At 63.5% G+C, this 57,671-nt stretch carries 50 protein-coding genes (2 of these 50 only partly in view); 18 read left to right on the top strand and 32 right to left on the bottom strand.

Annotation, left to right across the window (positions count from 1 at the left end; all coding sequences use genetic code 11):
* The 3 genes from NH396_RS10890 to NH396_RS10880 form a co-directional block, all read left to right on the top strand.
* Positions 1-701: the 3' portion of a YicC/YloC family endoribonuclease gene (locus tag NH396_RS10890; protein WP_176678530.1), read on the top strand. Its footprint begins 163 nt before the window's first position; only the last 701 of its 864 coding nucleotides appear in the window; the start codon falls outside the window, past its left edge; its stop codon occupies positions 699-701.
* Between the two features lie 24 nt (positions 702-725).
* Positions 726-1,583 carry a DUF3883 domain-containing protein gene (locus NH396_RS10885; protein ID WP_253063575.1) on the top strand — a complete coding sequence of 286 codons (858 nt, stop codon included), beginning with the start codon at positions 726-728 and terminating at the stop codon, positions 1,581-1,583.
* 99 nt (positions 1,584-1,682) lie between these two features.
* Entirely contained in the window at positions 1,683-2,111 is a 429-nt protein-coding gene (locus NH396_RS10880) for an Ohr family peroxiredoxin (protein WP_176678531.1), read from the top strand.
* Between the two features lie 96 nt (positions 2,112-2,207).
* Here NH396_RS10880 and NH396_RS10875 read toward each other — a convergent pair whose 3' ends face one another.
* On the bottom strand, positions 2,208-3,788 hold the full coding sequence (locus NH396_RS10875; protein ID WP_176678532.1) for a BCCT family transporter: 1,581 nt from the start codon (positions 3,786-3,788) through the stop codon (positions 2,208-2,210).
* A gap of 528 nt (positions 3,789-4,316) precedes the next feature.
* Here NH396_RS10875 and NH396_RS10870 point away from each other — a divergent pair.
* A complete protein-coding gene (locus NH396_RS10870; RefSeq protein ID WP_176678533.1) occupies positions 4,317-5,354 on the top strand; it encodes a GlxA family transcriptional regulator in 1,038 nt (345 codons plus the stop codon).
* A 193-nt stretch (positions 5,355-5,547) separates the two neighbouring features.
* Here the strand turns inward: NH396_RS10870 and NH396_RS10865 are convergent, their stop codons facing one another.
* Positions 5,548-6,735, bottom strand: a complete 1,188-nt coding sequence (locus NH396_RS10865; protein WP_176678534.1) for an MFS transporter — start codon at positions 6,733-6,735, stop codon at positions 5,548-5,550.
* Positions 6,736-7,357: 622 nt separating this feature from the next.
* Between NH396_RS10865 and gmk the strand changes: the two genes are divergently transcribed.
* The 4 genes from gmk (at position 7,358) to NH396_RS10845 (ending at position 11,624) form a co-directional block, all read left to right on the top strand.
* Positions 7,358-8,014: a guanylate kinase gene (gene gmk / locus NH396_RS10860; RefSeq protein ID WP_176678535.1), complete on the top strand. Its 657-nt coding sequence runs from the start codon at positions 7,358-7,360 to the stop codon at positions 8,012-8,014.
* A 398-nt stretch (positions 8,015-8,412) separates the two neighbouring features.
* On the top strand, positions 8,413-8,664 hold the full coding sequence (rpoZ, locus tag NH396_RS10855) for a DNA-directed RNA polymerase subunit omega (protein WP_176678536.1): 252 nt from the start codon (positions 8,413-8,415) through the stop codon (positions 8,662-8,664).
* Positions 8,665-8,776: 112 nt separating this feature from the next.
* Positions 8,777-10,942 carry a bifunctional (p)ppGpp synthetase/guanosine-3',5'-bis(diphosphate) 3'-pyrophosphohydrolase gene (locus NH396_RS10850; RefSeq protein ID WP_175088877.1) on the top strand — a complete coding sequence of 722 codons (2,166 nt, stop codon included), beginning with the start codon at positions 8,777-8,779 and terminating at the stop codon, positions 10,940-10,942.
* A 292-nt stretch (positions 10,943-11,234) separates the two neighbouring features.
* Positions 11,235-11,624 (top strand): Rid family detoxifying hydrolase, encoded by a 390-nt coding sequence (locus NH396_RS10845; RefSeq protein ID WP_176678537.1) that lies wholly within the window; start codon positions 11,235-11,237, stop codon positions 11,622-11,624.
* A gap of 181 nt (positions 11,625-11,805) precedes the next feature.
* On the opposite strand, the gene NH396_RS10840 is transcribed toward NH396_RS10845, so the two are convergent.
* Positions 11,806-12,693, bottom strand: a complete 888-nt coding sequence (locus tag NH396_RS10840) for an NAD-dependent epimerase/dehydratase family protein (RefSeq protein WP_176678538.1) — start codon at positions 12,691-12,693, stop codon at positions 11,806-11,808.
* 71 nt (positions 12,694-12,764) lie between these two features.
* Between NH396_RS10840 and NH396_RS10835 the strand changes: the two genes are divergently transcribed.
* On the top strand, positions 12,765-13,730 hold the full coding sequence (locus tag NH396_RS10835; protein ID WP_253063573.1) for a hydrogen peroxide-inducible genes activator: 966 nt from the start codon (positions 12,765-12,767) through the stop codon (positions 13,728-13,730).
* Positions 13,727-15,868, top strand: a complete 2,142-nt coding sequence (gene recG / locus NH396_RS10830) for an ATP-dependent DNA helicase RecG (RefSeq protein ID WP_176678540.1) — start codon at positions 13,727-13,729, stop codon at positions 15,866-15,868. The genes NH396_RS10835 and recG overlap by 4 nt, the downstream gene beginning before the upstream one ends.
* A gap of 32 nt (positions 15,869-15,900) precedes the next feature.
* On the opposite strand, the gene yccS is transcribed toward recG, so the two are convergent.
* The gene (gene yccS / locus NH396_RS10825; protein ID WP_043331749.1) at positions 15,901-18,153 is read right to left on the bottom strand and encodes a YccS family putative transporter; all 2,253 of its coding nucleotides are present in this window, start codon (positions 18,151-18,153) and stop codon (positions 15,901-15,903) included.
* A 190-nt stretch (positions 18,154-18,343) separates the two neighbouring features.
* Here yccS and NH396_RS10820 point away from each other — a divergent pair, with 190 nt between their 5' ends.
* Positions 18,344-18,763, top strand: a complete 420-nt coding sequence (locus NH396_RS10820; protein WP_176678541.1) for a DUF2780 domain-containing protein — start codon at positions 18,344-18,346, stop codon at positions 18,761-18,763.
* A gap of 142 nt (positions 18,764-18,905) precedes the next feature.
* On the opposite strand, the gene NH396_RS10815 is transcribed toward NH396_RS10820, so the two are convergent.
* The 3 genes from NH396_RS10815 to NH396_RS10805 form a co-directional block, all read right to left on the bottom strand.
* The gene (locus NH396_RS10815) at positions 18,906-19,262 is read right to left on the bottom strand and encodes a hypothetical protein (RefSeq protein WP_176678542.1); all 357 of its coding nucleotides are present in this window, start codon (positions 19,260-19,262) and stop codon (positions 18,906-18,908) included.
* A gap of 174 nt (positions 19,263-19,436) precedes the next feature.
* Positions 19,437-19,712, bottom strand: coding sequence for an HU family DNA-binding protein (locus NH396_RS10810; RefSeq protein WP_024952843.1), 276 nt, complete (start codon positions 19,710-19,712; stop codon positions 19,437-19,439).
* Positions 19,713-19,962: 250 nt separating this feature from the next.
* Positions 19,963-21,162, bottom strand: a complete 1,200-nt coding sequence (locus NH396_RS10805; RefSeq protein WP_176678543.1) for an FAD-dependent oxidoreductase — start codon at positions 21,160-21,162, stop codon at positions 19,963-19,965.
* 339 nt (positions 21,163-21,501) lie between these two features.
* On the opposite strand from NH396_RS10805, the gene NH396_RS10800 reads away from it, so the two are divergent.
* The 4 genes from NH396_RS10800 (at position 21,502) to phoR (ending at position 25,260) form a co-directional block, all read left to right on the top strand.
* Positions 21,502-22,059 carry a chorismate lyase gene (locus NH396_RS10800; RefSeq protein WP_366071722.1) on the top strand — a complete coding sequence of 186 codons (558 nt, stop codon included), beginning with the start codon at positions 21,502-21,504 and terminating at the stop codon, positions 22,057-22,059.
* 67 nt (positions 22,060-22,126) lie between these two features.
* Positions 22,127-23,017, top strand: coding sequence for a 4-hydroxybenzoate octaprenyltransferase (gene ubiA / locus NH396_RS10795; RefSeq protein WP_176678545.1), 891 nt, complete (start codon positions 22,127-22,129; stop codon positions 23,015-23,017).
* Between the two features lie 223 nt (positions 23,018-23,240).
* Positions 23,241-23,930, top strand: a complete 690-nt coding sequence (gene phoB / locus NH396_RS10790) for a phosphate regulon transcriptional regulator PhoB (protein WP_043331741.1) — start codon at positions 23,241-23,243, stop codon at positions 23,928-23,930.
* A 7-nt stretch (positions 23,931-23,937) separates the two neighbouring features.
* Positions 23,938-25,260, top strand: a complete 1,323-nt coding sequence (gene phoR, locus NH396_RS10785) for a phosphate regulon sensor histidine kinase PhoR (protein ID WP_176678546.1) — start codon at positions 23,938-23,940, stop codon at positions 25,258-25,260.
* 186 nt (positions 25,261-25,446) lie between these two features.
* On the opposite strand, the gene cysZ is transcribed toward phoR, so the two are convergent.
* The 6 genes from cysZ to NH396_RS10755 form a co-directional block, all read right to left on the bottom strand.
* Positions 25,447-26,175 (bottom strand): sulfate transporter CysZ, encoded by a 729-nt coding sequence (gene cysZ, locus NH396_RS10780; RefSeq protein ID WP_176678547.1) that lies wholly within the window; start codon positions 26,173-26,175, stop codon positions 25,447-25,449.
* Positions 26,176-26,370: 195 nt separating this feature from the next.
* The gene (gene phoU, locus NH396_RS10775; protein WP_176678548.1) at positions 26,371-27,096 is read right to left on the bottom strand and encodes a phosphate signaling complex protein PhoU; all 726 of its coding nucleotides are present in this window, start codon (positions 27,094-27,096) and stop codon (positions 26,371-26,373) included.
* A gap of 219 nt (positions 27,097-27,315) precedes the next feature.
* Positions 27,316-28,161 carry a phosphate ABC transporter ATP-binding protein PstB gene (gene pstB / locus NH396_RS10770; RefSeq protein ID WP_253063561.1) on the bottom strand — a complete coding sequence of 282 codons (846 nt, stop codon included), beginning with the start codon at positions 28,159-28,161 and terminating at the stop codon, positions 27,316-27,318.
* Complete coding sequence (pstA, locus tag NH396_RS10765) at positions 28,158-29,954, bottom strand: phosphate ABC transporter permease PstA (protein WP_253063552.1); 1,797 nt, start codon at positions 29,952-29,954, stop codon at positions 28,158-28,160. Before pstA ends, pstB begins: the two co-directional genes overlap by 4 nt.
* The gene (locus tag NH396_RS10760; RefSeq protein ID WP_176678551.1) at positions 29,951-32,227 is read right to left on the bottom strand and encodes an ABC transporter permease subunit; all 2,277 of its coding nucleotides are present in this window, start codon (positions 32,225-32,227) and stop codon (positions 29,951-29,953) included. The genes pstA and NH396_RS10760 overlap by 4 nt, the downstream gene beginning before the upstream one ends.
* A 113-nt stretch (positions 32,228-32,340) precedes the next feature.
* Positions 32,341-33,300 (bottom strand): phosphate ABC transporter substrate-binding protein, encoded by a 960-nt coding sequence (locus NH396_RS10755; RefSeq protein ID WP_253063550.1) that lies wholly within the window; start codon positions 33,298-33,300, stop codon positions 32,341-32,343.
* Positions 33,301-33,897: 597 nt separating this feature from the next.
* Between NH396_RS10755 and NH396_RS10750 the strand changes: the two genes are divergently transcribed.
* Entirely contained in the window at positions 33,898-34,332 is a 435-nt protein-coding gene (locus NH396_RS10750) for an acyl-CoA thioesterase (protein WP_054556356.1), read from the top strand.
* A gap of 154 nt (positions 34,333-34,486) precedes the next feature.
* Here NH396_RS10750 and NH396_RS10745 read toward each other — a convergent pair whose 3' ends face one another.
* From NH396_RS10745 to hexR, 3 genes are all read right to left on the bottom strand, one after another.
* Entirely contained in the window at positions 34,487-35,587 is a 1,101-nt protein-coding gene (locus NH396_RS10745) for a TRAP transporter substrate-binding protein DctP (protein WP_176678553.1), read from the bottom strand.
* Positions 35,588-35,779: 192 nt separating this feature from the next.
* Complete coding sequence (uvrD, locus tag NH396_RS10740; RefSeq protein WP_253063548.1) at positions 35,780-38,002, bottom strand: DNA helicase II; 2,223 nt, start codon at positions 38,000-38,002, stop codon at positions 35,780-35,782.
* A 173-nt stretch (positions 38,003-38,175) separates the two neighbouring features.
* Positions 38,176-39,042, bottom strand: a complete 867-nt coding sequence (gene hexR, locus NH396_RS10735) for a transcriptional regulator HexR (protein WP_043331730.1) — start codon at positions 39,040-39,042, stop codon at positions 38,176-38,178.
* Between the two features lie 166 nt (positions 39,043-39,208).
* On the opposite strand from hexR, the gene NH396_RS10730 reads away from it, so the two are divergent.
* A complete protein-coding gene (locus tag NH396_RS10730; protein WP_043331728.1) occupies positions 39,209-39,433 on the top strand; it encodes a PA3496 family putative envelope integrity protein in 225 nt (74 codons plus the stop codon).
* Between the two features lie 454 nt (positions 39,434-39,887).
* Here NH396_RS10730 and NH396_RS10725 read toward each other — a convergent pair whose 3' ends face one another.
* Together NH396_RS10725 and NH396_RS10720 are read right to left on the bottom strand one after the other, a co-directional pair.
* Entirely contained in the window at positions 39,888-41,255 is a 1,368-nt protein-coding gene (locus tag NH396_RS10725; protein ID WP_176678555.1) for a sodium-dependent transporter, read from the bottom strand.
* A 350-nt stretch (positions 41,256-41,605) separates the two neighbouring features.
* Positions 41,606-42,508, bottom strand: a complete 903-nt coding sequence (locus NH396_RS10720) for a DUF72 domain-containing protein (RefSeq protein WP_176678556.1) — start codon at positions 42,506-42,508, stop codon at positions 41,606-41,608.
* A 230-nt stretch (positions 42,509-42,738) separates the two neighbouring features.
* Between NH396_RS10720 and NH396_RS10715 the strand changes: the two genes are divergently transcribed.
* Positions 42,739-43,425 carry a YitT family protein gene (locus NH396_RS10715; protein WP_082388683.1) on the top strand — a complete coding sequence of 229 codons (687 nt, stop codon included), beginning with the start codon at positions 42,739-42,741 and terminating at the stop codon, positions 43,423-43,425.
* On the opposite strand, the gene rluF is transcribed toward NH396_RS10715, so the two are convergent.
* From rluF to NH396_RS10645, 14 genes are all read right to left on the bottom strand, one after another.
* Entirely contained in the window at positions 43,422-44,762 is a 1,341-nt protein-coding gene (gene rluF / locus NH396_RS10710; RefSeq protein ID WP_253063546.1) for a 23S rRNA pseudouridine(2604) synthase RluF, read from the bottom strand. The two genes, NH396_RS10715 and rluF, sit on opposite strands and share 4 nt — an antisense overlap.
* Positions 44,763-44,931: 169 nt before the next feature.
* A complete protein-coding gene (glmS, locus tag NH396_RS10705) occupies positions 44,932-46,779 on the bottom strand; it encodes a glutamine--fructose-6-phosphate transaminase (isomerizing) (RefSeq protein ID WP_176678558.1) in 1,848 nt (615 codons plus the stop codon).
* 11 nt (positions 46,780-46,790) lie between these two features.
* Positions 46,791-47,570: a DeoR family transcriptional regulator gene (locus NH396_RS10700; protein WP_253063544.1), complete on the bottom strand. Its 780-nt coding sequence runs from the start codon at positions 47,568-47,570 to the stop codon at positions 46,791-46,793.
* Positions 47,571-47,791: 221 nt separating this feature from the next.
* On the bottom strand, positions 47,792-49,162 hold the full coding sequence (gene glmU, locus NH396_RS10695) for a bifunctional UDP-N-acetylglucosamine diphosphorylase/glucosamine-1-phosphate N-acetyltransferase GlmU (protein WP_253063542.1): 1,371 nt from the start codon (positions 49,160-49,162) through the stop codon (positions 47,792-47,794).
* A 327-nt stretch (positions 49,163-49,489) separates the two neighbouring features.
* Positions 49,490-49,912 (bottom strand): F0F1 ATP synthase subunit epsilon, encoded by a 423-nt coding sequence (locus tag NH396_RS10690; protein ID WP_054556360.1) that lies wholly within the window; start codon positions 49,910-49,912, stop codon positions 49,490-49,492.
* A gap of 29 nt (positions 49,913-49,941) precedes the next feature.
* Positions 49,942-51,315, bottom strand: a complete 1,374-nt coding sequence (gene atpD, locus NH396_RS10685; protein WP_175088900.1) for a F0F1 ATP synthase subunit beta — start codon at positions 51,313-51,315, stop codon at positions 49,942-49,944.
* Between the two features lie 56 nt (positions 51,316-51,371).
* Positions 51,372-52,238: a F0F1 ATP synthase subunit gamma gene (gene atpG, locus NH396_RS10680; RefSeq protein ID WP_253063540.1), complete on the bottom strand. Its 867-nt coding sequence runs from the start codon at positions 52,236-52,238 to the stop codon at positions 51,372-51,374.
* A gap of 67 nt (positions 52,239-52,305) precedes the next feature.
* On the bottom strand, positions 52,306-53,850 hold the full coding sequence (atpA, locus tag NH396_RS10675) for a F0F1 ATP synthase subunit alpha (RefSeq protein ID WP_253063538.1): 1,545 nt from the start codon (positions 53,848-53,850) through the stop codon (positions 52,306-52,308).
* Between the two features lie 16 nt (positions 53,851-53,866).
* On the bottom strand, positions 53,867-54,409 hold the full coding sequence (locus NH396_RS10670) for a F0F1 ATP synthase subunit delta (protein ID WP_043331710.1): 543 nt from the start codon (positions 54,407-54,409) through the stop codon (positions 53,867-53,869).
* A gap of 13 nt (positions 54,410-54,422) precedes the next feature.
* Entirely contained in the window at positions 54,423-54,893 is a 471-nt protein-coding gene (locus NH396_RS10665) for a F0F1 ATP synthase subunit B (RefSeq protein WP_175088902.1), read from the bottom strand.
* A 64-nt stretch (positions 54,894-54,957) separates the two neighbouring features.
* Complete coding sequence (gene atpE, locus NH396_RS10660; protein WP_011508579.1) at positions 54,958-55,206, bottom strand: F0F1 ATP synthase subunit C; 249 nt, start codon at positions 55,204-55,206, stop codon at positions 54,958-54,960.
* A 101-nt stretch (positions 55,207-55,307) separates the two neighbouring features.
* The gene (atpB, locus tag NH396_RS10655) at positions 55,308-56,171 is read right to left on the bottom strand and encodes a F0F1 ATP synthase subunit A (protein ID WP_176678561.1); all 864 of its coding nucleotides are present in this window, start codon (positions 56,169-56,171) and stop codon (positions 55,308-55,310) included.
* 9 nt (positions 56,172-56,180) lie between these two features.
* Positions 56,181-56,546 carry an ATP synthase subunit I gene (locus tag NH396_RS10650; RefSeq protein WP_253063615.1) on the bottom strand — a complete coding sequence of 122 codons (366 nt, stop codon included), beginning with the start codon at positions 56,544-56,546 and terminating at the stop codon, positions 56,181-56,183.
* Between the two features lie 443 nt (positions 56,547-56,989).
* Positions 56,990-57,671, bottom strand: the 3' portion of a protein-coding gene (locus NH396_RS10645; RefSeq protein ID WP_043331703.1) for a ParB/RepB/Spo0J family partition protein. The gene runs 266 nt beyond the window's last position; only the last 682 of its 948 coding nucleotides appear in the window; its start codon lies beyond the right edge, outside the window; its stop codon occupies positions 56,990-56,992.

The following is a 57,671-nucleotide window of genomic DNA, read 5'->3' as shown; positions in this document are numbered from 1 at the left end:
AGCGCCTCAACCGCGGCAAGGTCGAACTCTCGCTGCGCTTTGACGCCGAAGCCGGTGCCGACAGCCTCGCTGTCGATGCCAGACGCCTGGGCGAACTCAGCCGCGTGCTCGCCGAAGTCGGCCAGCACTGCCCGGACGCCCCGCAGCCCTCACGCCTCGCCCTGCTCGACTACCCCGGTGTGCTGGTGCGCGAAGGCGCCGATCAAGAACGCATCAAGGCCGATGCCCTCAGCCTGTTCAAGCGCGCGCTGGACGAGCACATCGAAGGCCGCGCTCGCGAAGGCGAACGCCTCGCCGAACTGATCAGCGCACGCCTCGATGGCGTCGACACCCACGTCGCCGAAGTTCGCCGCCTGATGCCCGACATCCTCGCCCGTCAGCGCGACACCCTGCTCGCTCGCCTCGAAGAAGTTCGCGCCACCCTCGACCCGCAACGCCTGGAAGCCGAACTGACTCTGATGGCCCAGAAGGCCGACGTCGATGAAGAACTCGACCGCCTCGACACTCACGTCGGCGAAGTCCGTCGTCAGCTCACCCAGAAAGGCCCCATCGGCCGCCGCCTCGACTTCCTGATGCAGGAACTCAACCGCGAAGCCAACACCCTCTCCTCCAAATCCGTCGTCGCCGACACCACCCGCTGCGCCGTCGAGCTCAAGGTGCTGATCGAACAGATGCGTGAGCAGATTCAGAATATTGAGTGATATCCCGCCAAAGGAGTTAGCAGGATGAGCAGACCCGAACCATGGAGTGGTGAAGAAGTCACAGCGATTGTCGAAACGTACAAGAAGATGCTGATTGCAGAACTGTGTGGCCAGCATTACGTGAAAACAGACCACAATCGTGAGCTTGCCGAGAAATTAAATAATCGCTCAAAGGCTTCTATCGAATTTAAGCATCAAAATATCAGTGCCGTACTGCGTGATGCCGACTGCCCCTATATCAACGGCTACAAGCCGATGAGTAACTATCAGGGCATGCTGGTCGATGTTGTTGAGCGCCACCTGCTGCGTACTGAGCTATTCGATCAGGCAGCACGCAATGCAGCAGACCGGCCGGTCATTGATGCACCGGCCCCCAAAGATACTTCCATCATTGTCACACCACCGGAGTCCAAGACGCCTCAGACCAGCGTGCAGGAGGCCAAGCAGCGTTACGCGACGCCCACACCGGTTAAGCGCGACTACTTGGCACGAGAAGCCCGCAACCATGCTCTAGGGAGTGCTGGCGAACGCTTTGTGGTGGCCTTTGAGAAGATGCGCCTCAGAAAAGAAGGCCGCACATCGCTGGCCGAGAAGGTCGAACATGTGGCGGAAACCCAGGGCGATGGCTTGGGCTATGACGTTCTGTCCTTTGATGCGGATGGACGAGAGCGTTGGATCGAGGTGAAGACGACGGCATTTGCCAAAGAGTGCGCTTTTTTTATCACGCCAAATGAACTCAAATGCTCGCAAGCCAATCCTGAGCACTACCATCTTTTCCGCATTTTTAGCTTCTTAACCCAACCCAACATTTACTGCTTGAGGGGTGACCTCTACCCGCAATTGACGCTCAACCCGCAGAGCTATCGCGCGCACCTGCTGTGAATGTCTGGTGCCCGTCCCTCAGCAATTGAAACTTTGCCCGACAAGCGCCATCTTGTCTGCATCCCTCGACTGAGGGCTTTTCCGCTCAAGGAGTCAGGCATGTCTATCGAACAAGTGCTGTACCGTGCAGAAGCCACCACCACTGGGGGTCGTGAGGGTAAGTCGCGTTCTTCCGATGGGGCGTTGAATGTCACCCTGAGCACGCCGAAGGAGCTGGGCGGTGGTGGCGGTGAAGGCACCAACCCGGAGCAGCTGTTCGCGGCGGGTTACTCTGCCTGCTTCATCGGTGCCATGAAGCACGTGGCCAGTACTGACGGCGTGACACTGCCGGAAGGCTTGGAGATCACTGGCAAGGTGGGCATCGGCCAGATTCCGGCCGGCTTCGGTATCGAAGTCGAGCTGGATATCAGCCTGCCGGGCATGGACAAGGCCGAGGCGGATGCGCTGGTCGAGAAGGCGCACCAGGTGTGCCCCTACTCCAACGCGACGCGTGGCAACATCGATGTGACGCTGAACGTCAGCGTCTGATGACTGACGGCTGATCGCCAGACACAAAAACGCCGCCCCTCGGGGCGGCGTTTTTGATAGTGCGAGACGCTCATTGCTTTCTAGCGTGCGAGTCGATCAGACGCCCTGCTCGCGCGCCATGCGGCGGGCAATCAGCGGAGCGTTCCACAGGCTGGGCAGCAGAATCAGCGACACCGGCACGGCGGTGACGACGATGAAGGATTGCAGCGCATTGATGCCGCCATTGCCCATCGAGATCAACAGCGCCGCGACCACGCCCATCATCAGGCTCCAGAACACGCGCACGCCGCGCGGCGGGTTGTCGTTGCCGCTCATCACCATCGAGACCGCGTAGGTCATCGAGTCACCGGTGGTGGCGACGAACAGCGTGGTCAACACGAGGAACAGCACCGAGATGGTGAAGCCGAACGGCAGCTGCTGAGTGATGGCAATCAGCGCTGCCGGCAGATTGAAGCCGGTGAACGGGCCGGAGACGCTGCCCGGGTTGCTCAGCTCGAAGGCCAGACCGCTGCCACCGATGATGGTGAACCACAGGCAGGTGACCAGTGGCGAGATGACCGCGATCAGCAGCACCATCTGACGCAGGGTGCGGCCACGCGAGATACGCGCGACGAACATCGCCATCAGCGGACCATAGCCGATGAACCAGCCCCAGAAGAACAGCGTCCAGCCATTCAGCCAGCCATCGTCACCCCGGAAGGAGGACATGGCGACGAAGTCACCGACGTAGCGCACCAGGCCCTGCGGGAAGGCTTCGAGCAGGAAGCCGGTAGGGCCCATGATCAGGATGAACAGCAACAGGGCGCCACCGAGCAGGACGTTGGTGCTGCTCAGGAACTGGATGCCACGGGTCACGCCGCTGACGGCGGACAGGGTGTAGATGACGGTCAGCAGGAGCAGCAGCGTGAGCTGGGTCGCGTAAGTATCGGGAATGCCGAACAGCGCATTGAGGCCATAGCTGACCTGCAGACCGAGGAAGCCGATGGGGCCGACGGTACCGGCCACCACTGCCAGCACGCAGCAGGCATCGACCAGCGCCCCGATGGGACCACGCATGACGCGGTCGCCGAACAGCGGATAGAGCAGCGTGCGCGGCTTGAGCGGCAGGCCCTTCTCGTAGTGCAGGTACATGAAGATGATGCCGGTCAGGCTGCCGAGCATCGCCCAGGCCAGAAAGCCCCAGTGCATGAAGCTCTGCGCCAGCGCATTGTAGGCGGCATCGGCATTGCCCGTCGGGGCATCCGCACCGAACACCGGCGGCGGTGAGGTGAAGTGAGCGATCGGCTCTGCCGCTGCCCAGAAGACACCACCGCCCGCCAGCAACGTGCACAGGATGATGGCCATCCAGCGCAGCGTCGAGATATCCGGCGCCGCCAGCCCGCCCATGCGCACCCGTCCGGTACGTCCGAGGGTCAGCACGATGGCGATGACGAAGGTCGCCAGCATCAGCGCTTGCCAGTAGGCACCGAAGTATTGGGTCGAGACACCGAAGGCACTCTGGATGAGCGCGGAGACAGCGTCGAGATCCACCAGTGCGGCGATGGCGAACAGTGCCAATACGCCACCACTGATGATGAAGACGGGCCAGTCGATACCTTGCGGGGTGTGGGCGGGTTCAGCGGGGGGATTTACCGGTGTGGCGGAGCCGGACGAAACTGTCCGGGAAGAATCCGTCATTAGTCAGCCTCTGGGCATGATCTGAGTGACGGGGCAGTGTATCAGCCGTAGAACGCTGAACTGTGACACAAGCCGTTGTTTTTACACCCATGTAACGCGACGTATCACCAAGCCTACAGCCGTTTTACATCCGGGCATCGGTGATAACAACTCATGACCTTCCTGACCTGCTTCAGCTACCATCTCCGCGCCATGCCAGGCTGATCCGAGCTTGACGACATGCAAAGGCCGCGCGGAATCCAACGCCCCGCCCGCACACAGGACATACATACCGACGGTGATGATGAACTGCACCCTCACACCTCCACTGAGGAGGAAGACAGGCCAGTCCAGACGGCGGGAGCTGTCGAGCACGCCAAGCTCGGAATCCGCAGGCGATGCTGCTTGATGACAGGCCTGCCACTCCATGATTGCAAGCAAGGGCTCGCCGCGGGAGCGCACAGCTGCGAGGATGGAGTCTCACGGTGGCCAGCCTGCCGGTCGCCTTCTATCCACTGCCGCTCGCGGCCCCTGCAACGAACGCAAGCCATGACCTCGCCCCGTCGCCGCATCTTCACCCCCGCGATGAAGCGTCGCAATCAGCATCTGCTCAAGGACGTGACCTGCGCCCAGAGCACACCGCTCAATGTCGCCTTCATTCTCCTGGAACATTTCTCGATGCCCGCCTTCACCAGCGCCCTCGATGTGCTGGTCACGGCCAATCTACTCAGAGACGTTCCCTTCTATCGCATTCACACCTTCGGGGTGACGACGGGCAGCGTGCGCAGTGATCTGGGCATCGACATCATGGCCAGCGCCGGGCTCGAGTCGCTGGGGCAGGCGCAGATCGACATGATCATCGTGTGTGGCGGCTACCGGGTGCAGCTGGACGAGATACCCTTGCTGAGCGAAGTCTTGCGGCGAGCCGACCGTCAGGGCTGTCGCCTCGGCAGCCTGTGGAATGGCAGCTACTTCCTGGCGGCCGCCGGGGTGATGGCGGGCCATCGCTGCACCATCCATCCCGAGAATGCGGCGCTGTTCCGCGAGTCATTCCCCCAGCTGGAGCTGTCACGTGCTCAGCTGGTGGTGGAAGCGGCGCGCTTCAGCTGCACCAATGCCGGCAGCGCGCTGAACATGATGCTGGAAGCCATGCGCCAGCGTCACGGCGATGACCTGGCGCGCAGTGTCGAGGAAATCCTCGCCTGCGAGCGCCCCGCGACGCCCAGTCCCTGGCATCCGGATCAGACGCTGCCCGCGCCGGACAGCCAGCACCCGGAGGCACTTCGCACCATCCTCGAGCTGATGAGCAGCAACCTCGAGGAGCCTTTGAGCATGAGCGAGATCTCGCACTGCGTGACGCTGTCACGCCGCCAGATCGAGCGCCTGTTCACCCGCCATCTGGATACCACGCCCTCGCGCTATTATCTGGAGCTGCGCCTGACCCGGGCCCGCCAGCTGCTGACACAGGGCAGCGCCAGCATCACCGAGGTCACCGTGGCCTGTGGCTTCGTCAGCACGACCCACTTCAGCCACTGCTTCCGCGATTACTTCGGCATGTCGCCGACGCGTGCGCGTCAACAGCGCTGACAGTGTCCTGTTGCTGACGTGCCGGTGCCGCTACCAGGACAGCCCTGCACAGACTGCCTTCCACAGACTTTTCGCCACGCAAACGCAGAACGCCGCCCCGAAGGGCGGCGTTCTTTCGTTGCGGCTTGTGCTCACGAGACTTTCTTGCCTCACTTTCCTGGCCTCGCGCTCACGACCTCACTTCAGGCTCACATCAGGCAGAAGCCGTCTGCAGCTCGCGGCGCTCATGACGCTGACCGAGCAGGAAGACGATCAAGCCCGCGATGGCCATCGCCACCCCGACCAGACCGATGGAGGAATGCGACGGGCCATAGGCGAAGGCCATGCCGCCACACCAGGCACCCAGCGCATTGGCGATGTTGAAGGCCGCATGATTGAGCGTCGCCGCCATGGTCTGGGCGTCTTCCGCCACATCCATCAGGCGCATCTGCAGCGCCGGTGCCAGACCGATACCCGTACCGACCAGCCCGACGAACAGGATACCGCTCCAGACACCATCGGCGGCGAAGTAGAAGCCACCCTGCACCAGCGCGCTCCAGATCAGCACGGCAGGAATGGTACGCATCAGGTCGATGTCCGCGGCACGACTACCGATCAGGTTGCCGATGATGGTGCCCACCCCGAAGACGGCCAGCACCATCGGCACCAGATTCTGGGACAGCCCGGCCTGGACATTGAGCGTCTCCACCGCATAGCTGTAGACACTGAACATGCCACCGAAACCGATGCAGGCGATGCCGAGGGTATAGAGCACCCGCGGCTTGATCAGGGCTGCCAGCTCGGTGAGCGGGGTCGCGTCCTGATTGCCGGCCTGATAGGGCACGAAGCCGCGCACCAGCAGCGCCGTGGCCAGCGCCAGCAGACCGACGACGAGGAAGGCGGAATGCCAGCCGAACAGGCTGCCGAACCAGGTCGCCGCTGGCGCCCCGATCAGAATCGCCACCGTCAGGCCCATCATCACGCGACCGACGGCCCGCCCGCGCTCGCCGGCGGGGGCAGCATCCGCCGCCACCAGGGCCGCGACGCCCAGATAGACACCATGCGGCAGGCCGGCGATGAAGCGCAGCGCGGCAAAGCTGGTCAGCGACGGTGTCAGCAGGCTGGCCACGTTGCTGACCGCGAACAGCAGCATCAGGCCGATCAGCAGCCCGCGACGCGGCAGGCGTGCGCCCAGCGCCGAGATCAGGGGGGCACCGACCACCACGCCCATCGCATAGGCACTGATGGCGTAGCCGACCTGCTGGGATGACACATTGAAATCCGCCGCGATGTTGGGCATCAGGCCCATGATCACGAATTCGGTAGTGCCGATGGCGAAGGCGCCGAGCGCCAGCGCCAGTTCGGCGATGCGCGGATGGCGCGCAACGGGGGAGGCAGACATGTCCGGGTCTCCTGAAACTTGAAAAGGGGATATCACCCGTGGCCGTACTCAGCCGTGGCACCGCTGTCAGGGGCAGGCCACGGCTGACATTGCCCGCGCATGGCTGGCGCTGCACAAGGCAAAAGACCGCGCGCCATTCATCATCAGCCGGAAGGCGGGAATGAATGGCGCGCGGGACAGGTAACGGGTGATGCGCTCGTGCGCGGCCTCTCTGGCGGAGGCCTGCGGCACGTCTGGCGCTGCTCTATCGATGTATACACGCGATTTACGTACGCGGCTTGCGAAGCAAAGTTCACGAACCTCGTCTAGCAAGGCGCGATGGGAATCACGGGAGTGCGCAAGCCCAAGCCTGAGTGACGAGGTGGCGACAAGCCGTGTCTCCCATCAAGGCACAAGCGGCGCGAGCACTGGCTGACGCGAGCGCTGGCCGACGCTTGAGTGACAACTGAAATATACAACTATTGTTGCAGATAACGCCCCGCCAACCCAGCCACCTCGCGACGACAACTGTGATGCCCGAGCTGCAACATTGCATCACGGGACTGTCATGCGCGTGTGCAGCCCAAGCGGGGTGGATTATGCGATAATGCCGCGATTCAGCGACAGCAAGCGGATCACTTCCATGTCTTCGACTTCTTCAGCATCTTCCTCGGCGGCCAGCAACGCACGTGGCACGCTCTACATCATTTCCGCGCCGTCCGGCGCCGGCAAGACCACCCTGGTCAAGGCACTGCTGGAGCGCATGGACGGTATCGGCGTGTCCGTCTCGCACACCACCCGCGCCCAGCGCCCGGGCGAGCAGGATGCCGTCAACTACCACTTCGTGGATGTCGATCACTTCAAGACCATGATCGAGCAGGGCGACTTCTTCGAGCACGCCCAGGTCTTCGACAACTTCTATGGCACCTCGCGCCCGGCGGTCGAAGCTCGCCTGAGCAAGGGCGAGGACGTCATCCTCGAGATCGATTGGCAAGGTGCCCAGCAAGTGCGCGCCCAGGTGCCGGAAGCCGTCTCCATCTTCATCCTGCCGCCGTCGCGTGAAGCGTTGCTCGAGCGTCTGTCCGGTCGCGGTACCGATGGCGAGGACGTGATCGCGCGTCGCATGCGCGATGCGGTCAGCGAGATGTCCCACTACGACGAATACGACCTGATCGTCATCAATGATGACTTCGAGCAGGCCCTCGACGAGCTGTGCGGACTCGTCAATGCCCAGCGTGCGCGTCTGCCGCGCGTGCAGCATCGCCACGCGGCACTGCTCGATTCCCTGCTGGCCGACTGATGACGGCGGCGGGAATCCGGCTGCTCACTCAGCCGCGCTGACCGGCCGTTCTGACAGCAGTTCGAACAGCCTGACAGTCGGGCAGGACTTGCCGGCTTTCGTCCTGATCATGCGCGCTGTGGTCGCGTACGCCGCCGACAGGCGCGCCGGGCGAAGGAGTTGATCGCGTCTGACTTGTCATGTCACGACGGCGTCGAGTAGACTCGATTCCCTTTCAGAATCATTGGCCGCTGAGCCGTCTCGCCCCTGGCGGGCCGGCTCAGCGGCATTGTGCTTGCGTCGTGTGCGAGATACTGTCAGATGATCAGGGTAAGTGGCCCCTAGCGGTCGCGGTACTCTGCGCTGATTACACGCCGACAGCGAACCCCGAATATCCCGCTATTGATAGGTGCACCGCCATGGCTCGCGTAACCGTAGAAGATTGCCTCGAGAACCTCGACAACCGCTTCCAGCTGGTGATGATCGCCACACGTCGTGCCCGTCAGCTGTCACGCGGCAGCCGCAACGCCCAACTGCCGTGGGAAAACGACAAGCCCACCGTCCTCGCCCTGCGCGAAGTGGCGGCGGGTCTGGTCGGTCGTGACATCCTGAACGAGCCGGTCGAAGCTCCGATCCAGCGCAAGCCGGTAATGCCGCAGATCGAAGACTGAGCCCACGCTCAACCTGCCGACTGCATGTGTGCTTCCGCACCTCTGCCACTCCCGTCCTCGCGGCCGGAGCACGGGGTGCGGGCCCGGAATCACTCTGAGCCAAGGCCGCTGAATGTTCACGATCGATGACCTGGCAGACCGCCTGGGCGGTTATCTTCCCGAGGAAGAGATCCGTCAGGTTAGGCGCGCCTTCTATTACGCCGAGCAGGCCCACGATGGCCAGCGCCGGCGTTCCGGTGAACCCTATGTGACCCACCCGCTAGCGGTGGCGAACATTCTCGCCAACATGCACATGGACCATCAGAGCCTGATGGCCGCCATGCTGCACGATGTCATCGAAGACACCAGCGTGACCTTCGAGGCACTGGCAGGCCAGTTCGGCGAACCCGTCGCCCTGCTGGTGGATGGCGTCTCGAAGCTGACCCAGATCACCTTCGAAGACAAGGCCGTCGCCCAGGCCGAGAACTTCCAGAAGATGGTGCTGGCGATGTCCCAGGACATCCGCGTCATCATCGTCAAGCTGGCCGACCGTCTGCACAACATGCGTACCCTCGGCGCCCTGCGCCCCGAGAAGAAGCGTCGCATCGCCCGTGAGACGCTCGAGATCTACGCCCGCGTCGCCAACCGTCTCGGTATCAACACCATTCGCGTCGAGCTGGAAGACCTCTCCTTCCAGGCGCTGCACCCGATGCGTTCCGAACGCATCAAGCGTGCCGTCACCGCCGCGCGTGGCAATCGCCGTACCCTGATGCGCGAGATCCAGGCCAGTCTGCAGAACGCGCTGGAGCGCGATCAGCTGCCCGGCTCGGTGATCGGTCGTCAGAAGCATCTGCTGTCCATCTATCGCAAGATGCGTGACCAGCAGAAGCCCTTCAATGAATTGATGGACGTGTTCGGCTTCCGCATCATCACCGATGACGTGGACAGCTGCTATCGCATCCTCGGCGTGGTGCACAATCTCTACAAGCCGGTGCCGGGTCGCTTCAAGGATTACATCGCGATCCCCAAGGCCAACGGCTACCAGAGTCTGCACACCACGCTGTTCGGCATGAATGGCATGCCCATCGAGGTACAGATCCGTACCCGCGAGATGGAAGCGATGGCCAACAACGGCATCGCGGCGCACTGGCTGTACAAGGCCGGCCAGACCGACCGCCCCATCGGCGCCGGCAGCCATGCGCGCGCCCGCGAATGGGTGCGGGGTCTGCTCGAGATGCAGCGCCATGCCGGCAACTCGCTCGAGTTCATCGAGCACGTCAAGAACGACCTCTTCCCCGACGATACCTACGTATTCACCCCCAAGGGCGACATCATGGAATTGCCGCGCGGCGCGACGGCGGTCGATTTTGCCTATGCGGTGCACACCGATGTCGGCAATAGCTGTATCGCCTGCCGCATCGATCGTCATCTGGCGCCGCTGTCCTCGCCGCTGGAGAGTGGCCAGACCGTCGAAGTCATCACCGCGCCGGGCGCCAAGCCCAATCTGGCGTGGCTCAACTTCGTCACCACGGCCAAGGCGCGCTCTGCCGTGCGTCATTACCTCAAGCATCAGCAGCGCAGCGAATCCGTAACCCTGGGTCAGCGCCTGCTCAACAAGGCACTCGCCGGGCTGGACGCTTCCCTCGAGCAACTGCCGCCCAGGCGTCTCGATACGCTGGCCGCGGAGCTGGAGCTGGAAGGTGGGCGTGATGATCTGCTCGAGTCCATCGGGCTCGGCACCCGCGCCGCCTACAGCGTGGCCCAGAGCCTTCTGAGCGACACGACCAGCGCCACGGCGCAGCAACCCAAGTTCTCGGCCAAGGACGGCAATGTCCAGGCGGAGAACAGCGGCAACAGCCCGATGCAGGTCAGCGGTGGCAACAGCATGGTCACCAGCTACGCGCGCTGCTGTCACCCGCTGCCCGGCGAGCCGATCATGGGCCATCTGTCGGCCGGCAAGGGACTGGTGGTCCATCGTCAGGAATGCAGCAACATCACCGAACTGGCCAGCGACCCGGAACGCGTCTTCCCGCTGACCTGGGCCGATCAGGTCGAAGGCGACTTCACGGTGGCGCTGCGTATCGAGGCACAGACCCAGCGCGGCCTGATCGCCGAGCTGGCAGAGCTGGTCACCGATGCCGAAGCCAATATCGAGCGCATCGGTATCGAGGAACGCGACGCCCATCTGGCCATCGTCAATCTGACGCTGGCCGTGCGTGACCGCATTCATCTGGCGCGCATCATCAAGCGCATGCGCAACCTGTTGCACGTGGAGCGAATCACCCGCGTCCTCAGCTGATCTACCGTACTGGCCGCGTCGTCCGCCACTGGCGGGCGGCGCGGTTTTTGTTTTCAAGGCTGCCGCAGAGTAGCCATCGGGCACGTTCTTCTTGAACACCCGTGTCGCGGCCAAGGCCATGCACGTCAACTCGACGGTACGTCAGCTCGACGGCAGTGCATGACCTTGGCCGTGACCGAACTCGCTGTGGACGGCGAGCCCCTATAACCACAATCGTAATCCGCTGCTGAAAGCCGCCACCGCACAACACTCGCAACCGGCAAGGCGTGAACGCAGTCACAAGGAGCATGTCATGAGCAATCGCGCGATCATCAACACCGACAAGGCCCCTGCTGCCATCGGTCCGTATTCCCAGGCGGTCAAGGCGGGCAACACCGTCTATCTGTCCGGCCAGATTCCGCTGGACCCGCAGACGATGGAAGTCGTCGAAGGCGGTATCGAGGCGCAGGCGCGTCAGGTCTTCACCAACCTGAATGCCGTGTGCGAAGAAGCCGCCGGCAACCTGGGAGACATCGTCAAGCTCAACCTCTACCTGACCGATCTGAACGACTTCGCGCGCGTCAACGCGGTGATGGAAGAGTTCTTCACCGCGCCCTTCCCGGCGCGCGCCGCGGTCGGCGTCAAGGCGCTGCCCAAGGGCGTGGCCTTCGAAGCCGAAGGCGTGATGGTCATCGGTGACTGAACACCCGCTCACTGACGATGGCAGGTCACCCGCAAGGAGTGCCTGACGCAGAGACGACAGTGCCCGCCCCGGGATTCCGGGGCGGGCACTGTCAGTTATCGGTCAATGCTTGATCAACCTTCAACTTATCCACATCCGGTCGGACGAGTCGACGCGCAACCGCATGTGGACAAGTGAAAGATCAGCGGCCCGACAATTCGCTCTTCGGCACCGTCACGCCGTGCTCCTTGAGCACCTCGGCATAGCCTTCGCGGAAGGTCGGATAACGGAAGGTGTAGCCACTCTCGAGCAACAGGGCATTGCCGCAGCGCTTGCTGGAACGCCGCCGCAGCGGTGACTGGATCACCTCGGTGGACTCGACCTTGAGCTGACGCGCCAACCAGGCCATCACTTCGTGCAGCGGTGCGCCATCACAGTCGGTGGCCAGATAGATCGGCTCGACCGGCTTGCCCTCGAGGCTCAGCGCGATCAGGTGCGCCAGCACGCCCGCGCAGTCGTCACGGTGGATGCGGTTGGAATAAAGTGGCGGGTTGCTGGCGGCGATGCGACCATCACGCGCCTGGCGGATCAGCATGTCGCGGCCCGGCCCGTAGATGCCGGAGAAGCGCACCACGGTGCCGTCGAGCGAGGAATCGAGCAGTGCCTGCTCGCCTTCGCGCATCAACTGGCCCGAGAAGCTGGTGGCATCGGTGGGCGACTGCTCGTCGACCTCCTCGCCATCCTTCTGGGCGTAGACGGAGGTCGAGGACACGAACAGCACGCGGGTCGGCGGTTTGGCGCGCGACTCGAGCTCCGTCACCAGCGCCCGAATGCCGTCGACGTAAGCGGCGCGATAGGCTTCTTCGTCGAAGCGGTCGGCGCTCAGCACATGTACCACCGTGTCGGCATCTGGCAAGCTGGCCAGTGCACCTTCGGCAGTGATGTCCAACGCCAGCGTCCCGATATCGAGATCCGCCAATGCGGACACATCACGCCTGACACCGATGACGTGCTGACCGGCCTTGAGCAGTTCGCGCGCCAGCGCACTGCCAACGTCGCCACAACCGAGGATGAGACTCGTCTTCTTCACCTTTGCCGTGCTCCTTGGTAAAACGAATCGGTACCCACCGCATCCCAGGATGCCAGTTCCGGGCAGGAATCATGACTCTAACAGAACTCCGCTATATCGTAACCTTGGCCCAGGAGCGTCATTTCGGACGCGCCGCAGAGCGCTGCTTCGTCTCGCAGCCCACCCTGTCGGTGGCCGTCAAGAAGCTTGAGGAAGAGCTGGGAGTCGCACTGTTCGAGCGTTCCAAGTCCACCGTACAGGTCACACCGCTCGGCGAGAAGATCGTTCAGCAGGCCCAGCGCGTGCTGGAGCAGTCCAGCGTGATCAAGGAACTGGCCAATTCCGGCAAGGACCAGCTCTCAAGCCCCCTGCGCATCGGCGCCATCTATACCATCGGCCCTTACCTTTTCCCGCACCTGGTGCCGGAACTGACGCGGCGTGCGCCGAAGATGCCGCTCTACATCGAGGAAGGCATGACCGGCGACCTGCGGCGCAAGCTGCGCAATGGCGAGCTGGACGTGATCATCGTCGCGCTGCCGTTCACCGAGACCGACGTGCTGACCAAGGCGCTCTACGAGGAACCCTTCGAAATCCTGCTGCCGGCCGGCCACTCCCTGCTCGGGCAGGACAGCATCGCCAAGGAGCAGCTGATCAACGAGCGACTGCTGATGCTCGGCGAGGGCCACTGCTTCCGTGATCAGATTCTCGAGGCCTGCCCGGCCATCGGCAATCAGATCAACAACCCCGAGAATACACTGATCGCCGAAGGCGGCTCGCTGGAAACCATCCGCCACATGGTCGCCTCCGGCCTCGGCATCACCGTGCTGCCCTACTCGGCCACCGGTACCGGTCACTACGAGAGCGGCGTGCTCGAGACGCGGCCCTTCAAGGACCCGGCTCCAAGCCGCAGCGTGGCGCTGGCATGGCGTGCCAGCTTCCCGCGCCCCAAGGCCATCGACGTGATCAGCCAGGCGATCGCCGAGTGCTCCAATCGTGCCCGCCAGAGCAATGAGAACGGCATGCAGGGCTCCGCTTCCCAGAGCCACGAACCGGCATGAGCAGGGCGGGCACGGACGCCTCATCTGCCGGGCCCGCCAGCGCTGGTGTCTTTGCCACCGGCGCGCTGGCCCGACCGCTGGACAGCCTGAGCGGCGTCGGCCCCGCGCTGAGCGAGAAGCTGTCGCGCCTCGGGCTGGAACGCGTCGCAGACCTGCTGTTCCATCTACCGCTGCGCTATCAGGACCGCACTCGCGTCACGCCCATCGGCACGCTCAAGAGTGGCATGGAGGCAGTGGTGGAAGGCGAGGTGACAGCCTGCGACATCGTCAAGGGTCGCCGCCGCAGCCTGCTGGTGCGTCTGCGCGATGGCAGCGGCATTCTCAGTCTGCGCTTCTTCCACTTCTCCCCAGCCCAGCAGCAGCAATTCCAGCGTGGCCATAGCGTGCGCTGCTTCGGCGAGGCACGCGCCGGAGCCACCGGTCTCGAGATCTACCATCCGGAATACCGCCTGCTTGGCCAGGGCGCCGCACCGGTGGAAGACCACCTCACACCCATCTATCCGGCCACCGAAGGCCTCAACCAGGCACGCCTGCGCGCCCTGATCGCCCAGGCGCTCAAGCAGCTCGAGGAGACGCCCCACGAGCTGCCGGACCTGATCCCCGAAGCGCTGCGCACGCGCTTTCGCCTGCCCGGCGTGATCGAGTGTCTGCGCTTTCTTCACGAGCCGCCGCCGGACGCCCCCGTCGACCAGATGAGTGACGGCGTGCACCCCAGTCAGCGCCGCCTCGCCCAGGAAGAATTGCTCGCCCACCAGCTGAGCCTGCGTCAGGTGCGCGCGCGTATCCAGCAGGATGGCGCGCCCTCGCTGAGCGCCAGTGGCGGCCTGAGCACGCGCTTTCTGGCCCAGCTGCCCTTCTCGCTGACCGGTGCCCAGCGCCGCGTGCTGGATGACGTGCGCCGTGATCTCGTGCGCGAGGTCCCGATGCTGCGCCTGGTACAGGGCGACGTGGGCTCGGGCAAGACGGTGGTGGCAGCCATGGCGGCGCTGATCGCCATCGGCGGCGGCTGTCAGGCGGCCTTGATGGCACCCACCGAGATCCTCGCCGAGCAGCACTACCGCAACTTTCGCGAATGGCTGGAGCCATTGGGCATCGAGGTGGCGTGGCTGGCCGGCAAGCTCAAGGGCAAGGCGCGGCTGGATGCCAAGGCCGCCATCGCCGATGGCCGGGCGCGCATGGTGGTCGGCACGCATGCGCTGTTTCAGGCCGATGTGACCTTCCAGCGCCTGGGGCTGGCGATCGTCGATGAGCAGCACCGCTTCGGCGTGCATCAGCGCCTCGCGTTGCGGGCAAAGGGGGAAGCCGGTGGTCTGACACCGCACCAGCTGATCATGACCGCGACGCCGATTCCGCGCACCCTGGCGATGAGCGCCTACGCCGACCTCGACCTGTCGGTGATCGATGAGCTGCCGCCGGGGCGCACCCCGGTGCAGACCGTCGCGGTGGCCGACCCGCGGCGTCCCGAGGTGGTCGAGCGCATCCGCGCCGCCTGCTTCGAGGGCCGTCAGGCCTATTGGGTGTGTACACTGATCGAGGAATCCGAGGTGATGACCTGTCAGGCCGCCGAGGTGACGCGTGACGAGCTGACCGAGGCGCTGCCGGAGCTGTCCATCGGCCTGGTCCATGGCCGCATGAAGGCGGCCGAGAAGGCCGAGGTGATGGCGGCGTTCAAGGATGGCGAGCATGACCTGCTGGTGGCGACCACGGTGATCGAAGTCGGGGTCGATGTGCCGAATGCCAGCCTGATGGTGATCGACAATCCCGAGCGTCTCGGCCTGTCGCAGCTGCACCAGCTGCGTGGCCGAGTCGGGCGTGGCAGCACCGAGAGCTTCTGTGTGCTGCTCTATCATCCGCCGCTGTCGCAGCACTCCAAGCAGCGCCTGGCAGTGATGCGCGAGACCACGGATGGCTTCAAGATCGCCGAGAAGGACCTGGAATTACGCGGACCCGGCGAAGTGCTGGGCACGCGCCAGACGGGGCTGGCGGGAATGAAGATCGCCGATCTAGAGCGTGACAGTGACCTGATCGCTCCGACCACGACCCTGGCCGATGCCATCCTCAGCGAGGCCCCGCAGGCCGCGGAGCCCTTGATTCGCCGCTGGCTGGGCGAGGCGGCCGGGCAATACGGCGCCGTCTGAGCGCCATCTCCCTCCCGCCACGCGTCAGCGACTCAGCTGGCGCGGCTGGCCTTGATCAACTGAGTGCCGGCGCTTTCCAGCGGCTGCAACAGCCGCAGCACCAGAATCAGCTGCGACAGCGCCAGGCGTCCGGTGGTGGATTCGACCTGCTCGACCTCGGCTTCCAGCGCCGCTATCTCGTCTTCGCTGTCCAGCGTGACGGCGATCTCGCCGCCCGCCTCCAATTGCTCCCCCAACGCCGTCAGCTGCTGACTCAGGCGCTCGCCATGGCGCAGCAGCGTCTCGATGCCGCTGCTGGCCGAGGCGGTCGATTCCAGTTCGCCACGATGCGCTGCCAATGCCGAGAGATAGCCGAGCACGGTGTGCGCGTGGAGCAGGAAGCCGAAGCCCGGCTCGACATCGCGCCGGAAGTGGCCGGGCTCCTTGCGGGCCGTGGCCAGCAGATTGGAGAAGGCCGCATCGGCGTTATGGGCATTGCGGCGTGCCAGACGGTAGGCCAGATCATCGCGCTTGCCGTGACGGTACTGGGACAGCACCTCGCCCAGATAGCGGCCGCTGGTCTTGAGGCTGACGCCGGCCTGTCGGTAGAGCTTGCGGCCCTGCCAGTCCGGCAGGATCAACACCACCGACAGCCCGGCCAGCAGGCCACCGACCAGCGTATCGAACAGGCGCGGCCAGATGAGATCGAAACCATCGCCGACCTGGTTGAAGCACGCCAGCACCATCAGCGTGATGGCGGCGGTGGCCAGGGTGTAGCGCGAGCCACGGGTGGCGAAGAACAGCACCCCCGCCACCACAGCGATACCGGCCTGGATCGTGGGCGCCGGGAAGAGGCTGATCAGCGCCCAGCCGGCGACCAGACCGATCAGCGTGCCCAGAATCCGCTGCGCCAGCGTGCGGCGCGTATCGCCGTAGCTGGGACGGCACACGAACAGCCCGGTCAGCAGAATCCAGTAACCCTGGGTCGGGTGTACCGCCAGCAGCACGCCATAGCCGGCCACCAGCGTCGCGGTCAGGCGCAGCGCATGGCGAAAGATCGGCGAACGCGGCGTCAGGTGGCTGCGGATACGCTCGAACATGTCGCGCGTGCCGTGGGGCGAGCGGTCCAGCAGGCTGTTGTCGCTTTCATTGCTGACGGCTTCGAGATCATTCAGGCGCGCGATCTGGCCTTCGATCAGGCGCAGGTTGCTGGCGAGAGCTTCCAGCGCCTGCATCAGATGATGCCACTCGGGCCGCTGCTGTTGCTTGAGATAGACGAGCGAGGCGTTGAGGTCTTCCAGCGCCTGCTGGCTGTCACTGGCATCGAAGGGCTGGCGCATCAACAGCGCCTTGCCGAGCCCGCGACAGGCGCGCCCCTGCTGCTCCAGCAGGCGCTGACAGCGAAACAGGATGTCGTGATGGAAGAAGGCGTCGGTGAGCTGGCCGTAGGGATAATGGCTGGAGCTGGCGCGCTCGTGGAGGTCCTGGGCGATGAAGTAGAGGCGCAGGTAGCGGTCGAGCTTGGTGGTATCGCGCCGTCCGGCGAGGCGCCGAAAGACCATCTCCTTGGTCTGGTTGAGCGCCACCACCACGCGGCCGTTCTGCTCGGCCAGCGCCAGACGGCGGGCAGACTGGTCGACATTGCGCAGCGGCTCGAACAGCTGCGCCTTGAGAATCAGGTAGCGCCCCAGCTCACGGTAGAGCGTCGCCATGCTGTGCTTGAGCGGCTGGCGCGAGAACAGCGCACACCACACGACCGAGAGCAGGCCATACCAGGACGCCCCCACCACCAGCAGCAACGGCTGGACCAGATTGATGCCCAGCCCCGGCTCCCGCAGCCATTCGGGCAGGCTGCGCTCCAGCACCGCGATCTGCCCATCTCCATGCTGCTGCTCGAGGCTGATCATGGTGTAGACGGCCAGAATCAACGAGGCGCGCGCGATGGCGCCGTAGCGGGCATCGATGGCGCCCAGCATCGGCATCGCGAAGGTGGCCAGCGCCAGCCCGATCACGAAGGGCAGCGGCATGCCGAACAACAGCTCCACCGAGACGGCAGCGATGCTGAAGCAGGCCAGCGTCATGCCCAGCGCGCGCAGTCGGCCGCGCCAGTGATCATCGGTTTCTGCCAGCCCCGAGGCGATCACGCCCAGAAACAGCGGAATCACCACTGCCATCTCGTCAAGCCAGAACCCCACCGCCATCACGCCACCCAGCGCGATCAACATGCGCAGCGAATAGCTGAAGGCATCCAGCGTCCACAGACGACGCAGGGAGTGCATGAGGGAGTCCAGGAGAGAGCGTGTCATGAAGTGTTCCGTGACCAGGGCGCCGTGCAGCGCATTAGACTTTAGATTTATATCGCTAGCATAACACCCCGTTCTGCCGTGTCCGAGAGCCATGGTGCATGCAAGCGTTGGCGGGCGCGTCGAATGTCGAATCGCCGCGACGTGCCACTCTGAAGACTCCTGACCTCATTGGCTTTCATGGAGAATACCGATGCATCCTCTTATCGAACGCGTCACTGGCTCCCTCGGGCTGTCACCGGAAATCGCCGAGCAGGCGGTCGGCATGGTTCTCAAGTTCGTGCGTGAGCAGGGGCCGGATGGCCCGGCCGCCTCACTGCTGGGCGCCATTCCGGGGGCCGAAGGCCTGATCGGCAGCGCAAGCGAGGAAGCCGCCGAGTCAGGTGGCGGTGGCCTCATGGGCGGCCTGATGGGCGCCGTCAGCGCCTTCACCGGCGGCAGCGGTGGCGGTGCGCTGGAACTGGGCCAGAAGCTGATGGGGCTGGACCTCGACATGAACCAGGCGCGTGGCGTGGCCGACGAGACGCTCAACTATGCCCGCGAGGAAGCCGGCGATGGCGTGGTCGACCAGGTACTTGAAGGCATTCCCGGTCTCAAGCAGTTGCTCGGTTGAGGGAAAGCCGAGAGAGGCGGAGAGACGGAGAGCGCCTGAAGGTGTGAAACGCCCTGCTGAGTGGATCAGCAGGGCGTTCTTGTTGCCATGCTCAGCAACAAGAGCGGCAACAAGGTCGGCAACGGCGGGACTGCCGGGTTATTCAGCGAATGCGCTTGAGCAATGACTGCAGACGGTTGAGCTGGGCCGAATCGCCGACCAGGCGTACGCGCTGGTCCATCAGGCCTTGCAGAAAGGCGCGCGGCGAAGGCTTGAGCAGGAAGGCCACCGCACTGTCGGCATCGGCGAAGCGCAGTTCAAGCTCGGTATCCACCGGCAGGCCATTGTCGCTGGTGACCCCTGCGCGAGACATGCGGTAGTGGCGCGCGATGCGCATGTCTTCGGTCGCGACTCCCCAGTCCAGCGGGCGCTTTTCCAGCTCGGCACGAAATTCGGGGTCGCGCTTGAAGGCGCGCTTGAGCAGCAGCCCCAGCACCCACAGCAATATCTTGAGCTTCATGGTGTCAGTCCTTGAATCGCGAAGCGGCGTTCACGCAGGCCATATGAAAATGCCACCGGCCCCGCAGGGCGGAACCGGTGGCATCAGCACGACAGCCGACATGGCCTTGGATGACGACGATTGAAGGCCATGACGACAGCTACCCGGAATCGTGCGCTGAAGCACGAAACGGGATTACTTGGTCACGGCGTCCTTCAACGACTTGCCGGGTTTGAAGGCAACGGTCTTGCTGGCCGGGATGGTCAGCGGCTTGCCTGTCTGGGGGTTCTTGCCGGTACGCGCCGCACGCTGGCGCACGGTGAATGACCCGAAACCGATCAGTGAGACGTCATTGCCTTTGGCCACGGTATGAGTGATCTCGTCGAGAATCACGTTCAGTACCTGACTGGCCTTGTCCTTGGATAGATCCGCACGCTCGGCGATGGCCGCAGCGAGTTCTGGCTTGCGCATGAAAAGCCCTCCTGATTTGGCATTCTGCACGGGCGGCCAAGCCGCCGTTTCCATTGTTGTTCTTGCACTTGCTAACGGTGGCGTATGGCGGCGACGCAATCCGCTTCCGGCAAGCTTAGCCGTATCAAACCTGTCGATGGCAGCAATCTGTCAGACCACGCCCGCCGGGCAGCATGTCTGACGGAGCATTCACTATCGTGCCTGACCGCGCTGGCAGCAAGGGATTTACGACCATCGATCATGGCATCGCCTAGCCTAGCAACGGCGGCGCCTGCCGCGCTAGCTCGACTTTCCTGCGAACGGCGGCGCCTGTCAACGCATATCCAATCAAGCGTTCGTTCATATCCAGTGCACGCGCTTCGAGATCATCGCCTTCACCGGTGATTTGCCAGCGCGCCACGGCCGAACGCGGCGGATAGGCCACCACCGGCAAGGCCGGTGTCTTGACCAGCACCGGCCACGCCTTCCAGTCGAGCACGCTCGGCTCGCCACACAGGTTGGCCGCCAGGGTGCGCGCGGCCATCTGCAGCGGCTGGACATACATGGCATTGACGCCCTCGACACTGGCGCAATCGCCAAGCGCCCAGATATGCGGCTGTGAGGTGGCCAGGTGGCGGTCGACACGGATGCCATCGCCGCCGGCACTCAGACCCGCGGCCTGCGCCAGACGAATGCGCGGCGCCAGGCCGGTCGCCAGCAGAACCACGGAGCCCGTCAGGCGACGACCGCTCTGCAGGCGCACCTCGACCGGCGCGGCCTGGCGCTCGGCCTCCTCGCCTGAGCTGGCGGCGATGGTCTCGACCATCTCGCCCTGGCGACGCGTCACACCGAGCCCATCCAGCGCCGCGCCCAGACGCTGCCCCAGTGCTTGCGGCAGCAATCCATCCAGCGGAGTTTCCTCCGGCGCGACCAAGGTGACGCAGTGGCCGGCGGCCGTCAGATCATTGGCGTATTCACAGCCGACCAATCCGGCACCGACAATCACCACATGCCCGTCTTCTCCGCGCTCGCGGGCCTTCGCCAGCGTCGCGCAGAAGGCCGCATAGTCGTCGAGGTCATTGATGCTCTGCACGCGTGAGGCCACTTCCGCGGCGACGGGGAAGGGGCGACGCGGCGCCGCGCCGAGTGCCAGCACCAGCTCGTCATAGGCCAAACACTCCTCGCCCAGCCAGAGCCGGCGGGCATCACCGTCGATGGCAGTGACGCGTTGATGGGTACGCAGCTCGGCATTCAGCTCGTCTGCCAGCGCCACCGGCGCCTGACGCGACAGGTCGGTGGCCGACATCTTCTTGGCGAAGGCGGTGGACAGCATCGGCTTGGCGTAATCGTGGCCGCTGTCCTGGCTGATGAGGATCAGCCGGCTGTCCTTGTCACGCGCACGCAGCGCGCGCGCCAGACCAATGCCCGCCATGCCGGTACCAATGATGACAAGGGTGCGAGGGTCGCGCATGGCACCATCTCCTGAGATCGATCCGAGGGAAGCGCTGATGAAGGAGCGCCAGCAGCGTCCGTCATGAACGCCGATGAATGCGCCCAGCATACCAGCCCGTCAGCAGTGCAGGCATGCCTGAGCGGGAGGCCTTGCCGCCCGGCCATGCTAGACTCGCCATTTCGTCATCCTGACAGGGAATTCACCGTGGTCCGATGCCCAGCAGGCGAGCCTCACCGCGCAGCGCTCACGCCACAGACCTCCACCTGTGAGGCGCCTCATTCGTCAGCCGAGAACCCGTACCAGCCTGCGCCTCGCTGGCCTTCGCCCACGCGCGCCGCACCCGCTGCTTCGGCGGCGGTGCGCCGTCATTGGCAGCCGGCTGCCGCGCTGCAGGGTGTCATGCCGGCCGGCTGGTGGGCGTGGCTCTCCTCGACGGACTCGCTGACCCAGCGTCTTGCCGGCGCCATGCAGCAGCAGGATGAACGCGATGGCCAGCCAATCCAGGGCCTGCGCGTGCGCCTGCTGCTGCAGGACACCGGCCCCGCACGGCTGGATGAGGCACGCCTGCTGGGCATCGGCCCACGCCGGCATGTCTGGCGACGCGAAGTGGCGCTCTGTCATGGCGATACGCCATGGGTGATCGCACGCTCTCTGGCGGCGCTGGACCTGGCCCACGGTCATCGCCTCTCGACGCTGGGCGAGCGCTCGCTGGGCCATTGGCTGTTTCGCCAGCCCGACCTGATACGCAGCGCCATCGATGTCAGCCGCGCCCCGCTGGTGCTTTCAAGCTCCAGGCCGCTGGCCCGCACCACCAGCCTGTGGATGCGCCGCTCGATGTTCTCGCATGGTCGCTTCAAGGTGCTGGTGCAGGAGGGCTTCACGCCAGCCTTCCAGCACGCGCTGCAACTGGCCTGAGCCGTGCGGCCGACTAGCCTCGTTTCCCTCTCTTCCCTTGCCCACTACCACCCGCCCAGGAGCCCCGATGACCGCGTCATCCACTTCCGCCGCTTCGCGTCCTTCCAGACTGGCCGACTACCTCGCCCTGACACGGCTGGACCGCCCCATCGGCACCTGGCTACTGATGTGGCCGACCCTGTGGGCACTGTGGCTGGCGGCAGATGGCATCCCCGAGCGCACGACCCTGCTGATCTTCATCGCCGGGGTCTACCTGATGCGCGCCGCCGGCTGCGTCATCAACGACTACGCCGATCGCCATTGGGACAAGCATGTCGAGCGTACGCGAGACCGGCCGCTGACTTCGGGCCGTATCTCGGAGCGCGAGGCACTGACGCTGTTCGGGGGGCTGGTCGCGGCCGCCTTCGTGCTGGTGTGCTTCACCAACCTGACCACGGTGCTGCTGTCGATCGTCGCCGTGCTGCTGGCGGCCAGCTACCCGTTCATGAAGCGCTTCCATCATCTGCCTCAGGTAGTGCTGGGCGCCGCCTTCGGCTGGGCGATTCCGATGGCCTTCGCCGCGACACTGGAAGAAGTGCCGACCTACGGCTGGTGGCTGTTCGCGGCCAACCTGATGTGGACGGTGGCCTACGACACCGCCTATGCGATGGTCGATCGCAACGACGACCTCAAGGTGGGCATCAAGTCCACCGCCGTGCTGTTCGGGCGGGCCGACAAGCTGATGATCGGCCTTCTGCAGCTGGGCATGCTGGCGGTATTGATCGGCATCGGACTGCACCTGGCGCTGGGCATCTTCTACTGGCTGGGGCTGGCTGCCGCCGCCGTCACCTTCGTCTGGCAGCAACGTCTGATCCGTGAGCGTGAGCGTGCGCCCTGCTTCCAGGCGTTCCTCAACAATCATTGGACGGGGCTGCTGATCTTCGCCGGTATCGCCCTGGCGACCTGGCCGATGAGCTGACGCCTGCATAAACATTCGCATTATTTAATTTAAAGCGATCCCTGCCCTCTGTTGCGCCCCAGCCCACGGTTCATGCCTGCCTGCCGCGCCTCCAAGGCGGCTGGCAGGCTTGCGTGCAAGCTGCCATGCTGGCAGTTGTCATCTCGTTGTCATATAAGCGGGTTGTAATCGTCATCGACTTGTCATTCTGGCGCGTGCGCCGACTGCTGCATGGGATCTAGCGATGAGCTCCAAGACCGTACTGATTGTCGACGATGAATCCTCGATTCGCGAGATGATCGCCGTTGCCCTCGAAATGGCGGATTACCGCGTGCTGGAGGCAGACAATGCCCAGGACGCCCACGCCATCGTCGTCGATGAAAAGCCCGATCTGCTGTTGCTGGACTGGATGATGCCGGGCACCAGTGGCCTGGAGCTCGCGCGGCGTCTCAAGCGTGACGAGACCACCTCGGAGCTGCCGATCATCCTGTTGACCGCCAAGGGCGAGGAAGACAACAAGATTCAAGGCCTGGAAGCCGGCGCCGACGACTACATCACCAAGCCCTTCTCGCCGCGCGAGCTGGTCGCCCGTCTCAAGGCCGTACTGCGTCGCACCACTCCCAAGGGGGTCGAGGAGGCGGTAGAAGTCGAGGGCCTGATGCTCGACCCGGCCAGCCACCGCGTCACCGCCCACGGCAACTCGCTGGATGTCGGCCCGACCGAATATCGCCTGCTGCAGTTCTTCATGACGCATCAGGAGCGTGCCTACACGCGCAGCCAGCTGCTCGATCAGGTATGGGGCGGCAACGTCTATGTCGAGGAGCGCACCGTGGACGTGCACATCCGTCGCCTGCGCAAGGCGCTGGGCACAGGCCATCAGCATCTGATCCAGACCGTCCGCGGCACCGGTTACCGCTTCAGCGCCCAGGCCTGAGGGATTCATGCGCTATTGGACCAACGAGCTATGGCGCCTCGGCTACCTTGCCGGTGGCTTCGGCCTGATCGGTGGCCTGCTGGGCCATCTGGGCTGGGGCCTGGCACTGGGCCTTTCGCTGTATCTGTTCGTCCATCTCAAGCACTTGAAGAGCCTCTATACCTGGCTGATCACCAATCCCCATGAAGAGCCACCACCCGGCGATGGCGTGTGGGGAGACCTGCTCGATCGTCTCTACCGCTATCAGAAGGGCCAGCGCCAGACTCAGGAGCGACTGCGCAGCATCCTCAACCGTATCCAGGAATCCTCCGAGGCCATGCGCGACGGCCTGGTGATGCTGGACAACCACGGTGACATGGAATGGTGGAACAGCGCTGCCGAGCAGCTGGTCGGTCTCAAGGCCAGCCACGACCGCGGCCAGCACATCACCAACTATCTGCGTGACCCCGTCTTCATCGATTACTTCAATCGGCTGGCCTACCGCGAGCCGCTGACGCTGCAGTCGCCGCTGTCTGACAACCTGACGCTGCAGATATCCATCACCCTGTTCGGTGACAACGAGCGTCTGGTCATGCTGCGTGACGTCACCCGCCTCTATCGCCTGGAAGAGATGCGCCGCGACTTCGTGGCCAATGTCTCCCATGAGCTGCGCACGCCGCTGACGGTGCTGGCCGGCTATCTCGAGACCTACTCCGATTACGCCGATGACCTGCCACCGCGCTGGCAGCGTGGGCTGGGCCAGATGAAGAGCCAGACCGACCGCATGCAGCACTTGGTCGAAGACCTGCTGACCCTGTCACGCCTGGAAACCGACGAGTTGTCCGACAATGGTCGCTGCATCGACATGGGTGCCCTGCTCGGCCATATCCGCGACGACGCCGAAGGCCTGTCCCAGGGACGTCACACCTTCTCCATCGAGGCCGATGCCAGCCTGTCTCTGCGCGGTGAGGAGCAGGAACTGCGCAGCGCGATCTCGAATCTGGTCTTCAATGCAGTGCGCTACACTCCCGAAGACTGCCATATCACCCTGCGCTGGAAGGCGGATGAACAGGGCCTGCTGGTCGAGGTGGAAGATGACGGGGACGGCATCGACCCGGTCCACCTGCCGCGCCTGACCGAGCGTTTCTACCGCATCGACAAGGGCCGCAGCACCGCCACGGGAGGCACCGGTCTGGGGCTTGCCATCGTCAAGCATGTGCTGATTCGCCATCAGGGCCATCTGGAGATCGACAGCCACCCCGGCGAGGGTGCGCGCTTCCGCTGTCACTTCCCCGACGAGCGCGCCTGTCAGGCGAGCGCTCCCCAGGCCAGCAGTGCGCTAGCCCAGTGATGTGCTGATTCAGTGATGAGCTGAGTCGGAGGCCAGCCCAACGCGGAACGCCCCGCAGCCACCTCGAAAGGAGGCGACTGCGGGGCGTTTCTTTTGCTCCGCCAGACGACGCTGCGGCTATCTCAATGACAAGCCAGTACAGCGGCAAGCCAGTTCAGCAACAAGCCACCTCTGCGACAGGCTGTCTTAACGACGCGGCGCCGGCAACTGACGGTAGTGGCTCTGCCACATCAGTACCGCCCCGGCGACAGCGCCCGGGATGAACAGCAGATTGGCCAGCGGCACCAGCGTCATGACGAACACCGCGGCGCCGAAGGTCAGTGAGGGCCACCAGCGCGCCTTGAGGCGCTGCTTCATGTCACCGAAGCTGACCTGATGGTTGTCCATCGGGTAGTCGAGATACTGGATCGACATGCTCCAGGCCGAGAACAGCCCCCACAACAGCGGCGAGAGCAGGTTCAGGCCCGGGATGAAGCCGATGATGAACAGCGCGATCATGCGCGGGATGAAATAGGCCAGCTTGGCCATTTCACGCTCCAGCGAGTCGACACCAATCTTCACCAGCCCACGGTCATCATCGATCAGGGTGCCATCCAGGCGATGCTCGACCTTCTCGGCCAGAATGCCGTAGAAGGGCGCGGCGATCAGGTTGGTCACCAGGCTGAAGGAGAAGAACACCACCAGCAACAGACTCACCACCAGCAGCGGCCAGATCAACCAGCTGAGCCAGTCCAGCCACGCCGGTACCTTGAGCATCCAGTAATCGATCCAGCCACCGAACTGGTTGAACAATACCCACAGCGTGATGCTGTAGAGCACCAGGTTGATCGCCAGCGGTACGAATACGAAGCGGCGCAGCCCGGGGGTATAGACCATGCGGGTCCCGCGGACCAGCGCCGATACGGCATCAATCATGCGACGTCCTCGTCATCTCAAAAGAACCGGCCAGCCAGCGGGCTGACCGGAGCCACACCCTAGCACTCCCGCCTGCGCGGCGCAGCTGTCGGCCGCCTGACACCGTTCGCGCGCCCACGACGCAATCGCCCCGCACCTGTCTGTGGGCAGGTGCGGGGCGAAAGAGGCGACACAGGGACAGGGAAACGCGTCAGCTCACTGCTTGTCCAGGTCCTGCGGCTTCAGCTCGTGGGTATCGGTATGACGCACATCCACGCCCTTGACCAGGAAGATGACGTACTCGGCCAGGTTGTCGGCGTGGTCACCGATACGCTCCAGCGCACGCAGAATCCACATCACGTTGAGCACCGGCGTGATCTGGCGCGCGTCTTCCATCATGAAGGTCATCAACGAACGCATGGCACTTTGATATTCCAGATCCACCGAGGCATCTTCACGCAGCACCTTGAGGGCAAGGTCGGTATCGAAGCGCGCGAAGGCCGTCAGAGAGTCACGCACCATGCTGCGCACGTGCTGACTGAGGTGACGCACCTCGACCATGCCGCGCGGGCTCTGGCCGTTCTCGACCAGCGAGATGGCGTTGCGTGCGATCTTGCTCGATTCATCACCGATACGCTCGAGATCGGAGGTGGCGCGGATGACGGCCAGCACCAGGCGCAGGTCGGAGGCCGCCGGCTGACGGCGGGCCAGCACCCGGGTGCACTCGTCATCGATCTTGAGCTGCATGTCGTTGACAGCCTTGTCGTTGTCGCGCACCCGCGTGGCGGTTTCACTGTCGCCTTCCAGCAATGCCGTGACGGCATCCTGCAGCTGCTTCTCTACCAGTCCGCCCATGGCCAGCAGGTGTGTCTTCAGTGCATCCAGCTCGTGATTGAACTGCTCTGAGATATGCTTGCCGTGCGAATCGCTGGTGATATCCATTTCCCTCTCCCGGAAAGTCGCCCACCGAGTCAGGGGGCGTGACATGAATGACGTGACAAGTATGGCCCACTACTGACTGACACAGCGGGCTCCCCCTCAGCATGCCGACACTTGATTGCAGTTATGTTTCACCCGGGGCGCAAAGGCGGTATCTGGCCGCCATCATCAGCAATATCAGGGCCAAAAGGCTACCTGGGTGCACGTTCGCGCATGAGCGCGCTAACCGAAACGCCCCGTGATGTAGTCTTCCGTCTGGCGGCGCCGCGGGTTGGTGAACAGCTGGTCGGTCGGGGCGAATTCCACCAGGCGGCCCTCATGCAGGAAGGCGGTGTCGTCCGAGACCCGCGCGGCCTGCTGCATGTTGTGCGTGACGATGATCAGCGTCAGGCGCGAGCGCAGCGAACGGATCAGCTCCTCGATCTTGAGCGTCGAGATGGGGTCCAGCGCCGAGGCCGGTTCATCCAGCAGCAGCACCTCCGGCTCGACCGCCAACGTCCGCGCGATCACCAACCGCTGTTGCTGGCCACCCGAGAGCCCCAGCGCGCTGTCGTGCAGGCGGTCCTTCACTTCTTCCCACAGCGCCGCGGAGCGCAGACAGGATTCGACCTTGTCATCGAGGTGGCGCTTGTCATTCTCACCGACCAGCCGCAGCCCGAAAGCCACGTTCTCGTAGACCGACATCGGAAAGGGGTTGGGTGTCTGGAAGACCATGCCGATCCGGCGGCGAAGCATCGGCACGTCCACGCCGCGCGCATGGATGTCCTCGCCCTCCAGCAGTACCTTGCCGGAAAGACGTGACTGTTCATCGAGATCGGTCATGCGATTGAAGGTACGCAACAGGCTCGACTTGCCGCAGCCGGAAGGGCCGATGAAGGCCGTCACGCGCTTGCGTGCGATCTGCAGGCTGACGTCCTCCAGTGCGCGGCGCGTCTGGTTCTCCTTGCCGACACGTGCCTGATAATCGAGGCTCAGGTGGCAGGTTTCCAGGCAGATGTCCTCAGCCGGCCGCGCAGGCGTCTCCTGAAGAAACAACTGGGGCTTGGGCTGTTCAGAGTCACGCCTCATTCGGTGGCTCCCTTGTAACGTTGTGCCAGCATGTGACGCAGGCGAATGGCACTCAGATTGAGGCATAGAATCACGACCACCAGCACCAGCGCGGTCGCGTAGACCAGTGGCCGACTGCTGAAGGCGTCGCTACTCTGGAAGGCCAGATCATAGACCTGATGCCCCAGATGCATGAATTTCCGGTCCAGATGCAACCACGGGAAGCTGTCATCCAGCGGCAGGTCCGGGGCCAGCTTGACCACCCCGACCAGCATCAGCGGCGCGACTTCACCCGCCGCACGCGCCACGGCCAGAATCAGCCCCGTCATCAGCGCCGGCGAGGCGGCCGGAATCACCACGCGCTTGAGCGTTTCCAGGCGTGTCGCTCCCAGCGCCAGCGCGCCTTCGCGCAGACGACGCGGCACGCGCGCCAGCCCCTCTTCCGTGGCGACGATCACCACCGGCAAAGTCAGCAGGGCCAGCGTCAGCGAGGCCCACAGAATGCCGCCGGTCCCGAAGGTCGGCGTCGGCAGTCGCTCGGAGTAGAACAGCTCATCGATTCCGGCGCCCAGTCCATAGACGAAGAAGCCGAGACCGAACACGCCGTAGACGATGGAGGGTACCCCGGCCAGATTGCGCAGCGCGATGCGCGTCAGGCGCGTCAGGCGCCCCTGATGGGCCACCTCGTGCAGATAGAGCGCCGCCATCACGCCGAAGGGCATCACCATGATCGACATCAGCACCACCATCAGCACGGTGCCGAAGATGGCGGGCCAGAGGCCGCCAAAGCCCTCGGTGGGCGCGCCGGCCACAAAGTCACGAAAACGCTTGAACGTCATCATCAGCCGGCCGCTGAAGCCCATCGCATTGGGCTGCCAGGCATTGCGGATATCATCGAGTGCGATGCGGCCTTCGTAGCCGCCATTGCCGCCCAGCAGCAACTGTCCGCCCGCCAGGGCATCACGCAGGGCACTCAGCTGACCTTCACGCTCGATGAAGGCGCTGCGCACCTCCTCCAACTCCTCCTGCATCTCCTGCTCGAGCTCAGCGTCCTCTTGAGTCCGCGCTGCGTCACCGTCAGCAGTGGCGCTGCGCCGGGATGCCAGAGACTGCTGCAGCGCCTGGTAGCGACTGCTCAAGGCTTCACTATTCAGGCGCAGTGCCTGCAACTGGCGGCGCTCGCTCTCGATCATCTTCAGGCGGGCAAACAGTGGCTCGGCGTCCTCGGACAAGGGCCGGGCAGGTCCGTCGCCGACGTCAGGCGTGTGGTCCATCTCCCCTGTCATCGGGTCACTCAGCGCCCGTGGCATGCCGTAGAGAGTGCGACCGTCACGCATTTCCAGCATCAGCGCCTGGCGGGGGAAGGTCATCCTGTCGAGCAGCGTCTCCGGCAGCCACTGCCAGCTGGCCGCGGCCCCGTCACGCGAAGATGTCTGCAGCAACCACCATTGCTGGCGAGCGTCGTCCCCCTCGCCCGAGGCGACACGGCGCATCTCCTCGTGCATCAGCTCGCCGAGCAGATGGCGATTGTCGGCCGCCGGCTCTCCGCGCGTGGTGGTCAGGGCCGTGGGACTCTGGCCCGGCTGCGCCGTCAGCTCCACCTCGACCAGCCGGGAGGGCCAGAAGTGACTGAAGGAGCCCACCACCAGCAGGCTGAGCAGGCCCAGCACCAGCACCAGCGAGACACTGACAGCCATGGCGTTCAGCCAGCCCCACGGGCCGCCGTCACGCCAGTAGCGCTGCAGGCGCCCGACCAGCGGCTCGCGCGGGCGCAGCAAGGAGGAGCTGGCACGATTGGTGTCAGGGCGACTCATCCCCAGCTCCCCTGATTGGGCGGCGTGAAGCGCTGTCGCAGCACTTCCGCCAGCGTATTGACCACGAAGGTGAAGACGAACAATGCCAGGGCAGCGAGGAACAGCAAGCGGTAGTGGCTGCTGCCGACCTCGGCCTCTGGCAGCTCGATGGCCAGGGTCGCGGCCAGTGAGCGCAGGCCCTCGAACAGGCTGGCATCCACCAGCGGCGTATTGCCGGCCACCATCAGCACGATCATCGTCTCACCGACGGCGCGCCCCATGCCGATCATCATCGCCGAGAACAGGCCGACGGCGGCGGCAGGCAGGATGACGCGACGCAGGCTCTGCCATGGCGTTGCGCCCAGCGCCGCGGAGCCTGCGGCCAGACCGCGCGGCACCGACGAGAGGGCGTCCTCGCTGAGCGTGAACAGGGTCGGCATCACCGCCAGCCCCAGTGCCATGCCAGTCACCAGGGTGTTGCGCTGGGCGTAATCGATGCCGTAGTGGCTGAACAGCCACTGGCGGAGGTCGCCGTCGAACCACCACTGCTCGACCTGGCCGGCGATGGTCACATCCAGCCACAGCAGCACGAACAGCAGCGGCAACAGCCCGAAGGCCGCCATGTTTTCCGGCAGCAGATTGCGCCATGCGCGCGGCGACAGGGTCCACAGGAAGCCGGCCACCATGGTGCCCAGCGGAATCAGGACCAGCCCCAGCAACACCGCCATCAGCTCACGCTCGACGAAGGGCGCGACCACCAGGGCGGCGATGAAGCCGATCACCACGGTCGGCAGTGCCTCCATCATCTCCAGCAGCGGCTTGATGCGGGAACGCTGACGCGGCGCCATGAAGCAGGCGACATGGATGGCACAGCCGAGCCCCAACGGCACGGCAAACAGCAGCCCGACCAGCGCCGCCTTGAGCGTGCCCCACATGATGGGCACCAGCGACAGACGGGGTTCGTGGGTGCCGGTGCTCTCCAGCTGCCAGATCCACTCCGGCGCAGCGCGCCCCTCGTACCAGACCTTGCCGAAGATGGCGTCGAGCCCGACGGCCTGATGCGGGTCGTGTATCGCAAGCCCGGCATAGGCCTTGCCCAGCGCCCCCAGCGGCGCGTCCTGAGCGAGCTGGCCAGGCAGCCTTGCCTCCCGGGACGCCGACGCCAGCAAGCGGCGGTCATCATTGTCGAATTCCAGCGCTACGCCTGCCGCGACCCGGGTGGCATCCAGCCAGTCCAGCACCTGACGGCGACGCTCGCTGGTGGCCAGATAGAGGCCAAGGCGGCCGTTGGCGTCCAGCGCGGCAAAGCCGAGGCTGTGATGGGCAGCCGCCATCGTCACCACCGGCGCCGACAGGCCACTGTCAAAGACGCCGGCCTTGACCAGCGGCTGCGCGTGCGCCGGCAACAGGTAATGGGTCAGGCCACCTGCCGCGTCCCCGACGATCAGGCTTCTACCGCCACGCAGGACGCTGAGCGCGGTGATCGCCGGCGATGACGCGGAGGCAGAAGAGGCCATAGCGTGATGTGCCAACTTGCGCGCCAGCGGCTTGGTCCCGGTGGAGGCCTCGCTCAGTTGCCACTGGGTGAAGCCATCGCGGTCAGCGGTGACCAGCAGACGCCCCTGCTGCGAAGACAGCCTGGCCGGGCCCGGCAACCACTGCTGCTGCCACTCGGAGAGCGGAGTCTGGCTTGCTGCATCATCCTCCAGCGCGCCTGCGGAGGCGTGTGGAGATGACAAGGCCAGACGCGCCAACCACAGACCATCGCCCTCCTCGTACGGAATGCGCAGCCACAGCTGGTCACGGCTGAGCATCAGGCTTGCCTGACGGCGCTCAAGCCCTGCGGGAACCTCGATGGCACTGCCGCGCAGGCGCACGCCAGCGGCGGACTGCTGTACCACCTGCAGACGATCATCCGCGAGCCAGACACCCGACAGCGGCGAGGTGCGCAAGTCCGCCGTCGAATCATCACTGGCCAGCACGGGAGGCAGCCCGTCACGCGCGGCAAGCGGCATGTCAGGCAAGGCGCTCAGCCCGTCAGGATCGGACAGCCAGTCAGGTTCGGTCTGAGCGGCAGGCATCTGCTGGTCGCTCACTTGCTGTTCGAGCGCCTGCTGAGGAAGCGACGTGACGCTGGCGGACTTGAGCAGCGGCCATGACACGCTGACCAGATAGGCCAGCATCACGACGACGATGACCATCACGCCCAGCCCGGCCGCTGTCAGCCACAGACTGGCAAGACGGTCATGCCGCAGACGACGACGCTGCATTCGGGAGGCATCAACTGCCGACATGAAATATCACCACGAAAGGATTCGCGCACTGGAGTGTCGACTCCGCAGACGCATGAAGCGGGTATGGCACCGAGATTATGTCCAAGTGATGACAGAGAGATGACAAAGGCGAATCAAAGGGCATCCACATCCTGAAGCCCCAGTTGCTGACGCCAGTGCAGCAGCTGCTTTTCCGGCAGTGGCACATAGCCACCACGCAGGATGGCCTGCTGACCCTGGCGCGACATGATCAATGACAGGAAGGCCTGCTCCAGCGCCGGGAGCGGCTCGTCAGGCACGCGATTGACGTAGATGTACAGGGCACGGGTCAGCGGATAGCGGCCATCGCGAATGCTGGCCCGGCTCGGGAAGACAGCGTGGCCGCCCGCCTCACGGCTGACGGACAGCTGCTTCACCAGCGGCGAAGAGGTGCTGAAGCTGGCATAGCCGATGCCATTGGGCGAGGAGCCTACCGCGCCGATGATGGAGGCCGAGCCCGGCTGTTCACTGACATCGAGGCGGAAGTCGCCATCGCACAGCGCGATACGGCGGAAGGCGCCGTAGGTGCCCGAGGTGGCACTGCGTCCGAAGCGCATGATCTGGCGGTCATTCCACTCATCACTCAGCCCCAGCTGGCCCCAGCGATTGGCCGCCTGGCCACCACAGCTGTGCGTGGCGGAGAAGATGGCATCCAGCTGCGCGATGCTGATCTCCTCCAGCGGGTTGCTGCGATGCACGATGATGCCCATCGCATCCAGCGCCACGGGCACACCCAGCGGCGGATAGCCGAATTCATGCGTGAAGTCCTGACGCTCCTGGTCGCTCATCGGACGCGACATCAGCCCGATGCGGGTAGTGCCGGCGATCAATGCCGGCGGGGCCGTCGAGGAGCCCGCGGCCTGCAGCTGCACGCGTACCCCCGGATGATAGCGACGCAGCTGGGCAGCCCAGCGCGTCACCAGCACCGACAGGGTATCGGAGCCCACCGCCGTCAGGTTGCCCACCACCCCGGACACCGGGCGATATTCGGGCACCTTGTCGGCCAGTGCCGGAGCCGAGAGCGTCGAGAGCCCCAGCAGGCAGACAAGCGACATCAGCCGCAGCGACGGCAGCCCTGAGCGCAGGCGGGGCGCGCATGAGGAGGACGCATATAAGGAGGACACGGATGACCCGCGACGCGACGCGAACACGGCGCGAAAGCCTGAACGGACAAGCGACCCGACGGAAACTGACATGGCGACTTCCCACCAGAGAATGAACGAGATGACGATGCGACACGGAGCTGGCCACTGCTTGCCACGCCCATGGTGACGGGCAGGCGACGGTGAAACAAGGTGGCCCGTGCAGCACAGCGAAACACTACGAGTATCCGTCATTGCTGCGTTGAGGAACGATACTCCATGCTGCAGCGCAAAAAAATTTCCTGACAGTCCCTTATCAGTGAGGACAGTGCTTTGTCCGCCAGAGTAGGATACAGAAGATGATGAAGCCGCTGCGGCTCATCCGCCATGGTCTGCGTCGAACTGATGCTATCGATGGCCCCCGGTGACTTTCTTCGGCGATTGCCGAAGTGCCCTATATAAGGCCCCCTGTGCAAGGCAGTGCCCTGCGCCAAAAGACGCACCTTTTTCAGATGGAAGGGTGCAGAAATGAAATGACCATTTTATAACAACAAGATAGCGAGTCATGACATGCAAGCTCTGGATGATATCCCGACGCCGAACGGCACACTGACGCTCAAATTGATCGCCCAGCGCCAGGACACCAATCTCTATGGCGACATCAGCGGCGGCTGGCTGATGCACCGCATGGACGAGGCCTGTGAGCTGGCCGCCGGGCGCGTCGCCCACGGGCGCACTGCCACCGTGGCCGTCGAAGGCCTCGATTTCCTTTCGCCGGTGCGTATCGGCTCAGTGGTCAATATCTTCACTCAGGTGGCCGAGGTCGGGCGCAGTTCGATCAGGCTCGCCGTCGAGGTCTGGATCCGCCCGCCGCAGGAGCGCAATCAACACGCGCTGACCAAGGTGACCGAAGCCTGCTACGTGATGGTGGCACTCGATGACAATGGCCGCATCCGTGCCGTACCGGAGCAGGCCAGCACCGCCATCATCGAGGAGCAGGACTGATCCTGAGCAGGACTGAGCCAAGCGCCTCGCCTCTCTTCCTGTCAGCCACACGCCAAGAAAAAGCCGCCCTCAGGGGCGGCTTTTTCGTCAACAATCAGTCACGCGCTCAGACAGTCAGTCAGACAGTGCGGCAGGCAGTCCAAAAGAGACTCGCTCAGGCTTCGCCCAGCACCCGACCACGCGCATCCAGATAGGCCTGCTCACCGATACGCGACCAGGGCGCGACCTGCTGCTGGAAGGCGCGGTAGGACTCATAGACGCGCCTGGCGTCCTCATCCTTGGCGATGAACTCGTCCAGCACCTCGTTGGAGGCATCGAACAGCGCCGCATAGACGTCCTGGGGGAATTCACGCAGCTCCACACCGTGCTCCTCGACCAGCGAGGTCAGCGCGGTGGCGTTGCGCAGCGCGAATTCATCCACCATGGCGTGATTGGCGATTCTGGCCGCCTGAATCACCACCTGCTGCAGGTCTTCCGGCAATGCCTGCCAAGCCTCGAGATTGACGGTGCCTTCGAGGATGGCGGAAGGCTCGTTCCAGGCCGGTGAGTAGTAATACTTGGCCACCTGATGCAGGCCGAAGGCCAGATCATTGTAGGGGCCGACCCAGTCGGTGGCATCGATCACGCCGGTTTCCATCGCGGTGAAGATCTCGCTGCCCGGCAGATTGACCGCGCTGGCGCCGATGCGATTCATCACTTCGCCCGCCAGCCCCGGCAGGCGAATCTTCAGGCCCTTCATTTCCTCGAGACTGTTCACTTCCTTGTTGAACCAGCCGGCCATCTGGGTGCCGGTGTTGCCCACCGCCAGCGGCTTGAGGTTGTGGCGCGAGTAGATCTCGTCCCACAGCTTCATGCCATCGCCGTGATACAGCCAGGCGTTGGTCTCTGTAGTGTTCATGCCGAAGGGCACGGCGGTGAAGAACTGGGCCGCGGGGACCTTGCCCTTCCAGTAGTAGGAGGCCGAGTGGCCCATCTGGGCGGTGCCGGAGGACACGGCATCGAAGACTTCCAGCGCCGGCACCATCTCGCCGGCGCCATAGACCTTGACCTGCAGGCGACCACCGGAGAGCTGACCGATCAGGCTGGCGAACTCATTGGCACCGGTGCCCAGTGCCGGGAAGTTCTTCGGCCAGGAGGTGACCATCTTCCAATGGATGGTCTCGCCCTCGGCGGCATTGGCGGTGGACACGAAAGGCGCGGCGGCGAGACCGGCAGCACCGGCCCCCAGAGCAGAGAGAAAACGGCGGCGTTGCATGGGACTTTCCTTGTTCGAGTTGTGGGCAATGCATGACGCGGCATCAAGGCAGCATGGCTGCCACTATGCCGCGTCCCATGGATGGCCCACAACTGCACCAAGGCCGTAATGGCGCACGAATACCGCGCCCCCTGCGCCACTCTTCACCCCTTGCCAGCGCCTCGTATCAGCACCTGCTATCAGGACTTGCTGTCAGCTCAGCACTTCCAGCTTGGCAAAGCCCAGCACCAGCCACTTGTCGCCTTCGTCCTCGAAGCTGATCTGCACGCGCGCTCGCTCGCCCTGGCCTTCGGCATTGATGACCACGCCTTCCCCGAACAGCGGGTGGCGCACCAGGCTGCCGAGCGAGAGTGCCGGCATGTCGCCATTGGCCTCGACACTCTCCTGACGCGGGCCGGATGGACGGCGATTCGGCGTGGCGCGCTGGGTCGAGACCGGACGCGAGACCTGGCCACGCAGACGCACCTCTTCCAGCAGCTCTTCCGGCAGCTCACGCAGGAAGCGCGACGGCCGCTGGAAGGTCTCCTTGCCGTGCATGCGACGCAGCTCGGCGTAGGTCAGGTAGAGGCGCTGCATGGCGCGGGTGACACCGACATAGCACAGGCGACGCTCTTCCTCGAGACGCCCCGGCTCTTCCAGCGACATCTTGTGCGGGAACAACCCCTCCTCGACCCCGGCGACGAATACCACCGGGAATTCGAGCCCCTTGGCGGAATGCAGCGTCATCATCTGCACGCATTCCTCGCCTTCGGCGGCTTCATGATCACCGGCATCCAGCGCGGCTTCGGCGAGGAAGGGTTCCAGCGCCTCGGCCCCTTCGCTGGGGGCTTCCGGGTCCATGCGCTCGCCCTGACTGAAGGCACGGCAAGCATTGACCAGCTCCGAGAGGTTCTCGAGGCGCGCCTGGCCCTTCTCGCCCTTCTCGGCGGCGTGATGCTCACGCAGGCCGGTGGCGTGGATGACGTGCTCGACCAGCTCATGCAGCGCCATGCCGGCGGTGTCGTTGTCGAGGCCATCGATGATGTCGGCGAAGGCTCGCACGGCAGTCGCGGCGCGTCCCTTGAGGACGCCATCGGAGACCGCATCGCTCATCGCCTGCCACATGGTCAGGTTGCCGTAACGTGCGCGCTCGCGCAGCTGCTCGACGGTGCGCATGCCGATGCCACGCGCCGGCACGTTGATCACGCGCTCCAGTGCCGCATCGTCCTCGCGGTTGTTCATCAGGCGCAGATAGGCGAGGGCGTTCTTGATCTCGAGACGCTCGTAGAAGCGCTGGCCGCCATAGATGCGATAGGGCATGCCTTGGCGGATCAGCGTCTCTTCCAGCACGCGTGACTGGGCATTGGAGCGATACAGGATCGCGATCTCGTCGCGGCTGTAGCCATGCTCATTGACCAGCTCGCGAATGGTATCGGCGATATAGCGCGACTCGTCGATATCATTGAAGCCGGCATAGACACGAATGCGCTCGCCACGACCGCTGTCGGTCCAAAGCTCCTTGCCCATGCGCCCGCCGTTGTGGCTGATCAGGGCGTTGGCGGCCTCCAGAATGGCGCTGGAGGAGCGGTAGTTCTGTTCCAGACGCACCACACGGGTGTTGGCGAACTCCTCGGTGAAGCGCTGGATGTTCTCGACCCGCGCGCCACGCCAGCCGTAGATGGACTGGTCATCATCGCCGACCACGGTCATGCACTCGCGATCACCGGCCAGCAGCTTCAGCCAGGCGTACTGCAGGGTGTTGGTATCCTGGAACTCGTCGACCAGCAGGTGGGCGAAGCGCTCGCGGTAATGCGCCAGCAGATGCGGCGTATCACGCAGCAGTTCCAGCGAGCGCAGCAGCAGCTCACCGAAATCGACCAGGCCGCCGCGTTCACAGGCGAGCTGATAGAGCTCGTACATCTCGACCATCTTGCCCATGTAGGCATCGCCATGGGTCTGCACCTGATGGGCGCGCAGACCTTCCTCCTTGCAGCCGGCGATGAAGTACTGGACCTGCTTGGGCGGCCAGCGCTCATCGTCGACGTTGTGCTCCTTGAGCAGCCGCTTGACCATGCGCAGCTGGTCATCGCTGTCGATGATCTGGAAGTGCTCGGGCAGGCGCGCCTCCTGCCAGTGGGTGCGCAGCAGACGGTGACTGATGGAGTGGAAGGTGCCGACCCACATGTGGCGCAGGCTGCTGCCATTGAGCGCCTCGAGACGCGTGCGCATCTCCCGCGAGGCCTTGTTGGTGAAGGTCACCGACAGGATGGCGTAGGGCGAGAACTGATATTGGTCCATCAACCAGGCGATGCGGTGAACCAGCACGCGGGTCTTGCCGGAACCGGCCCCCGCCAGTACCAGCATGTTGCCCGGCGGCGCGGACACGGCCTCACGCTGATGCGTGTTGAGGTGATCGAGGAGGGGCGATTCGGACATGCAGGGCTCACCACAGGGCAGAGGAGTCGAGGAGCGGAGCAGCGTGAGATTCGCTGCCCCTGTTCAGGCATCCACCTTATCACAGCGGCCTGCCCTGCTCTTCCCCGCGCCGGCCTTCCTTGCACATACGTGCCTTGCACTTGCCTTCAAGACAGATGATGCCCGGACGGTGCTCAGTGGGTATCGAAGTCGTGGTCGTCGATGCGCAGGGTGGCGAGGCTCTTCTTGACCGCCTCCAGCTGCTCCTTGAGCTTGGGCCCGCGCGCCTTGGCGACACCGACCGCCAGCGTATCGACGATCACCAGGTGCGCGATACGTGAGCTCATCGGGGTGTAGATCTCGGTGTCTTCGTGCACATCGATATGCAGCGGCAGCGTGACTTCATCCGCCAGTGGCGAACCACTCGGGCACAGCCCGATGACGGTCGCGCCGGCGTCCCGCGCCAGACGCACGCTGGCGATCAGCGCCTTGGTGCGGCCGGTCTGGGAGATGGCCACCACCACGTCGCGCGGCCCCAGCGTCACCGCTGACATGTTCTGCATGTGCGGGTCGGTGTAGGCGGCGGTGGAAATCTGCAGGCGGAAGAACTTGTGCTGGGCATCGTGCGCCACGGCGCCCGAGGCACCATAGCCGTAGAACTCGACCCGGCTGGCGGAGGCCAGCGAGTGGATGGCACGCGCGACGGCTTCGGCGTCCAGGCGGTCACGCACCGACAGCAGGGTGCCGATGGTGGAATCGAACAGCGAGTGCGAGAACTCGGCCACGCTGTCGGAGTCATTCATGGAGAACTGGGCGAACTGGGTGCCGGTGGCGAGGCGTTGCGCCAGCTGCAGCTTGAAATCCTGGAAGCCGGCAAAGCCCATTGCCCGACAGAAACGCACGACCGTCGGCTCACTGACCGATGACTCGCTGGCCAGATCGACGATCCGCATGTGAATCACTTCCTCCGGATGGCGAAGGACATAGCGTGCGACCTTTTGTTCAGAGCGGCGGAAATTCTCCATCCGGCTCCTCAGGTCGTCGAAGATGGCATGGCTCACGGCACACTCCTTGCAGACTTCATGGGCATGCCTGAGCTTACGTCATCCCCCCGGGGGTGTCGCCTGCACAGGCAGGCGATAGTCACAATTTTGTCAAGTGAGCTATAGTAAAACGGTGTGGCGCCAGTGAAAGCCCACATCCTTTGGATGCCATGGAGGTCGAATCATGCGTAATTCAGAGCAGGTAGATACGCTCAAGAAAGAGCTTCTCGATATTTTCATGACTCTCGGTGCCGACGAACATCAGGCCCGCAAGAAACAAAGCGCAGTCCGCCATCTCCGCGCCCGTCGTGGAATAGAATTGCACAACGAAATCAAGCGCCTAAGCGAGGATTTAAGCGACATCGAAGTGCTGGAAATGGATACTGAAAGCGATATCGACACCCACTGATTCCAGGCGGGGAGGCGATACGCTCCCCGCCGATCAGTGATGTTTTCACGCTCTGATCCGCCAGGATTCGGGCTCCATGCGACACCTTCCACCATCTCTTTCGAGCATGGTCGTACCCCCCTCTCGCGGTATTTCTCGCCAGATCCTCCCGACGAACACTTCTTGTTACGGCCCTTGTTGCGTCTGGATTCTCCTGAAATGGCGCGTTTTCTACACAAGGCCTGAAGATATCTCGCCGAAAGATCGTGATATTCATGCCTCATATTGCAAAACCCTACGACCAATGACGCACCATTACAGTGCGAGCGCTCACTGACCCTCTCTGACCTCAGAAAATCCGCCTCTGCCTCGTCAGAAACACGAGAGGCCCGCCGGATAGGCGAGCCTCTTGAGGTACTGCATCTTCGTGCTGAGTGTGACGTGCCGCTGCTGCGGTCAGCGAGGGCGGAGGTAGTTACAGGCTGGACGCGAACACCACGACTACACCGATCGGGGCGATATAGCGCGCCACGAAGCTCCACAGCGAGAAGGCAGAGTCGCTCATGTTGAGCTGGCTGCGCACCTCGTCACGGCCCATGAACCAGCCGACGAAGACGATGGTCGCCAGACCGGTCAGCGGCAGCATCAGCTTGCTGGTCGCGTAGTCGAGCAGGTCGAAGATGGTCATGCCCTCGAACTTGCCGAACATGCCCAGCGGCGCCACGTCACTCCACAGGTTGAAGGACAGGATGGTGGCGATGCCCAGCAGCCAGGTGGCGATACCCGCGACCCAGGCCGAGCCGACGCGCGACATCGGCGTCTTCTCTTCCAGCCATTCGACGATGGGCTCCAGCAGCGAGATGCCCGAGGTCCAGGCCGCGAATACCAGCAGCACGAAGAACACCACGCCGAAGACTTCACCGCCCGGCATGTGACCGAAGGCCAGCGGCAGGGTCTGGAAGATCAGGCCCGGGCCCGCGGCGGCGTCGAGGCCGTTGGAGAACACCACCGGGAAGATGGCCAGGCCGGCCAGCAGGGCGATGACGGTATCCAGCACCACCACGACCAGCGCGGTACGCCCGATGTTGACGTCATCGGACAGGTAGGAGCCATAAGCCATCATGATGCCCATGCCCAGTGACAGGGTGAAGAAGGCATGCCCCATGGCCGCCAGCACGCCATCCTTGTCGAGCTTGGAGAAGTCCGGCGTCAGCAGCCAGGCGGCCGCATCAGCGAAGCCATCGGTGGTGGCGGCGTAGCCGACCAGCACGATCAACATCACCGCCAGCAGCGGCATCAGGATCTTGGCGGCACGCTCCAAGCCACCGGCGACCCCGCCAGCCACGACCAAGATCACCATCAGCATGAAGGCACTGTGCCAGGCCAGCAGCGTGGTCGGGTCCCCCAGCAGACCGCCGAACAGACTACCGGCCGTGTCAGAGGTCAGGGTTTCGAAACTGCCACTGGCCGCGTCGGCGATGAAGGCCAGCGCCCAGCCGCCGATGACGCTGTAGAAGGACAGGATCAGGTAGGCGCCGAGCACGCCGGCCACCCCGATCAAGACCCAGGCGGGACTGCGTTTGAGCCGGGCGCTGATGTGGCTCATGGTCGAGATGGGGTTCTTCTGACCCAGGCGACCCAGCAGCCATTCCGACATCAGGATCGGCAGGCCGATCAGCAGGATGCAGATCAGATAGACGAGGACGAAGGCACCGCCGCCGCTCTCACCTGTCATGTAGGGGAATTTCCAGATATTGCCCAGACCGACGGAAGAACCGACGGCAGCCAGGGTAAAGGCCAGGCGAGAAGACCACTGTGCGTGGGAATGCGGTTTGGATGACATGTGAATCCCTGATTCGTCGCGAGGGCGCCAGTCGCTGGTAGCGACTTCGGGCACCTTGTTGTGCTTGTTGCATCATGCTGCCAATGCGGACGGATCATCCGTGGCCAACACGATGGCGTCGCAGGATCACTGCTGTGGTGCTCCCGGCATTCACGCTGACCGGGTAGGTCGTGGGGAATGACAGGCAAGTGCCGATAGGCACGCCGGAACGGGCAGACTGCCCATCTCCGGTAAATATCGCCGCGGTAACGGCAACATGTGGCTAAAGCTACTCGATTGAGGGGCCATCTGCCAGCAAGCCACCATCAGACCATGGCCTCACAGGAGAAACCTCACGCCCTGATGAAGCGTCAGAACAGGCTGCCCTGCCCCTCGCCCGGAAAGGCCCCGACCAAGGGGCGGTCCAGTTTCGCCAGCACCTGATTGGCCAACAGGCGTGCCAGTGCGGGCGCTGCCTTGTTGTCCGGTGTATGCACGAAGAGGAACGGGCTTTTCCCCTGACTTATCCACAAGAAAAGTCGCTCTACCCAGGGAGCAAACAGTGCCCGATTGGTGGCTTCATCGTAATGACCGATGAAACGCACCACGGGATGTTGTCCGCTGGAGAACACATGCAATGGGCGGTGAGGCTTTTCCGAGCGCGCCACCGCAAGGCCCGGATGCGCGGTGGCAGGGCCACTGAAGAGTGGACGCACATCCAGCATCACGCGATCGACTGCGTGAGTTATCAACAAGCGATTCAACTGTCGTTCCACCTCACCCTTGGCGAAGAAAATCGGGTCGCGGGGCTCCACCGCCCAGGCGAGCCCTGCTCCCTTCACCGACTGCAGGAATTGCTCGAGGCGTGGCAGGACTTCCGCCCCGAGGTCACGTGGCAGCTGAATCATGATCGGACCGAGGCGGTCCTTTATCGGTACCAGGCAATCGAGAAATGCCGCCAATTCCTGCTCGATGCCCTGCAGGCGCAATTCATGCGTCAGTCGGCCCGGCAACTTGAAGCAGAAGCGAAAATGGGCCGGCGCCTGACGAGCCCAGCTGGCGATGGCAGCAGGCGTGGGTTGAGCATAGAAGCTGGTATTGCCCTCGACGCTATCGAAGACCCGGGCGTAATCCGCCAGATGTTCCCGCGGGCCGCTGCCCGGCAGCAGGCTGCCACGCCAGTCGTCATTGGCCCACATCGCGAGCCCGAGATGAAGATGCCCCGCCGTGTGCGAGGCATCCGACGGTGTGGAGGATGCATGAAAATGGTGCATGAAGAGGCCAGAACTAGAGGAATATAAGGGCCAAAGAGCCAACAAGCCGAAGAATATCGTCTGCCAGAGCGACGTAAGCACAATAAAAACTGTCATCACGGCGTGCTATGGTCCGCATCCTGCATGACACGTCAGCAGGCGGTCCACCCACCGCCCTGACTCCGCTTCCCGCCAGCCACAAGCCGCGCCGGAAGACACTCTTGTTGACTGCCCATACCCCGGAGCCTGTCATGACTGCTTTCCAACGACTCATACTGCGCGCCAGCGGCAGCCGCTCACGCGCGGCAAATGCCATCACCCTGCGTAGCCTGATCACGCTCATCGAGGGCTGCCTGCTGGTGGCGCTCGGCGTACGCCTGCTGCAGGCCGGTGGCCTGCTGGTCAGTGGCACTGCCGGCATGTCGTTGCTGGGTGCCGACCTGACAGCACTGAGCTTCGGCAGCCTGTTCTTCCTGATCAACCTGCCCTTCTACGGCCTGGCCTGGAAACAGCTGGGGCTGAATTTCACCCTGCGCACGCTGGGCTGCGTCAGCCTGCTCTCCGTGCTGTCCGATGTGTTGGCGGTCAGCTTGCCGCTGGGTGCCGTCAGCCTGCCGGTCGCGGCGATTGCCGCAGGCCTGTTGATCGGTCTGGGCATCACACTGCTGTTTCGCGAGAACGCCTCGCTGGGCGGCCTGAACATTCTGGCGCTGCATTTGGAGCGACGCTTCGGCATCCATGCCGGTCGCACCACCTTCGCCTTCGACCTGCTGCTGATCGCGATCGCTGCACTGGTCTACCCCTGGCCACAGGTCATCTGTTCGGCGCTGGCATTCGCGACACTGTCCTTCGTGCTGGGCCGCTATCATCGCCGCACGCCTCAGACCGCACAGCCTGCCTCACCGGCGCATGACAAGCAGGTGCAGACGGCTCACTAGCGGCGACCGCGTCCCCCATTGGAGGAACCGCCCCCCTTGTACGAGTCGCCCTTGCCAGCCGGGCTGTTTTTCCCCGAGCTCGTGTTGCCGTAACTCTTGCTGCTGCCGCCCTTGTTGGCAGCGGTCTTACTGTTTGCAGAGCCCTTGTTGGCAGAGGTCTTGTTGACAGAGCCCTTGCTGTTGGCCGCGCCACGCTCATTGCGGCCATCACTGGCATTGCCACGCGTGCGCGGCTTGAGGCCGCCGGCGAGCTTGCCGGCGCCTCCCGAACTCTTGGTGGTATTCCTGCGGGCACTTCTACCGTCACTTCTGCCTTCCTGATTGCCACGCCCTGGGGTGCGCTCATCAGAACGCTCGCGACGCCCTGTACCCTCTTGCTTGGTTCCTGCCTGCTGAACGCCTGAACGCTGGCCCGGATGGCGTTGACCAGCACCGCGCTGACCTGTGTCGCGCTTATCAGAGCTGCGCTGGCCGGATCCACTCTTGCCACCTACATGACGCCGAGTCCCGTTACGCCGCCCAACGTCCGTATCCCGGGCGGCGCGCTGATGGCGCGCGGCCGTCGCGTGCTGGGAAGGAGGCGGTGCCGCCGCCAGGCGCGAGGCTTCCTCAGTGCCGCTGGAGCCCTCGATCATCTGCTGGATATCCGCCATCTCGCGCTGGGTGAGATAGCGCCATTCGCCGACTCCCAGCCCGTCCAGGCTGACATTCATGATGCGCACCCGCTTGAGCTTGAAGACCTCATAGCCCAGCGCCTCACACATGCGACGGATCTGACGGTTGAGGCCCTGGGTCAGGATGATGCGGAACACATAGGTCGAGATCTGCTCGATGCGACACGGCTGGGTGATGGTGTCCAGAATCGGCACGCCAGCGGCCATGCGCTTGAGGAAGTCGCCGTTGATCGGCTTGTCGACCCGCACCACGTATTCCTTCTCGTGGGCATTGCCAGCACGCAGGATCTTGTTGACGATATCGCCGTCACTGGTCAGGAAGATCAGGCCATCGGAGGGCTTGTCGAGGCGACCGATCGGGAAGATGCGCTTGGGATGACCGATGTAATCGATGATGTTGCCGTCGACATGGCGCTCGGTGGTACAGGTGATGCCCACCGGCTTGTTGAAGGCCAGATAGACCGCTTCCTGCTTGGCTTTCAATGGCTTGCCATTGACCAGCACCTCATCGCCCGGCGCGACCTTGGTGCCCATTTCGGGCACGACACCATTGATGGTCACGCGTCCTTCGGCGATGTAGCGATCCGCCTCGCGTCGCGAGCAGAAGCCCGTTTCGCTGATGAACTTGTTGAGGCGGGTAAGCGATGCGTCGCGATCAGTCATGGCAGGTCACGTGCGTGCGCCGGGCGATGAACGCGCAGCGGACGGAAGGGGGTAAGAAGGCAGGCGCACAGGATACCAAAAACGGCAGCCCTGAGGCTGCCGTTGGCACAATGAGGCTGGGCTCATCTGCTGCTGCGCCAGATAGGGCGCAGCCGTCCTGCATCGCAGATCACTCGACCGTAACACTCTTGGCCAGGTTGCGCGGCTGATCGACATCGGTGCCCTTGAGCACGGCGACGTGATAGGACAGCAGCTGCAGCGGCAGGGTGTAGAGAATCGGCGCCAGCACTTCGCTGACATGCGGCATGCGCAGCACACGCACGCCTTCGCTCTCTTCAAGGCTGATGTTCTCGTCAGCGAACACGTAAAGCTCGCCGCCACGCGCACGCACTTCCTGCAGATTCGACTTGAGCTTCTCGAGCAGCTCGTCGTTCGGCGCCACCGCCACTACCGGCATGTCGGCATCGACCAGTGCCAGCGGGCCGTGTTTCAGCTCACCCGCCGGATACGCCTCGGCGTGGATGTAGGAGATTTCCTTGAGCTTGAGCGCGCCTTCCAGTGCGATGGGGAACTGGGTGCCACGCCCGAGGAACAGCGCATTGTGCTTGTCGGCGAAGGCCTCGGAGAGACGTTCGATCTCACTGTCCATGGCCAGTGCCTTGGTGACCAGCGACGGCAGCTGACGCAGCTCACGTACCACCTCGGCTTCACCCGCCTCGTCACCGCCACCCACACGACGCAGCGACAGTGTCAGCAGCATCAGACCGATCAGCTGGGTGGTAAAGGCCTTGGTGGAGGCGACTCCGATTTCCGGGCCGGCCATGGTCATCAGGCTGAGGTCTGATTCCCGCACCAGCGAGCTGCCCGGGACGTTGCAGATCGCCAGGCTACCGAGGAAGCCACCCAGCGACTGGGCATAGCGCAGCGCGGACAGCGTATCGGCGGTCTCGCCGGACTGGGACAGTGTGACGAACAGGGTGCCATCGGCGACCACCACCGGACGGTAGCGGAACTCGGAGGCGACCTCGACCGCCGCCGGAATGCCGGCCAGACGCTCGATCCAGTAACGCGCGACCATGCCGGCGTGGTAGCTGGTCCCACAGGCGACGATCTGCACCTGCTTGACCTGGCGGAAGAGGTTCTCGGCCTCGCTGCCGAAGCTGCGCACCAGTACATGATCACCGTTCAGGCGACCTTCCAGCGTGGCGGCCAGCACGCGCGACTGCTCGTGGATTTCCTTGAGCATGAAGTGACGGTAATCGCCCTTGGAAGCGGCATCCTGCGCGTGCTCGAAGGTCTGCACCGGACGCTCGTTGGCCTCGGTGACCAGGCGCTCGCCCTGCTCGAAGATCTCGATCTGCTCGGCGGTCATGCGCACCAGATCGCCTTCCTTCAGGTAGATAAAGCGATCGGTGACCTGCAGCAGCGCCAGCTGATCGGAGGCCAGGAAGTGCTCGTCGATCCCGACACCGATCACCAGCGGGCTGCCCTGACGCGCGCCGATCAGCACGTCCGGCTGGGCGCGATGCACCACGCCCAGCGCGAAGGCGCCATCGAGCAGCGCCACGGCTTTCTGCACCGCGGTCAGAAGGTCCTGACTCAGGGTGTATTCCCGCGCCAGCAGGTGAGCGACCACCTCGGTGTCCGTCTCGGAGGTGAAGACATAGCCCTGACCTTCCAGCTCGCGCTTGAGGGTCTCGTAGTTCTCGATGATGCCGTTGTGGACCACGGCCAGGCTATCGCCGGACTGGTGCGGGTGGGCATTGGCCTCACTCGGCGCGCCATGGGTGGCCCAGCGGGTGTGTGCGATGCCGACACGCCCCTTGAGCGGCGCTTCCTCGAGACGCTCCTGCAGCGCTGCGACCTTGCCCAGCGCACGCACGCGGTTCAGGCGACCCTCTTCGGAGAGGACGGCCATGCCCGCGCTGTCGTAGCCACGGTATTCGAGGCGGTGCAGGCCCTCGAGCAGGATATTCTGGACGTTACGACTGGCGACGGCGCCGACGATGCCACACATGAGCGATCTCCTTATGCAGTTGCTGGCTCGATGAGCGGGGCGATCAACACCTCGACGCCATGAGCGCAAATCTGGTCACGCGCGGCATCAGGCAGCGCGTCATCGGTTATCAGGGTACTGACGCTGGACCAGGCCAGCTCCAGGTTGGGAATGCGGCGGCCCAGCTTGTGGGATTCCGCCATCACCACCACTTCACGCGACACCTCGGCCATCACGCGCGACAGGCCGATCAGCTCGTTGAAGGTGGTGGTGCCACGCTCGAGATCGAGACCATCCGCGCCGAGAAACACCTGATCAAAGTCATAGCTGCGCAGCACCTGCTCCGCCACCTGCCCCTGGAAGGAATCGGAGTGCGGGTCCCAAGTGCCGCCGGTCATCAGCAGCACCGGCTCGTTTTCCAGCTCGCGGATGGCATTGGCCACGCTCAGCGAGTTGGTCATCACGATCAGGTCATCCCGGCCCTTGAGCTCGGGAATCAACACCACCGTGGTGGTGCCGCTGTCGATGATGATGCGCTGGTGCGCGCGGATACGGCTCGCGGCGAGACGGGCGATGGCCTGCTTGGCGGCGCTGACCGGCTCGTCATGCACCAGCAGCTCACGCGGCATGGCCACGGCACCGCCATAGCGTCTGAGCAGCAGGCCACTCTTCTCGAGGAAGGCCAGGTCCTTGCGGATGGTGACCTCCGAGGTGGCAAGCTCCCGCGCCAGTGCCTCGACACTGACCTCACCGTCACGCGCCAGCTGATCAAGGATCTGGTGACGCCGTTGTGGTGTCAGTCGCTTTGACATCGGGGACTCCCATAAAGTTTCGAATCGAAAGATAAGAGAGATGAATCGAAACATCAAGTGAAAGACGATAGAGGATGAGACGATTCACTCCTGGCAGGTCGTCCAGCACAACCGGCCGAAACGAAAAACGGGGAGACACCTGTCGGTGCCTCCCCGCCGGTGATGCTCATCTCCCCTCAGGGGCAAGCATCGCTACCACTACTGCCGATCACTGCAGCCGATCACTTCTTGGTCGGACGCGGCCATTCCGGCTTGTCGATACGCTTGCCACGCGCCACGCTCAGCGCGCCCTCGGCGACATCGCGGCTCAAGGTAGAACCGGCACCCACGGTGGCGCCGGCACCGATCTTGAGCGGTGCCACCAGCGCCGAGTTGGAGCCGATGAACGCATTGGCGCCGATTTCGGTGCGGAACTTGTTGGCGCCATCGTAGTTGCAGGTGATGGTGCCGGCGCCGACATTGACGGCCTCCCCGAGGGTGGCATCGCCGACATAACTCAGGTGATTGATCTTGGCATCGACACCGACCTGGGCATTCTTGGTCTCGACGAAGTTGCCGATACGTGCGCCACGCGCAAGCTCGGTGCCCGGACGCAGACGCGCGAACGGACCGACATTGTTGTCACCAGCCAGCACGGCGCCGTCGATGACGCTGTGCGGCGCGATGTTGGCGCCGGCACCGATGGTGGCGTTGCGGATCACGCAGTGGGCACCGATGACCACATCATCCGCCAGGGTGACGTCGCCTTCGAAGATGCAGCCGACATCGATGCTGATGTCAGTGCCGATGGTCAGCTTGCCGCGCACGTCGATGCGTGACGGATCGGCCAGGCTGGCGCCTTCGGTCATCAGGCGGTGGGCCTCACGACGCTGGAAGGCACGCTCGAGATCGGCCAGCTGCAGGCGGTTGTTGACGCCCTGCACTTCCTCGACCGCCGCCGGCTGGGCGGTGGCGATGTTGATGCCTTCGCTGGCTGCCATGGCGATGATGTCGGTCAGGTAGTACTCACCCTGGGCATTGTCGGCGGACAGCGCCGGCAGCCAGCGCTTGAGCTGGGCACCGGTGGTGGCGAGGATACCGGTGTTGCCTTCCTGGATGGCCAGCTGCTCCGGCGTGGCATCCTTGTGCTCGACGATGGCGCTGACGCGGCCTTCGGCATCACGCACGATACGGCCATAGCCTGTCGGGTCTTCCAGAATCACCGTCAGCAGGCCCAGGGTCTGCTCACTGACTTCGGCCAGCAGCGCTTCGAGGGTCTCGCGACGAATCAGCGGCACATCGCCATACAGGATCAGTACCTTGCCATCACCGATGGCGTCCAGTGACTGGGCCACGGCGTGGCCAGTGCCCTTCTGCTCTGCCTGCACCGCGAAGCTGGCGCCGGTATCGGCCAGCTGCTGCTGGACGCGCTCACCACCATGACCGATGACGACATTCAGATGCGCACCGTCCAGACCTGCCGCGGTGTCAGCCACATGACGCACCATCGCCTTGCCTGCCAACGGGTGCAGCACCTTCGGCAATTTGGAACGCATGCGGGTGCCCTGACCTGCGGCAAGAATGACGACGTCGGTACGCTCTGCGCTGCTCATCGGTGAACTCCTGTAGAAAGCGGGCCTTCATACCTGAAGCCCTGAAAATAGTGGCGCCATGATAGCAGCTGATCCGTGACCTGCCAGTGACGAGGTTTACCCACGGGACTGTCGCCGAGAACAGACCCGAGAAAGTAGCAGTGCTCACGCAAGAGCTCTCAGCCAACCGGCTCAGCGCTCAAGGTACTGGCGAATGAGCACGCTCAACCTTGAATCGCGCCAGGCTACCCCAGCGGCAAGACTGTCCATTCCCGGGTGATGAGCACAAAAAAAGGCGACCCGAAGGTCGCCTCTTTTCTGTCACTGGCCGTCGTGGCCCAGTGTCTCTCAGCGCGTGTGACGACGCATCTGCTGCACGGTGCGCAGCTTGGCCATCGCCTCGGCCAGTTCGGCCGTGGCGCGTGAGTATTCCAGTTCGGAAGCCTGGTCGTTCATGGCCTTCAAGGCCACTTCCTTGGCTTCCTGGGCTGCCGCCTCATCCAGATCGTCGGCACGTACTGCGGTGTCGGCGAGGACTGAAACGAGGTTCGGCTGCACTTCGAGGAATCCGCCACTGACGTAGTAGATTTCCTCGGCCCCACCCTGACGCTGAACGCGAATCGGGCCGGGTTGCAGCTCGGTCAGCAGCGGAGCGTGACCCGGCATGATGCCGAGGTCACCTTCGCTGCCGGCAGCCACGAGACGCTCGACCAGGCCGGAAAAGATGCCTTTCTCAGCGCTGACGATGTCGCAATGGACGCTCATAGCCATACCTGTTTCCTCATGCCTGAACAGGGAAATTACATGCCCTTGGCTTTCTCGACAGCTTCGTCGATGGTGCCGACCATGTAGAACGCCTGCTCCGGCAGTGCGTCATATTCGCCGTCCAGGATACCCTGGAAGCCGCGGATGGTGTCCTTGAGGGACACGTACTTGCCCGGCGCGCCGGTGAAGATTTCCGCAACGAAGAACGGCTGTGACAGGAAGCGCTGGATCTTGCGCGCACGTGCCACGGTCTGCTTGTCTTCGTCGGACAGCTCGTCCATCCCGAGGATGGCGATGATGTCCTTCAGCTCCTTGTAGCGCTGCAACACACCCTGGACGTTACGGGCAGTGTTGTAGTGCTCTTCGCCGACGACCAGCGGGTCGAGCTGACGAGAGGTGGAGTCGAGCGGGTCGACAGCCGGATAGATACCCAGCTCGGCAATCTGACGGGACAGTACGACAGTCGCGTCAAGGTGCGAGAAGGTGGTCGCCGGCGACGGATCGGTCAAGTCATCCGCGGGGACGTAGACGGCCTGCACGGAAGTGATCGAGCCAGTCTTGGTAGAAGTGATGCGCTCCTGCAGGACGCCCATCTCTTCCGCCAGAGTCGGCTGATAACCCACCGCGGACGGCATACGGCCCAGCAGTGCGGACACTTCGGTCCCCGCCAGGGTGTAACGATAGATGTTGTCGACGAACAGCAGAACGTCACGACCTTCGTCACGGAACTTCTCGGCGATGGTCAGACCGGTCAGTGCCACGCGCAGACGGTTGCCCGGCGGCTCGTTCATCTGGCCATAGACCAGGGCAACCTTGTCGAGAACGTTGGATTCCTTCATTTCGTGGAAGAAATCGTTACCTTCACGAGTACGCTCACCCACGCCCGCAAACACGGAGTAACCGCTGTGCTCGGTGGCGATGTTGCGGATCAGCTCCATCATGTTGACGGTCTTGCCGACACCGGCGCCGCCGAACAGACCGACCTTGCCGCCCTTGGCGAACGGGCAGACCAGGTCGATGACCTTGATGCCGGTTTCCAGAAGCTCGCTGGACGCTGCCTGCTCCGCGAAGCTCGGGGCTGCACGGTGAATCGGCATGTGCTCTTCAGCACCCACGTCGCCAGCTTCGTCGATCGGCTGACCCAGCACGTTCATGATGCGACCCAGAGTCGCCGTGCCGACCGGCACGGAGATCGGAGCACCGGTGCTCTCAACTGCGAGACTGCGCTTGAGGCCTTCGGTCGAACCCATTGCGATAGTACGAACCACACCGTCGCCCAGCTGCTGCTGGACTTCGAGTACGGTCTCGCTATCGGCGACGTTCAGGGCGTCGTAGACCTTGGGCACCGCGTCCCGCGGAAACTCGACGTCAATCACCGCGCCGATGATTTGTACGATACGTCCGCTCATTCCTGGTTCCTCTTAAACCTGCGATTGAAACCTGCTTGCCTGTTGCCACGCTGTCATCAGACGGCGGCGGCACCGGATACGATCTCGGAGATTTCCTGAGTGATCGCTGCCTGGCGGGCCTTGTTGTAGACCAGCTGGAGGTCGTCGATCAGGTCGCCGGCGTTATCGGTCGCACTCTTCATTGCGATCATTCGCGCTGCCTGTTCGCAGGCGATGTTCTCGACCACGGCCTGGTAGACCTGGGCCTCGACATAGCGCTTGAGCAGCTTGTCGAGCAACGAGACGGCATCCGGCTCATACAGGTAGTCCCATGTAGTGGGACCGGTTTCTTCGTCATTCTGATCAGCTTCGAGAGGAAGCAGCTGACGCACGACCGGCTTCTGCGTCATGGTGTTGACGAACTCGTTGAACACCACGTACAGACGGTCGAGGCTGCCCTCGTCGAATGCGTCCAGCATGGCCTTGACGCTACCGATCAGATCCTGGGTACCCGGGGAATCCCCGAGACCGGACTTGGCGGCAAGCAGGTTGCCACCGTAGTTGCGGAAGAAGGTACCGGCCTTGGAGCCGAGGGCACAGAAGTCCACCTCGACACCCTGGTCGCGCCAGCTCTTCGCATGCTTGGTGACAGCCTTGAACAGATTGGCGTTCAGGCCACCACACAGGCCGCGATCACTGGAGACCACGATATAACCGACACGCTTCACATCGTGTTCCATCAGATAGGGATGGCGATATTCCGGGTTGGCCCGGGCGATGTGTCCTACAACCTTGCGGATCTGATGAGCATAAGGCTGGCTGGCCGCCATGCGATCCTGCGCTTTACGCATCTTGGACGCAGCCACCATTTCCATGGCGCTGGTGATCTTTTGCGTATTTTTGATGCTCCCGATCTGGGAGCGAATCTCTTTTGCAGCTGCCATAGCGATCTGCCTTATTCATGCCACCCGAAGGGAAACGACAGGGCCCGGCCTGGCCGGGCCATGCCACTTACCAGCTTTGAGTCGCCTTGAACTTCTCGACGCCAGCCTTGAGACCATTCTTGATCTCGTCATCGTAGCCGCCGGACTGATTGATCTTGTCCAGAAGATCCGCGTGCTCGGAGCGCATGAAGTCCAGCAGCGCCTTCTCGAAGCCCAGCACCTTGGCGACGTCGACGTCATCCAGGTAGCCTTCGTTGGCCGCGAACAGCGAGATCGCCATGTCGGCCACGGACATCGGAGAGTACTGCTTCTGCTTCATCAGCTCGGTGACACGCTGACCATGCTCGAGCTGCTTGCGGGTCGCTTCGTCCAGATCAGAGGCGAACTGGGAGAAAGCTGCCAGCTCACGGTACTGAGCCAGTGCCAGACGCACACCACCACCCAACTTCTTGATGATCTTGGTCTGAGCAGAACCACCGACACGGGAAACAGACAGACCCGCGTTGATGGACGGACGGATGCCGGAGTTGAACAGGCTGGTCTCGAGGAAGATCTGACCGTCGGTGATGGAGATCACGTTGGTCGGGACGAACGCAGACACGTCGCCACCCTGGGTCTCGATGATCGGCAGCGCAGTCAGGGAGCCGGTCTTGCCTTTCACTTCACCGTTGGTGAACTGCTCGACATATTCGGCGTTGACGCGTGCGGAACGCTCAAGCAGACGGGAGTGGAGATAGAAGACGTCACCCGGGTAGGCTTCACGGCCCGGCGGACGCTTGAGCAGCAGGGAGATCTGACGATACGCCCATGCCTGCTTGGTCAGATCGTCATAGACGATCATCGCGTCTTCACCGCGGTCACGGAAGTATTCACCCATGGTGCAACCGGCGTACGGTGCCAGGAACAGCATGGCAGCCGGGTCGGAAGCGCCAGCCGCGACGATGATGGTGTGTTCCATCGCGCCGTGCTCTTCGAGCTTGCGCACGACGTTGGCAATGGTGGACTGCTTCTGGCCGACGGCGACGTAGACGCAGGTAATGCCCTTGCCCTTCTGATTGATGATGGCATCAATCGCGATGGCGGACTTACCAATCTGACGGTCACCGATGATCAGCTCGCGCTGACCACGGCCGATCGGCACCATGGCATCGATGGACTTCAGACCTGTCTGCACCGGCTGGTCGACCGGCTCACGGGCGATGACGCCCGGAGCGACCTTCTCAACCGCGTCAGTCAGCTTGGCGTCGATCGGGCCTTTGCCGTCAATCGGGTTACCCAGCGCGTCGACCACACGGCCGACCATTTCCGGGCCTACCGGCACTTCGAGGATACGACCGGTGCACTGCGCGGTCATGCCCTCTTCGAGCTGGAGGTAGTCACCCAGAACGACAGCACCGACGCTGTCGCGCTCAAGGTTGAGCGCCATACCAAAGACGCCACCCGGGAATTCAATCATCTCACCGAACATGACGTCTGCGAGGCCGTGGATCTGCACGATGCCGTCGGAGACGCTGACGATGGTGCCCTGATTACGGGCTTCGGATGCGACGTCAAGCTTTTCGATACGCTGCTTGATGATGTCGCTGATCTCGGAAGGATTCAGTTGCTGCATGCCATGTCCCTCGGACTCAGGAGTTCAGTGCTTCGGAAAGCCGGGCCAGCTTGCCGCGCACGGAGCCGTCAATGACGGTATCTCCGGCACGGATGATGACGCCGCCGAGCAGCGTACTATCCACCTGAGTGGTAATGGAGATGTCGCGGTTCAGACGCTTGCGCAGGGCAGTGGCGAGCTTTTCTTCCTGCTCACTCTCCAGTGCAAAGGCAGACACCAGGGTCACCTCGACACGCTGTTCCTGCTCGGCCTTCTGGGCCTCGAACAATTCGGCCACGGAGGGCAGGGCCGCAAGGCGGTCCTGCTCACCGAGAGTCCGGATGAAGTTGCGGGCGCTGTCATCCAGCGCCTCACCGCACACGTCCAGGAAGGTGCCGACCTTGTGCTCGGTGGAGAGCTTGGGGTTGTCGAGCACCGCCTTGACGTTTGCGTCGACAGCGACGAGCGCCGCTGTCGACAACATGCCGGACCAGGCCTCTAGCGCCTGCTGGCCGCGTGCAAACTCGAACGCCGCCTTGGCGTACGGGCGAGCCGCGGTGGAGGTAGACGTTTCAGCCATGGAATCAGTCTCCTCAGAGCTCGGCAGCGAGCTTGTCAATCAGCTCGCGGTGCTTGGCTTCGTCGATGGAGGATTCCAGGATGCGCTCGGCGCCGATCACTGCAAGAGCAGCGACCTGACCACGGAGCTCGTCCTTGGCCTGGTTGATCTCCTGGGAGATTTCGGCACGGGCCTGCGCAACGAGACGCTCGCCTTCCGCACGTGCAGTTTCACGTGCTTCCTCGATCATCTGGTTGGAGCGCTTATGGGTCTGCTCAATGATGCGTGCTGCTTCATCCTTGCTTTCCCGCAGAGTCTCGGTGGCTTTTTCCTGCGCCAGTTCGAGGTCACGGGTAGCACGGCTGGCAGCATCCAGACCATCTGCAATCTTCTTCTGACGTTCTGCCAGAGCCTGTGTGACCGGCGGCCAGACATACTTCATGCAGAAATAAACGAAGACCGCAAAGGCGATGGCCTGACCAATCAGGGTTAAGTTCAGATTCACGCCAGCACCTCTCGCTTCACGATTGTTGGGTCAAAAACACGGTAGGCCGGAGGCCAGCCGATGTTTAACCGACAAACGGGTTGGCGAAGGTGAAGAACAGCGCGATACCAACACCGATCATGGTCACGGCATCCAGCAGACCAGCGACGATGAACATCTTGACCTGCAGCTGCGGGATCATTTCCGGCTGACGCGCTGCGCCTTCCAGGAACTTGCCACCCAGGATACCGAAACCGATGGCGGTGCCCAGGGCGCCCAGGCCGATCAGCAGGGAGACGGCGATAGCGGTCATGCCAAGAACTTGTGCTTCCATTGTGGAACTCCAGTTTTAGTCAAGTTTACGTCAAGGGTTGAGGGTGTGAGCAGAGCTCGGAAATCTTGCCCCACACCACGGATGGCGTGGGGCGAATTGCATCAGTGGTCTTCGCTGGCCATGCTCAGGTAGACGATGGTCAGCATCATGAAGATGAATGCCTGCAGGGTGATGACCAGGATATGGAAGACCGCCCACGGGAAGTGCAGGGGCAGCTGCCAGATACCGACCAGCGAGATCAGGATGAAGATCAGCTCGCCTGCATACATGTTACCGAACAGACGCAGCGCCAGAGAGATCGGCTTGGCGACCAGCGTCACGAACTCAAGCAGGAAGTTGACCGGAATCAGCGCGATCTGTGCCAGCTTGTTCGGGGTGTTGAACGGGTGCAGCGTCAGTTCGGCCAGGAAGCCCTTGAGGCCCTTGACGCGAATGGAATAGAAGATGATCAGCGCGAACACGGACAGTGACATGCCCAGCGTGGCATTGATGTCAGTGGACGGCACCACCTTGAAGAACACGTGAGCCGGATCGGCGCCGAACATCTCACCGACCTTGGCAGCAACGCCAGGCAGCCAGTCGACGGGGATCAAGTCCATCAGGTTCATCAGGAAGATCCAGCAGAAGATCGTCAGTGACAGCGGTGCGATCAGGCGTGAACGGCCGTGGAAGGTCTCACGCACGGACTGATCGACGAACTCGACCATCAATTCGACGAAGTTCTGCAGACCGCCGGGAACGCCAGTGGTGGCGGACTTGGCGACCTTGCGGAACAGGCACAGGAAGATCAGGCCCAGACCGATGGACCAGCCCATGGTGTCCAGGTGGATGGCCCAGAATCCCATGTCGGCCGCTTCCTGAGCGCTGTGCGCCAGTGACCATCCGTGTTCCGGGTGGTTGCCGTACGTCAGATTCTGCAGGTGGTGCTGAATATATTCGGAGGGACTCGGGTTGGTGCCTGCCATGACTCTGCCTCAGGTTCGTGTGTACGGTGTTCGCTTCACCAGCCAGGGGCCCAGCCAGTGAACCGCCATTGCCGCCACGTAAGCGCAAAAAAATAAAGCGGGGTTTGAGGGCGGCACTGCAATGAAGAAGAATGCAAACAATACGGCCGTCAAACCGAACTTACCGGCCTCGGCCTGATAGAAGGCCTTGACCATTGCCTGGGCGTAGCGTGCACCGGTCACACGCAGTGAACGCCAGGCGAAAAACAGATTGGGCAGCAGGCAGACCAGCCCACCACACAGCGCGGAAAGCGCCGCACCACTGCCTTTCATCACTCCCGCCAGCAAGACGGCAATCACGATGACCAGCGCCTGGCCCCAGAGCAATCGAGCCACCTGAGGGCGTTGTAGAGCAGCGGGTGTCGTCTTGTGCATCTTGGACCTGTGTCTCGCAATGATGGCCTTCGCCATTTCTGGCGCTGCGCTGGACACAGCCCGGGAGCAAACTCGCCGGATTATAGGGGAGCGCTTCACCGCCATCAACCAAACGACAAGCTAAATTCCTTGATCTTTCGCAAGCTTACGACCAAAGCCTCACTATCTTGCGGGAAAGCGATGACAGTTTGCTTACGTTGACAGTCGCTTGCGGTGCGAGCGACACAGGGTTGCATGAATCACAACCTGACGTCAGCAACATCCTTCAATATCTTGAACGTCAGATGCATTTCGCGCCCCTGCGACAATGAGTCACAGGGGCGCGAAAGAAGATCGTGATCCGTCATGCGGAAAATTGCCGCCAGGGGAGGTGTGACGCGAGGTCAGCTCCCCCTGCTCACTCACTAGTGGATATGGCCGAGAATGCCGTCCAGCTCATCCAGACTGGTGTAAGAGATGGTGACCTTGCCCTTGCCGCTCTTGCCGTGACGGATGTTGACGGCGGCGCCCAGTTGCTCCGAGAGACGCGTTTCCAGACGCTGGATATCGGCGTCCGGTCGTGCCGGCGCCGGCTTGGGCTGTTCACCCTTCTGCACGCTTTTCACCAGCGCTTCGGTCTGGCGCACGGTCAACTCGCGTTCTACCACTTCATGGGCCAGCTTGCGCTGGCGTGCCGGAGTCAGGCCGATCAGGGCACGCGCGTGCCCCATGTCGAGCTCACCGCGCTCCAGCAGGGTCTGCACTTCCTGTTCCAGCGTCAGCAGCCGCAGCAGGTTGGTGACCTGGGCGCGTGAACGCCCGACGGCGTCGCCCACCTGCTGCTGGGTCAGCTCGAATTCCTCGAGCAGACGCTTGAGCGCCAGGGCTTCCTCGACCGGATTGAGGTTCTCGCGCTGGATGTTCTCGATCAATGCCAGCGCAAGCGCGATCTCATCGCTGATACCTTCGCGGACGACGGCAGGAATGGTATCCAGCTCCGCCAGCTGCGAGGCACGCCAGCGGCGCTCGCCAGCGATGATCTCGTAGCGCCCCTCCCCCACCGGTCGCACCACGATGGGCTGCATCACGCCTTGAGCCCGGATGGAA

This window comes from Cobetia sp. Dlab-2-AX, assembly GCF_024124625.1.
Lineage (GTDB): Bacteria > Pseudomonadota > Gammaproteobacteria > Pseudomonadales > Halomonadaceae > Cobetia.
The sequence above is the reverse complement of the archived record's forward strand: the minus strand, read 5'-3'. Positions and strand labels throughout refer to the sequence as shown.

Excerpts from the sequence above, each read along its gene's own strand:
- atpD (WP_175088900.1), bottom strand. The coding sequence starts at position 51,315 with ATGAGCGGACGTATCGTACAAATCATCGGCGCGGTGATTGACGTCGAG.
- NH396_RS10755 (WP_253063550.1), bottom strand. The coding sequence starts at position 33,300 with ATGTCGCTTGTCTGCCTGCTGGGGCTCTCGACGCTCTCGGCTCCGGCA.
- NH396_RS10815 (WP_176678542.1), bottom strand. The coding sequence starts at position 19,262 with ATGAAGCTCAAGATATTGCTGTGGGTGCTGGGGCTGCTGCTCAAGCGC.
- glmS (WP_176678558.1), bottom strand. The coding sequence starts at position 46,779 with ATGTGTGGCATCGTCGGCGCCGTCGCCAGTCGTAACGTCCAGAATATC.
- NH396_RS10745 (WP_176678553.1), bottom strand. The coding sequence starts at position 35,587 with ATGCAACGCCGCCGTTTTCTCTCTGCTCTGGGGGCCGGTGCTGCCGGT.
- NH396_RS10885 (WP_253063575.1), top strand. The coding sequence starts at position 726 with ATGAGCAGACCCGAACCATGGAGTGGTGAAGAAGTCACAGCGATTGTC.
- ubiA (WP_176678545.1), top strand. The coding sequence starts at position 22,127 with ATGACCGCGTCATCCACTTCCGCCGCTTCGCGTCCTTCCAGACTGGCC.
- NH396_RS10720 (WP_176678556.1), bottom strand. The coding sequence starts at position 42,508 with ATGCACCATTTTCATGCATCCTCCACACCGTCGGATGCCTCGCACACG.
- pstA (WP_253063552.1), bottom strand. The coding sequence starts at position 29,954 with ATGAGTCGCCCTGACACCAATCGTGCCAGCTCCTCCTTGCTGCGCCCG.
- NH396_RS10810 (WP_024952843.1), bottom strand. The coding sequence starts at position 19,712 with ATGCGCAAGCCAGAACTCGCTGCGGCCATCGCCGAGCGTGCGGATCTA.
- glmU (WP_253063542.1), bottom strand. The coding sequence starts at position 49,162 with ATGAGCAGCGCAGAGCGTACCGACGTCGTCATTCTTGCCGCAGGTCAG.
- NH396_RS10820 (WP_176678541.1), top strand. The coding sequence starts at position 18,344 with ATGCATCCTCTTATCGAACGCGTCACTGGCTCCCTCGGGCTGTCACCG.
- rpoZ (WP_176678536.1), top strand. The coding sequence starts at position 8,413 with ATGGCTCGCGTAACCGTAGAAGATTGCCTCGAGAACCTCGACAACCGC.
- NH396_RS10870 (WP_176678533.1), top strand. The coding sequence starts at position 4,317 with ATGACCTCGCCCCGTCGCCGCATCTTCACCCCCGCGATGAAGCGTCGC.
- NH396_RS10805 (WP_176678543.1), bottom strand. The coding sequence starts at position 21,162 with ATGCGCGACCCTCGCACCCTTGTCATCATTGGTACCGGCATGGCGGGC.
- cysZ (WP_176678547.1), bottom strand. The coding sequence starts at position 26,175 with ATGATTGATGCCGTATCGGCGCTGGTCCGCGGGACCCGCATGGTCTAT.
- yccS (WP_043331749.1), bottom strand. The coding sequence starts at position 18,153 with ATGACACGCTCTCTCCTGGACTCCCTCATGCACTCCCTGCGTCGTCTG.
- NH396_RS10845 (WP_176678537.1), top strand. The coding sequence starts at position 11,235 with ATGAGCAATCGCGCGATCATCAACACCGACAAGGCCCCTGCTGCCATC.
- NH396_RS10670 (WP_043331710.1), bottom strand. The coding sequence starts at position 54,409 with ATGGCTGAAACGTCTACCTCCACCGCGGCTCGCCCGTACGCCAAGGCG.
- gmk (WP_176678535.1), top strand. The coding sequence starts at position 7,358 with ATGTCTTCGACTTCTTCAGCATCTTCCTCGGCGGCCAGCAACGCACGT.
- NH396_RS10690 (WP_054556360.1), bottom strand. The coding sequence starts at position 49,912 with ATGGCTATGAGCGTCCATTGCGACATCGTCAGCGCTGAGAAAGGCATC.
- atpE (WP_011508579.1), bottom strand. The coding sequence starts at position 55,206 with ATGGAAGCACAAGTTCTTGGCATGACCGCTATCGCCGTCTCCCTGCTG.
- NH396_RS10715 (WP_082388683.1), top strand. The coding sequence starts at position 42,739 with ATGACTGCTTTCCAACGACTCATACTGCGCGCCAGCGGCAGCCGCTCA.
- pstB (WP_253063561.1), bottom strand. The coding sequence starts at position 28,161 with ATGAGGCGTGACTCTGAACAGCCCAAGCCCCAGTTGTTTCTTCAGGAG.
- phoR (WP_176678546.1), top strand. The coding sequence starts at position 23,938 with ATGCGCTATTGGACCAACGAGCTATGGCGCCTCGGCTACCTTGCCGGT.
- atpG (WP_253063540.1), bottom strand. The coding sequence starts at position 52,238 with ATGGCAGCTGCAAAAGAGATTCGCTCCCAGATCGGGAGCATCAAAAAT.
- NH396_RS10750 (WP_054556356.1), top strand. The coding sequence starts at position 33,898 with ATGCAAGCTCTGGATGATATCCCGACGCCGAACGGCACACTGACGCTC.
- phoU (WP_176678548.1), bottom strand. The coding sequence starts at position 27,096 with ATGGATATCACCAGCGATTCGCACGGCAAGCATATCTCAGAGCAGTTC.
- NH396_RS10865 (WP_176678534.1), bottom strand. The coding sequence starts at position 6,735 with ATGTCTGCCTCCCCCGTTGCGCGCCATCCGCGCATCGCCGAACTGGCG.
- recG (WP_176678540.1), top strand. The coding sequence starts at position 13,727 with ATGAGCAGGGCGGGCACGGACGCCTCATCTGCCGGGCCCGCCAGCGCT.
- NH396_RS10875 (WP_176678532.1), bottom strand. The coding sequence starts at position 3,788 with ATGACGGATTCTTCCCGGACAGTTTCGTCCGGCTCCGCCACACCGGTA.
- uvrD (WP_253063548.1), bottom strand. The coding sequence starts at position 38,002 with ATGTCCGAATCGCCCCTCCTCGATCACCTCAACACGCATCAGCGTGAG.
- rluF (WP_253063546.1), bottom strand. The coding sequence starts at position 44,762 with ATGACTGATCGCGACGCATCGCTTACCCGCCTCAACAAGTTCATCAGC.
- NH396_RS10835 (WP_253063573.1), top strand. The coding sequence starts at position 12,765 with ATGACTCTAACAGAACTCCGCTATATCGTAACCTTGGCCCAGGAGCGT.
- NH396_RS10700 (WP_253063544.1), bottom strand. The coding sequence starts at position 47,570 with ATGTCAAAGCGACTGACACCACAACGGCGTCACCAGATCCTTGATCAG.
- atpA (WP_253063538.1), bottom strand. The coding sequence starts at position 53,850 with ATGCAGCAACTGAATCCTTCCGAGATCAGCGACATCATCAAGCAGCGT.
- phoB (WP_043331741.1), top strand. The coding sequence starts at position 23,241 with ATGAGCTCCAAGACCGTACTGATTGTCGACGATGAATCCTCGATTCGC.
- NH396_RS10725 (WP_176678555.1), bottom strand. The coding sequence starts at position 41,255 with ATGTCATCCAAACCGCATTCCCACGCACAGTGGTCTTCTCGCCTGGCC.
- NH396_RS10730 (WP_043331728.1), top strand. The coding sequence starts at position 39,209 with ATGCGTAATTCAGAGCAGGTAGATACGCTCAAGAAAGAGCTTCTCGAT.
- NH396_RS10760 (WP_176678551.1), bottom strand. The coding sequence starts at position 32,227 with ATGTCGGCAGTTGATGCCTCCCGAATGCAGCGTCGTCGTCTGCGGCAT.
- atpB (WP_176678561.1), bottom strand. The coding sequence starts at position 56,171 with ATGGCAGGCACCAACCCGAGTCCCTCCGAATATATTCAGCACCACCTG.
- NH396_RS10850 (WP_175088877.1), top strand. The coding sequence starts at position 8,777 with ATGTTCACGATCGATGACCTGGCAGACCGCCTGGGCGGTTATCTTCCC.
- NH396_RS10880 (WP_176678531.1), top strand. The coding sequence starts at position 1,683 with ATGTCTATCGAACAAGTGCTGTACCGTGCAGAAGCCACCACCACTGGG.